Raw genomic sequence first — 57,671 nt, forward strand, 5'->3', positions numbered from 1 at the left:
CCGAGCGTGAGCGCCCCGGCGGTCGCTTCTCCCGAGCGGGTGCGGACCGGACGGGCGGTTTCGTAAAATTCGCGGGCCGCGGCCGCGGTGAGGCCCGCCCCGTCCCGGACGGGCGGCTCCGAGGGTGCGGTGTCGACCGAACAGGACGGCGGCAGCCACCACGCGGCAGCACATAGGATCGGGAGTAACAATTTTTTATTCACAGGCGAGAAATATTAAGTGTGCACACTCGATCTTCACCTGCAATGTACGCGATTTTTCCCGGCTCTGCAAGTTCGTGCGGGCTGCGGGACGGAAAACTTCGAGGGGTATGATATAAAACCGCCGGTAAGGCCGGGGACAGGGAGCCCCGCCGTGCGCGCATCGCGCAGCGGAAAGGCGTCCGGCGCGGCCCGAACCGGGGGGGGCGGATCAGCAGGCGGCGAACGGGCCGTACCGACGGGGCGATCCGACGGTGAGACCCGAAGAAGGAACAGAAACGAATTCGGACCGAAGCGCGGGAGACTTGAGGCAGGTTCGGACCGAAGCGGCGGGCCGACCGAGACGGGCCGGGCCGGGAGGTGGGATAGGCTCTCCGCACTTTCCAATTTCCGAAGGCGTTCGTAAAACCGCCCCGACCTTTGTCCTTTTTCCCAGTTTTTCCTAACTTTGGTGAAAATTTCGTACAATGGCAATTTTTCAGGTCGAAGGGGGCCGCCGCCTCCACGGGGAAATCACCCCGCAGGGCGCCAAGAACGAGGCGCTGCAGATCCTTTGCGCCACGCTGCTGACCCCCGAGCGGATCACGGTGCGCAACGTACCTCAGATTCTCGACGTACTGCAACTCATCGAACTGCTCGGCAAAATGGGCGTCGAAGTGGAACATCCGTCGGAAGACACCTACACGTTCCGCGCCCGCGACCTCGACTTCGACTACATCCGCAGCGAGGACTACCGCCGCCGCTGCGCCCGTCTGCGCGGTTCGGTGATGCTCATCGGACCGATGCTGGCCCGCTACGGCGTGGGCTTCATCTCCAAACCGGGCGGCGACAAGATCGGCCGCCGCCGGCTCGACACCCATTTCCTCGGGTTCCGGAAACTCGGCGCGGAATTCAACTTCGACGCCGGCGAAGAGTTCTTCACCGTCGAAGGCAAAACGCTCCGGGGCACCTACATGCTCCTCGACGAAGCCTCCGTAACCGGCACGGCCAACCTCATCATGGCCGCCGTGCTGACCCCGGGGACGACGACCCTCTACAACGCGGCCTGCGAACCCTACATCCAGCAGTTATGCCGCATGCTCAACCGCATGGGCGCCCGCATTTCGGGCTGCGCCTCGAACCTGCTCACGATCGAAGGCGTCGAATCGCTCGGCGGGACGGAACATACGCTGCTCCCCGACATGATCGAAGTGGGCAGTTTCATAGGCATGGCCGCCATGACGCAGTCGGAACTGACCCTCAAGAACGTCTCCTACGACGATCTGGGCATCATCCCCGCACAGTTCGCCCGCATGGGCATCCGCTTCGAACAGCGGGGCGACGACATCTACATCCCGCAACAGGACCATTACAGCATCGAGACCTTCATCGACGGATCGATCATGACGATCGCCGACGCCCCGTGGCCGGGCCTCACACCCGACCTGCTGTCGATCTTCCTCGTGGTGGCCACGCAGGCCAAAGGCGCCGTACTGATCCACCAGAAGATGTTCGAAAGCCGTCTGTTCTTCGTCGACAAACTCATCGACATGGGAGCCCAGATCATCCTCTGCGACCCCCACCGCGCCACGGTCATCGGCCACGACCATCGCATCCGGCTGCGGGCCACGCGCATGACCTCGCCCGACATCCGTGCGGGCGTCGCGCTGCTGATCGCCGCCATGAGCGCCGAAGGGCGCAGCACGATCCAGAACATCGAGCAGATCGACCGCGGATACAAGGACATCGACGGCCGGCTCAACGCCCTCGGCGCCCGCATCGTCCGCATGGACGACTGCCGATAACCGACAAGAAAGAGGGGGGGGGCGGCAAAAGCGGGTGCGGGCTGCGGAGCACGTCCGCAAAGAGGCCGGGCTGCGGTCCGTACGCCCGCCGCAAGCGCCCCAACCCGAAAAACAGCGGAAACGCCTGCGGCTTGTTTTCGCCGAACCGGACGAAAAGCCGAATCGTGCGCCGGCTCCGCCGAGGCGGGAGAACGACTGCCGAAAGCGCGGACCCGATGCGACGCCGAGCCGAAACGCCTCCGAAAGCGACCGATAAAAACGGACGGAGCCGCACGAATGTGCGGAGACCCGTATCGACGACTTGCTAATTATAGAAATTAAGGGACTTTATGTTTTTGGAAAACGCCAGCCGCAAAGGCTGGATCGAAGTGGTGTGCGGCTCGATGTTTTCGGGCAAGACGGAGGAGCTGATCCGCCGCCTGAAAAGGGCCAAGTTCGCCAATCAGAAAGTCGAGATCTTCAAACCCCGCATCGACGTGCGCTACTCCGAAGAGGAGGTCGTCTCGCACGATGCGCACGCCATCCGTTCGACACCGGTGGATACGGCGCAGAACATTCTGCTCATGTCCGCGGACGTGGATGTCGTGGGCATCGACGAAGCGCAGTTCTTCGACGCCGGCATCGTCGACGTCTGCCGCAGGCTCGCCGACAACGGCGTGCGCGTGATCGTCGCCGGGCTCGACATGGACTATACGGGCAAACCTTTCGGACCCATGCCGGCGCTGATGGCCACGGCCGAATACGTAACCAAAGTGCACGCGATCTGCGTCCGCTGCGGCAACCTCGCCCACCACTCCCACCGCCTCACGGCCGGCGACAAACAGGTGATGCTCGGCGCTCAGGACACCTACGAGCCGATCTGCCGCCACTGTTTCGCGGAACTGACGAAACAAAGATAGGGTTCGTCCATCGCCGGATGCCCGCACCCGACGGCGACCGCGCCGGCGCCGCCCTACGCAGCCGCGACGTCGGGAGAAGCCGCCCCGCAAACGCCACGTCAGCCGGCGGACAGTCGCCGGCGCCGGACCTGCCGGAACGGCTCACGGACGGAAGAGGCGGATCGTCCGGACAGGAACCCGCCGGATCCTCGTCGGGCCGAGAGAGCGGAGGAGGGCTATTTCGCGGCTGCGCGCAGCGCTTCGATGAATTCGGGCCAGCGACGCCAAAGATTCTCCGTCTGAAGCCACAACTCGCGCGCCTGCGCTCCGGTCGAAGGACGGGCGCTCTCTATATCGCGCAGATAGGCCTCGTCCGCAGGGTGTTCCGCCGCCGTAAACTCCGCGAACCACGGAGCATAGCGCGTGCGGAACCGCCTCAACTCACCTTCGGGCAGACGGCCCTCGCGCCGGAAAGACGACCAGAGCAGCAACAGCGTCCGGCTGGGGTATTTGTCCGTTACGTCGTTCAGCACTTCGTCGAAGAGTTCCTGCTCGCCGAGCGCCACATAGTCGTACGCAAGCAGCACGACCGCCTCCTGATGATCCTCGGGATCGAGTTCCAGCAGCAACTCCAGCAGTGCCGCCGACATCTCGAAGTCGTCGATCAGAAAGTGGTCGATGGCCGAAGCGAAGATCGTTTCGAGCGCCGCCCGGGTGTTGCGGTGGTTCCATTCGAGGTTCGTCTCCTCCTCTTCGGGCAGCAGGTCCTGCAATCGCCGGACCGCCTGAAAACGCATATCGCAGGCTTCTCGGACGTCGCCCGCCTCCTGCATTTCCCGCGAACGGGACAACACTTTCACGAAATCATAGTCTCCGCCGCCGACCACTTCGAAGGTCTGGTCGGGCGTGGGGTTGAGCGTCGCTTTCTGCATCTTTACGCATTTTAGAAATCAGTATCGGGAGAATGGCACGCACCTGCGAACGGCCGGCACCGCCGAAGCGGGACCGCAAGGGTGCCGGCGACAGCCCTCACAGGCGCGGCACGCCGTCGCATGAGGCGGCACCATACAGACCGAAAATGACTTCATTCGGGTTAGATTTTGCGCGAATATAACAAGAAATGCGAGAAATTTCGAAGAAATCTTGCGGGGAACGATTTTTTTTCGGATATTTGCACTCCGAAAGAGGAACCCGATTCCTCCGGTTGCCGAAATAGCTCAGCGGTAGAGCACTTCACTCGTAATGAAGGGGTCCCGAGTTCAAATCTCGGTTTCGGCTCGGAAATGCGTCAGCGCCGCAGGTGCAGGAACGAATGGAAAAACCGCTTCAAGTATGCTTGAAAGCGGTTTTTTCGTTTCGGGCCCTATGTCGCGCAGCGACTTCCGCACCTTCGACAGCTCCCTTCCCCGCTGCAAGCAGAAGAGACAAAACGGGCGCAGCGAAGTCCGATCTCGGCTTCGGCTCCCGAAGGCGGTCGATTGCCGAGTCTCTATTTATTTTCTGTCCGAGACGGCTGCCGAAACATCTTTTAGTATAGACACTCTCAGTCGCCCCTCTTTGCGAGGGGCTTCCGCCTCACTGCAAAACGGATGCGCCTGCCCAAAAAATATATCCGGACCAAGAATCAAACAGCGATGACAAAAATTCGGCATAACCGATTCTATTTATATTTGCCTAAGAGCCGGAACCCCGCGGAAAAACCGGGCCTCGATTACAACCTGCCCATGAAAACTTTCCCACGTTCGTTTTTCGCATTCGCGCCGCTCTTTGCCGCAGGATGCGACGATTCCGCATCCGAGGAACAACCGTTTCTCATCTTGTGCAAAACCATACGCTGAGCGGGCACGGCAACGGGGCGATATTCCCTATGGCGAACTGCACATCGTCCGCAACCGACAAGAATCGGCGCATTGCATTACTCCGAACGAGCCTCTACCCGTCGCCGAGCCCTTTCGGCAGATTCGCGGCTGTTGTTGAACCGTATCGCCAACGATGCGTAAGTCTATATTCAGAAGGCGAAGCGCTCTGTTTCAATCATGGATATATATCACGGACAACTCGTACTTCCCGCTGGAGATTATTTTCGGATCGCATGTTTGGCGACACCTCCCTAACCGATGGGACAGAAAGCCGAATCCAGCACAATGAGATTTACGATTTTTCCCAGACTAACATTCCCGCCCGAGCACAAATCCCGGGGCGGTCGATTCATCGGAGGTTTCACGGCTGCTTCTCCGGAGACGCAACCGGTTCGGTGCATAGGGACAATTTGGATACGAACCACGGCTCTGACCGGCTCCACCGCCCTATTTCGTGCGGAAATAGAGGAGAGGGGAACGTTCGCAGCAATTCGGTCCGACGGCCGAATATCCGTCTGTTTTCGAATTCCAGAAAAAAGTCGTACTTTATCGGTTTCACCGCAGCTCGCTCCGACCGGACGTACCCCGATCTTTGCCGGTGCGACGCGCCCGGATGAAGAAAGGCTCCCGGGAATCCGGAAGCCTTCAGAATGTGCAGACGCCTTTATCAACCGAAAGGTTTACGCCAAACCACCGATGCCAATAAGAAAATGCCCGCACAAACGCGGGCATTCGCTCTATTGTTCTCGACATCGTATAAAAAATTGGCGTTTTTTTCGGTCAAAACAACAGCAAATGCTATTACGATATTTTCAGTGTAAATATAAAAAAAGATTCCGTTACATCCAGCAGGTTTCCGGGAACGGAACCATATTCGACATATTTATATCCGTTTGTCTCATCCGCCGACGCCTGCCGGCATCTCCGCACGGTCCACGACCTGCGCCCGTCCATTCCGGACAAACCCCGGCCGTACACGCCCGCCTCCCTTTCCCGGCTGCCTGCGTAGGGGGCGTCCGCATCGCGTTGTCCGACGCACGGAGAGAGGCCGATCCCGTGCGAAGGCCGCACAAGAGAGAACGGGTCGTCCGACCGAACTCCGCCCCTCCTTGGAAAACCGCACAATCGGAAAAAGAGCCCGAAGAGCCGATGTGCCAAAAAAAGAGGCTGCCTGACATGTTTCAGACAGCCTCCCGGAAAACCGCCCCGCAAGAACCCGGATTGTATTGTTATATGGCAGATAACAACGAACTAATCTCTCATGGCATTCTCCGGATTCCGGCGCAGGCGGCGGATCGGGATCTGCGGGAAAACTCCCGGACCGTGCACGCCGCACGCCTCTCTTCTTCGGCTCCGCAACAGCGGCCGGCACACTGCGGCGCGGTCCTCTACCGTTTCGAGACGCGGCAGTCGTACACGCCGAGCACCTCGGTCGAGGCTTCACCCAGCCAGCCGCACTTGGCGTTGATGCCGGTCTGGATCTTTACGAAGTCGACATACCTGAGATTCGCCGGCTGTCCGTCGAAACGCACGGCATCCGAAATCCGGAAGCGGTTGGCATTGGCCGCCGCCGTGCTGTTCGGACGGTTCGTCAAGCGGTCTACGGAGCTGTAATTGTCGGCATATCCCCAATCGTAGGGCGGCAGAATCCAGTAGGTGCCGTCGCCCGACTGGTCGTAGTTGCGCGCTTCGAGCCGCGTGCCGCGCAGCGTATAGCTCTCGGCTTCGACCCATGCGGGATAGTAGGCCTGCTCGTGGAATGCCAGATGGTCGATCGTCCCCGTACCGCCGCGATTGTCGGTCCACTGCACGTCCATGCCCTCGGAGGCCGGTTTATAGTAGGTTACGGCATAGTCCTGCACGGTCTCGGGCTTGCCCCACTCCGAGCCTTTCAGCTCGTACCACGTATCGTTCGGCAGACCGTCTCCGTTTTCGTCCTGCATCACCCACACGATCCCCGGCTCCGAGGAGCTCTCGAACGAATTGCCCTCGACGGCGAAGTCGTAGTCGCCCCCCGAGTTGTCGATGCTGTGGTCGAACCCGACGACGATCGACCCTCCGAAGCCGCCCAGCGAGACATAGGAGCCCGCCGCCAGCAATTTCTCGGCGACGGCGCAAGCCTCCTCCATCGTCGCGGCCGTATAAACTTCGTTGACGAACTGTCCGGGCGCCGGCAGGAATTCGCAGACCCGATCGCAGTCCGCGGAGCTGGCGGCCGTCTTCGCGCGGTAGTAGCGTCCCTCGGGCGGGCAGACATGCACCGTCAGCGTCTGCTCGACGCTCATGAGCGCATTGGTCATCACGACCGCCACGGCATAGGTCCCCTGCTCCGTGCGGTCGAACACGAAGGCCGGATCGCCGCTCTGCTGCACCTGCTCGCCGTCGATCGTCCACGTATAGAGGGCATCGAGCGTACTCTCGATGTCGAGCGGCGAGAGGCGGATCGCACGGCCCGAGGAGAGGTTGTACTCCGTGCGGTCGAACGTCCACGAGAAAGGCATCTCGTCGGCCGTGCTGACCCGCACGCCGAACTCCACGGCATCCTCGCCGTCCTCGTTGCGGGCTTCGAAGCGGAGCGTGTATTCGCCGGACTGCTCCTGCATGAAGACATAGTCCTTCTCGGCGGAGACCTCCGTGCCGTCCACGCGCCACGAATAGGTCGTCGGAAGCGACGTCTCGGCCACGAGAGGTTTCAGTTCGAGCGGCTTTCCTGCCAGCACCATGAACCCTTCGTCCGCACCGGCGAGGCTGACGGCCGGAATCTCCAACTCTACCACGTCGATGCGCAGCTCCTCCGAAGCGGAGCCCGCGGCGGTCGTAACGCTCAGCCCGACGAACACCCGGCCCGTCGTCTCGCTGCGGAACGTATAGGAGGGACCGCGCCCCACGACCCTGCCGTCGATCGTCCATGCGTACTGCGCGTCGTCCGCATTTTCGTAGGAGGGGCTGATCGTCAGATCGCGGCCCGCCTTCACCTTGTAGACAGCCGTTTCGCTGTCGAGCGTAATCACAGGCTTCCGAGCCGCCGGCACACCGATCTCCTCATCCTTGTTGCACGAGGCGAGTACGGCGCACGCCGCGAAAACGCAAAACAACAATCTCTTCATTTCCGTATCGTTATCCATTCGTTTCAAAATCCGGAGCCCTCAAAAAAAACAGGCCGCCTCCCGCGGCGGGAAACGGCAGCACCGGAAATTCAAAACGGATCGCAGCAAACGGGAAAAACTCTTTCGCTTCTCGGAAAACAGCGGTGATACGAACGTCGTTTCGATTTCCGCCCGTCATCCCGCAGGCTGCAAATCTTATGGTACGCATCGGCAGGTCTTCTGACTCGTTCCCGTTTTACGCCTTCCCGGCCCGTGGGGCCAGTGGCAACAGATGGTAAAACTTTTTCGCCCCGCAGGGCCGGAACACACAGCAACGGGCATTGTCGCAGATTCTCACTGCATTCCCTTTTCATCCCCATTCGCGGCTCCTGCTATGCGGAGTGCGGCCGGAGAACCTTTGCGGTGCAAATATACGAAAAAATCCGGACGCGGAACCGCCGCAGCGAAAATAAAATGTCCGGCCGCCCCGAACGGTCCGACCGCCCGGCAGTCGGAGAAGGGGAGGGGCAGCTCGCCGGCCGCCTTTCGGCGTCAGGCGGCGGGAAATGCGGCGGGAAATGCGGCGGGAAATGCGGCGGGAAATGCGGCGGGAAATGCGGCGGGAAATGCGGCGGGAAATACTGCGGATTCCGGACGCCTCGCAGCCCGCCGCAATGGTTCGCCGGCGGACAGCGGACACCGCCCCGCCCGTCCACAAAGAGCGCCCCCGGCGGGCGGACAGCCGCGCCGCGAACGGCACCCCGGTCCGGCCCTACACGCTGCGATACGCTCCCCCGGGCCGTACCCTTCGACGCTTCGTATCCTCACACGCCCCGCCCGCCGAACCCGACGGGTAGGCGCCGCCCTGCAAATTCGGCGCCGACCCGTGCGATGGTCCGAAGAGCTCAGCGGCGGCTATGCGTTCGCCTTCGCGTGATCGGCGAGGAACTGAGCCAGCCCGCTGTCGGTCAGAGGATGCTTGAGCAGTCCCTTGATCGCCGCGAGCGGACAGGTCGCCACATCGGCGCCGGCGTCCATGCACTGCACGATGTGCTGCGTATGGCGGATCGAAGCGGCGAGCACCTGCGTCTCGAACCCATAGTAGCGATACATCCGCACGATATGCGCCACCAGCTCCACCCCGTCCTCGCAAATATCGTCCAGACGGCCGACGAAGGGCGACACATACGTAGCGCCCGCCTTGGCGGCGAGCAACGCCTGACCGACCGAAAAGACCAGCGTACAGTTGGTGCGGATGCCTTTCCGTGCGAAATATTTCACGGCACGGATGCCCTCGGCCGTACACGGCAGCTTCACCACGATGTTGGGATGCAGCGCCGCGAGCTCTTCGCCCTCGCGGACCATGCCGTCGAAATCGGTGGCGATCACCTCGGCGCTCACGTCGCCGTCGACGATGTTGCAGATCTCGACATAGTGGCGGCGGCATGCCTCCTCGCCGCGGATGTTCTCGCGGGCCATGAGCGAGGGGTTGGTCGTTACGCCGTCGAGCACACCCAATTCGTTGGCCTCGCGGATCTGGGCCAGATTGGCGGTATCGATAAAGAATTTCATAGATTTATGGATAGGTTTACATGTTTTCGAGCGCCTAAAGATACGAAAAAAAAGCATACGCCGGGAAAACCGTCCGGATTTTCGACGCCCGGTTCCCGAAAATCCGATTCCCGACCCCTTCGGAACGCAAAGGCTTCGGGGGGGGGCGCCTCCTGCACGCGGCGGTTTTCGGAGCGAACGGTTTCGGACCGCTGCTCCGGCGCACAAGCGCCTCTCCGGGCCGTGCGGCGCGGCGCCCGGCAGCGCCCGCACGTCTTCGACCCGACGAAACGCCCTCTCTTCCCGGGCGCCGCGAAGCCTGCGAACGGCGAGCCTCCGGCCTCCGCAGGATATATTGAGGAAAGGCCGCCGGCCCGCAGCGAAATATTCGGAATTATCTTTGAAATGTGGGCGGGTTTGACTACTTTTGCCGCCGTAAAATCTCGCACTCCATGGTACTCAGATTCGCAGCGGTCCTCCTGTCGGCTCTCCTGCTCTCGGCGGGGTGGCTCGGCGCGACGGGTCTGGGTCTCTTCGCGGCGTTCGTACCCCTGCTGTGGATCAGCGCCTCGTACGACGCCTCGCGCCGCTCGTGGTGGCGCGTCTTCGGCTGGTCGCTGCTCGCCTTCACGCTCTGGAATGCGATGACCGTCTGGTGGATCTGGTATGCCACGCCGGTCGGGCCATTCGCCGCGACGCTCGCCTCGACGACGCTGAACATGATCGCCTTCATGCTCTTCCACACGGTCTCGAAAAAAGCCCCCAAGGCCCTCGCCTACGTCCTGCTCGTCGCGGCATGGATCACCACCGAATACTGGTACACCGTCGGCGAGTTCTCGTGGCCGTGGCTCATTCTGGGCAACGGATTCTCGCACGACGTGCGGCTGGTGCAGTGGTACGAATACACGGGCGTATTCGGCGGTTCGCTCTGGGTGCTCGCCGCGAACATCCTCCTCTTCGAAGCGCTGCGGGCGCCGCGCCGCGCCGGCCGGTGGATCGCCGCGGCCGTCGTGCTGTTCGTCCCGATGATCGTCTCCGGCCTCCTCTATGCGACCTACCGGCAGCCCGACGAAGGGTCGGTGCGGGTGGCGATCGTACAGCCCGATGTCGACGTTTATGCCAAATTCCACGGCGACGACGCATGGCAGGAGCGCAACATCGTGGACCTCATTTCGGAGGTGCCCTCCGGCGCACAGTTCATCGTCCTGCCCGAGACGGCAGTCCCGGGCTACTACTGGGAGCCGCAGCTGGGAGCCGCCAAATATTTCGCGGACGTCCGCGGACCGTTCTGGACCGAACTTCGGGATTCGCTCCGGGCGGCGCACCCCGAAGCGCTGCTCGTTACGGGCGCCAACACCAACCGGGCCTACCGGCCCGAGCTTCGGAGCCGCACCGCGCGGAAGGACCGCGACGGCGGCTGGTACGACCACTTCAACACGGCCGTGGGCCTCGACAGCGCGGGCCGCATCCAGCTCCACCACAAAGGGCGGCTGGTGATCGGCGCCGAGAAGACGCCGCTGCCGTGGCTCTTCGAGTGGCTCGACTTTCTGGTGATCGACCTCGGCGGCACACTGGGCCAGCTGGGTGTGGGGCAGCACGGCACCGCCTTCGAACACGACGGCGTGCGCGTCGGCCCCGCGATCTGCTACGAAGGGCTCTACGGCGACTTCTTCGGCGGCTTCGTCCGCCGCGGGGCGCAGGCCATGTTCATCATCTCGAACGACGGCTGGTGGGGCGACACCCCGGGTTACAAACACCTCTTCTCGATCTCGCGCCTTCGGGCCGTGGAGCACCGCCGCGCCATCGCGCGCTCGGCCAATACGGGCATGTCGGGCTTCATCGACGCGCGGGGCGACGTGGGGCCGACGCTCGGCTGGGACGAACGGGGCGTGCTGACGGACGAGGTGCGGCTCCGTTCCTCCGAGACGGTCTACACCCGCTACGGCGACTATCTGGGCCGCATCGCGCAGTACGTCATGCTGCTGTGCGTGCTCTACTACGTCGCCTACCGCTTCAAAAAGAAGAACTACCTCGTATCCTAATACTCATCCTACGATATGAACTACACCCAGACCCTCGAATTCCTCTTCTCGTCGCTGCCCGCCTACGAACGGACGGGCACCTCGGGTTACAAGCCGGGATTGGAGCGCATCACCTCGTTCTGCCGTCATCTGGGCAACCCCCAGCGCAACTTCTTCACCGTACACGTGGCGGGCACCAACGGCAAAGGCTCCGTGTCGCACATGATCGCCGCGGTGCTTCAGCAGGCCGGCTACCGCACGGGGCTTTTCACCTCGCCCCACCTGAAGGATTTCCGCGAGCGCATCCGCGTCGACGGCGAGATGATCCCCAAGCAGAAGGTCGTGAACTTCGTGGACAAGCACCACGACGTGATGGTCGCGTCGGAACTCTCGTTCTTCGAGATGACCGCGGCGCTCGCGTTCGACTATTTCGCGCAGAGCGACGTCGAGGTGGCCGTGATCGAAACGGGGCTGGGCGGACGGCTCGACGCCACGAACCTCATCCTGCCGATCGTGAGCATCGTTACCAACATCGGCCTCGAACACACGGCGCTGCTGGGCGACACGCTCCGGAAGATCGCCCGCGAGAAGGCCGGCATCATCAAAAAGAGCATCCCCGTCATCCTCGGCGAAGCGAATCCGGCCTACAACGAGGTCTTCGAGACGGTCGCCGCCGAAAACCGCTCGAAACTCATCTATGCCGAGCAGGCCGTGGCATGCACGCCGCTGGGCAGACAGGGCGACCGTCAGGGATTCCGGCTGGTGCGGACGCGCGACGGCCACGAATTCGAGGTCGAACTGGACATGGCGGGTCTCTATCAATACCACAACGTCATCACGGCTACGGCCGCTCTGGATTTCATGCACGAGGAGACCCCGCTGTCGATCAGCCGCCGCGCCTACCTCGAAGGCATGCGCGACGCCGCGGCCAACACCTCCCTTCTGGGACGCTGGCAGAAGCTCGCGGACGCTCCGCTCACGATCTGCGACACGGGCCACAACCCCCACGGAATCGCCTACGTAGCCCGACAGCTGCGCGAATCGAAGTACGAAAAACTCTACTGCGTCGTAGGCTTCGTCAAGGACAAGGACCTCGCCCACATCCTGCCGCATCTGCCGCGCGAGGCACACTACCTCTTCACGCAGGCGCAGAGCGAACGCTCCGTCCCCGCGCAGGAGCTCGCCGCCAAAGCCTCCATCTACGGCCTCAGCGGCGAAGCGATCGAAACCGTGCCTCAAGCCGTGGAACGGGCCCGCGAGCTCGCCACGGAGGCCGACATGATCTTCATCGGCGGCAGCACCTACGTCGTCGGCGAAGCGCTGTGATCCGCCCCCGGACGAACGGAGCAGGTCCTTTTCCCCGGACCTGCTCCGTTCGTTCGCACCGGCGGCGAGCCCGCTCGCCCATGTACACGCTGCGCATGCCGAAGCCGCAGCAGCCCCAAGCGGAAGCCAGCGCCGTACAACCCCGACCCACCGCCATGCCGTCTCGCATGCGGCGTGCGCGCCGGCTGCCGTTTTGCCTGCCGGCGTTCCGCACCGGCCGTCGGCCGGTGCGGGTGGGGAAAAGGCGCCGCGACCGCAGGACCGCTCCCGCCGAAGCCCGGCACCGCGCCTCCGCTACGCCTCCCCGATCTTGGGTCCCATCCCGTCGGGCTGCTGGGGCTTCGGGATCACGATCTTGCCCACGTTGCTCTCGTATCGGGTGATGTTCTCCTGCAAGGAGATCAGCAACCGCTTGGCGTGTTCGGGCGTCAGGACGATGCGACTCTTGACCTTGGCCTTGGGTACCCCCGGAAGGACGGCCGCGAAGTCGAGGATGAATTCGGAAGTGGAATGCGAAATGATCGCGAGGTTCGAATAAACCCCCTGTGCGACCGTCTCGTCGAGGTCGAGATCCAGACCTACTTTCTTAATCTCCGCCATGGTCATACGATTTTTAAGGTTTTCAACTCCGTTCGCGCCGGCAGGCGGAAACTCCGCACGCCGCGCATTCACAAAAATACCTCTTTTCGGCCTCCGTGGTGCAAGCATCCGGCCAAAGTTTTCGTTTTTTTATCAACATCCCGCATGCGCGGGTCGCCGGAACCCGTTTCATCAAGCCGATCGCAGAGCCGAACTCGTTCGGGTTCCGACAACTCGGGAAACGAACGGAATCAATTCGGCGTTTTCGACAAGCCGGGTGCAACCCGGGTTCGCCCGGAGATCGCCGGGGCGGGAAGACGAAGGAGAAAACCGACTTTTTTTCCGCGGCGCCGAACTCCGGCCCCTTCGTTTTTCGCACCTTTCGGCTTCGCTTCAGGCGCTTCGCCGGTAAAATGCGAACGGGATTCGCCTTCGCACCCGGGTCTTCTTTTTCGTATCCTCGGCTTCGGCTCAGATACTCCCGCCCGGCAAAATGCAAATAAATTTGTTTTTGCGCCCGACTTATTCGTATCTTTGGGTTCTGAAATCGCACAGAGAGCACAGAAAAATGGGATTCGAAATCATAGAGATCTTATTCAGGGGCATCTGCGTCGGAATCGCCGCATCGATCACCGTCGGCCCCGTCGCCGTGCTCTGCATCCAGCGGACCCTCTCGAAAAGCCGCAAGTCCGGCATCGTTTCGGGCATCGGCGTCGCCTGCGCCGACACGTTCATGGCCATGGCCGCCTTCTTTTTCTACTCGATCCTCCAGACGCAGATCGAACAATACAACACCCTGCTGCGTGTGGTCGGCGGCATCTTCGTGGTGATCGTGGGCGTCTACATCTTCTCGCAGAACCCCGTGCCGCAGATCCGCCGCAACCGGGCCGGCAAAACGAGCCTCTGGCAGGATTTCGCCTCGATCTTCGGGCTCACGATCGCCAACTTCATCATGGTCGTCCCCTACATCCTCGCCTTCTTCGCCGTCTTCAAGATTTCGAGCGGCGACCTCACGGGCGAAGGTTTCGGCGGCTTCGTGCGCGCGGTCTTCGTCATCGTCGGCTTTTTCGGCGGGGCCGCCATGTGGTGGACGCTGCTGGCCTTCGTGCTCGACCTGTTCCGCCGCCGCTTCCGCCCGCGCCACATGCTCACGATCAACCACGTGGCCGGCATCGTCATCGGCGTGCTGGGCATCTATACGATTCTATCCACCTTTTTCGATATCTTCCCCAATGTCGGACACTAATACACCGGACCGCAAGATCATCATCGCCGTCGACGGCTTCTCCTCGTGCGGCAAGAGCACCTTCGCCAAGGCCATCGCCGCACGATTGGGCTACATCTTCATCGACACGGGCGCCATGTACCGCGCCGTTACGCTCTATGCGCTCGAACACGGAGCCATCCGCTCGGGCATCGTGGACGAGGAGCAGGTCGTCCGGCTGCTCGACCGCATCTCGATCGCCTTCCGCTTCAACCCCGAGCGCGGCGCCAGCGACATCTACGTCGACGGCGAACGGGCCGAGGGCCGCATCCGCACGATCGAAGTGAGCAACTGCGTGAGCCGCGTGAGCGCCATCCCCGAGGTGCGGGCCAAGCTGGTGGCCATGCAGCAGGAGATGGGCCGCCGCAAGGGCGTCGTGATGGACGGGCGCGACATCGGCACGGTGGTCTTCCCCGACGCCGAGCTCAAACTCTTCATGACGGCCGACCCCGCGGTGCGCGCCCGCCGGCGCTACGACGAACTGCGGGCCAAGGGCGACTGTGTGTCGCTCGCGGAGGTCGAACGCAACGTGCGTTCGCGCGACGAAGCGGACATGTCGCGCGCCGTCGCGCCCCTGCGGCAGGCGGCCGACGCCGTGGTGCTGGACAACAGCCGCATGAGCGTCGAGGAGCAAATGGAATGGTTTATGGACCTCTACCGCAAGACGTGCGGGGCGCCGGCGCGGTAAGCCCCGTACCCTCTGCCGCGGCGGCACCCGGAGCGCCGCTCCGGCCCGGCCGGCGGCCCCAGCACGCGGCAGGAGGCATTTCTCCCGGGTCGGGCGACCGCTCCGTCCGCCGCCAGAAAGAGCGGAAAGGAGCAGCCGCGGGACGGGTCGGAGAGAGACGACGGGAAGAGGCGGCGGAACGGCGACGGGACGGCAAGACGGAGAGGATGCCGCAACGAAACGCAATGGGGGGGGGAGGCGAGACAATGAGGAGCGGCGTCGGAACCGAACGGAACCGGCCGACCGGGCAGCGGCATGCGAACGGCGCCCATTTCGGCCGGCTGCAAGAAAGAAGGGTGGGAGCGGCCGAACCGTCCGGGAGACGGCGTCCGCGGACATTCCGGAAGAATGCGATCGAATAATTACGTAAAAACAGACACACGCATGCGGATCGAAATCGACGACAAATCGGGATTCTGTTTCGGGGTCGTGCGGGCGATCACCGAAGCCGAACGGGCGCTCGCCGACGGAGCGACGGTCTATTCGCTCGGCGACATCGTCCACAACCGGATCGAAGTGCAGCGGCTCGAACGGGCCGGGCTGCACACCGTCGCGCACGGCGACATGGAACGGCTCGGCGGCCGGCGGCTCTTCATCCGCGCCCACGGCGAGCCCCCCTCGACCTTCGCACGGGCCGCCGAACTGGGCATCGACGTGATCGACGCCACGTGCCCCGTGGTGGCGCGGCTCCAGCGCCGCGTGAAACAGGCGCACGAGCGGATGCGGGCCGCAGGCGGTCAGGTGGTGATCCTCGGCAAGCGGGGCCACGCCGAAGTGGCGGGCCTCGCCGGTCAGGTCGCCGATCCGACGATCGTCGTCGAGGGAGAGGAGGATCTGCGGCTGATCGACTTCGCGCGACCGATCTATTTTCTCTCGCAGACCACGCAGAGCATCGCCCTCTTCGAGCGGCTGAGCGGCGAGATGCGCCGCCGTGCCGCCGATCCCTCGCACGTGGTGATCGAAGACACGATCTGCCGTCAGGTTTCGAACCGCGAACAGCACCTCGCCGAATTCGCCCGCCGCTTCGACACGGTCGTCTTCGTCTGCGGTCGCAAATCGTCGAACGGCAAGGTACTCTTCGAGGTATGCCGTGCGGCCAACCCCGCGACCCGCCAGATCGAGGAGCCGGCGGAACTCGACCCCGCATGGTTCCGCGGCGCGGCGTCCGTGGGCATCTGCGGTGCGACTTCCACCCCCAAATGGCTGATGCGGCAGGTGGCGGACGCCATCCGCGACCGATACTCCGAAGACAATAAACCGACGGAGCTTCCGTTACGAAACCGATGAACGCGACCGACATGAAGTACCTTACCCGTTCCGTAAAATATTTCGTTAGCCTCTGCCTGCTGACCGCAGCGATCGCCGCCGCGCTTCTCGCCACGGGCACGGCGGCCGGCTCGACAGCCGATCTATGGCGGCTGCTCCTCTTCACGCCGCGCGGATGGTTCCTCATCGGCGCCCTCGTGCTGCTCTCGGCCGTCTATCCCCGTGCGGGCTACACGACCGTCGGCATCGAAGGCGACGCGGAGCGCCACCGGCAGCAGATCGACGCGGCCTTCCGCAGCATGGGCTTCCTGCCCGCCGGCGAGAAGGACGGCGTGCGGTTCTTCCGCGCCGAAAGTTTCGTGCGCCGGCTCCGCCTGCGGTTCGACGACCGGATCCGCCTGTCGCAGAACGGACGGCGGATCGAACTGGAAGGGCCGCGCAAGGTCGTGGCACGCATGGAATACACACTCAAATCGGCCATACTGCAAGACAATGAATAGAACAGGAATCCTCAAATGCTGTGCGGCCGCAGCGATCGCCGGAGCCGCGCTGCTCTTCACCTTCGGCAAACGCGACGATTTCGGGCTGGGCCGCACGATGGAGATCGCCGTCAACATGATGCGCGAACTGTCGCTCTATTTCGTAGACGAAGTGGACCCCGACAAACTGCTCGAAGGAGCGGCTCAGGGCATGGTCAGCCACCTCGACCCCTACACCGAATACCTCTCCGAAGCCGAGATGAGCGACTTCGACGTGATGACCACCGGCAAATACGGCGGCGTGGGCTCGCTCATCCGCAAGAAGGGCGACTACGTGATCTTCGCACAACCCTACAAGGACTCTCCGGCCGACAAGGCGGGACTGCGCATCGGCGACAAGATCCTCGCCATCGACGGAGAAGACGCCAAGGGCTTCACGACCGAGGAGGTCTCGAAACGAATGAGGGGCGCCCCGGGCACGACCTTCCGGATCACGGTCGAACGCCTCCTCGGCGGCCGGCACGAGACGCTGACCCTGCGCCGCGAGCGGATCGCCATTCCGGGCGTGCCCTACGCCGGCTGGGCGGCCGAGGGGATCGGCTACATCCAGCACAGCGACTTCACGGAGGGGTGTTACGACGACATGCGCTCCGCGATCGACCGTCTGCGCCGCGAGGGCGACCTGCGGGGCCTCGTGCTCGACTACCGCGGCAACGGCGGAGGCATCTTGCAGGAGGCCGTGAAAATCCTCTCGATGTTCGTACCCAAGGGCACCGAAGTGGTTACGACCAAAGGGCGGACCGAAGGCAAATCGTTCCGCACGTCCTCGGAACCGATCCTGCCCGATCTGCCGCTGGCCGTCTTGGTCAACGGCAACACCGCCTCGGCCGCCGAGATCGTGGCCGGGGCGTTGCAGGACCTCGACCGTGCGGTCGTGATCGGGCAGCGGAGCTTCGGCAAGGGGCTCGTGCAGACCACCCGTCCGCTGGGCTACAACGCCTATCTGAAGCTCACCACGGCTAAATACTACATCCCCTCGGGGCGCTGCATACAGGCCGTCGACTACTCCCGTGCGCAGGAGGGCTCCGTGCGGGAGGTGCCCGACTCGCTGATCCGCGAATACGCCACCCGCGGAGGCCGCAAGGTCTACGACGGCGGAGGCATCATGCCCGACGTGCGCATGGAACCGGAATACAGCAGCCGTTTCGCCGTAACGCTCTACCTCATGGGATTCATCGAGGACTTCGGCGACCGCTACATGCAGACCCGTCCCGACAAACGGGTCGACAGCCGCACGTTCGCGCTCACGGATGCCGACTACGAGGAGTTCGTGCGCTTCATGGCCGACAAGGAGGTCCCCTACGAATCGGAGACGCGGCGGGCGCTCGAAGCACTGCGCAAGGCCGCCGAGAACGACCGCTACGGCGCGATCGCCGACGAGGTCGAGGCGCTGGAAGGCCAGCTCCGGGACGACACGCAGACCAATCTCGAAACCTACCGCAACGAGATCGTCGAAATGATCGAGAACGACATCGTCCTGCGCCATCATTATGCCGCGGGCGTCATCGAACACAACCTCGCGGACGATCCCGAGATCCGCCGGGCCGTGGCGATCCTCGACAACCCCGAAGAGTATGCGCGGATCGTAACCTCGCAGGACACCCAACGGAAATAGCGGATGAAATGGAGGCGCGACATATTCTCGTTCCGCAACCGGATGCTGCTGATCGCGGTCGGCATCCTGCTGGGCACATTGTCGCTGCTCTACACCAACAACATGGCCCGCCGGCTGCGCGAGAAGGAGCAGCACGACGTGTCGCTGTGGGCCCACGCCATGGAGCGGGTCAACCGCGACGTGATGGGCGGCGCGATGGAGGACCCGCTCGTGGCGGACATCATGAGCAACGGCAACAACATTCCGTTCATCATGACCAACGAGAATCTCGAAGTGATCCGCTACCATCTGATTCCCGAAAAGGTGATCGACCACCCCGACCGGCTGCGCCGTGCGATCGAACGGCTCACGGCCGAAAACACCCCCATCCCCGTGCAGTTCTGGTGGTCGAAGAACCATTACCACATCATCTTCTACGGGCGCTCGGCCCTGCTCAAGTCGCTCTACTATTTCCCCTATGTGCAGCTGCTGGTCATCACGGCCTTCATCCTGCTGGGCTTCGTAGCCTTCCGCTCGGCCAAGCACGACGAACAGAACCGCGTCTGGATCGGACTGGCCAAGGAGACCGCCCACCAGCTCGGCACCCCGACCTCCTCGCTGCTGGGGTGGGTCGAATACCTGCGCGCGCAGGAGGTGGACCCCGACGCCGTGAACGAGATGCAGAAAGATCTCGCGCACCTGATGAAGATCGTGGACCGCTTCTCGAAGATCGGCTCCGAGACGCCCCTCACCCCTGCGAACATCAACGAAGTGGTGGGCGAGTCGGTCATGTACTTCCGCAAACGCATCCCGCGCAACGTAACGCTCGACTACAACGGACTGGCCATCGCCCCGGTCCGCGCCTCGATCAACACCGCGCTGTTCGAATGGGTGGTGGAGAATCTGATGAAGAACTCGCTCGACGCATTGCAGGGCCACGGAGCCATCGACGTGCACATTTCGTCGGACGACAAACACGTGATGGTCGACGTGAAGGACACGGGCAAGGGCATTCCCAAGGGGAACTGGAAACGCATTTTCGAACCCGGCTTCACGACCAAGACCCGCGGCTGGGGGCTCGGACTTTCGCTCTCGCGCCGCATCGTCGAAGAGTACCACGACGGCCGGATCGCCGTCGTCGATTCCGAGATCGGCAAGGGAACGACCATCCGGATCACGCTCAAAAGACTCTTCGACTGATGACTCCCGCAGCCGATACGCTTCTCGGAAACGACTCGCTCGGACGGGCCGTCGAACGGCTCTTCGTGCAGGGAGCCCGTTTCGAGCCCCTCGCAGCCGCCGACTCCGTGCGGCAGGCGCTTCCCGCCGCGACCGCCGCCGACCTCTACGGTCCGGAATCGTACCCCGTGCCCGGGGCGCCGCTGCCCGTCCCGGGCGCTACCCCTGCGGCCGACACGGCCTTGCAGGCGTTTCTGCTTCTGCTCGGCGTGTTCTACGTCCTGCTGCTGTCGAATCACCTCGGCAACGTCTACACGCTCTTCATGCGCGCCACGTCGGGTACGGCGACGCCCCACCGCACGCCCGACCTTCGCGGAGGCAGCAACTACGTCCCTTTCCTGAACCTCGCGGTCGTCGTGGGAGTTCTCTTCGCCGGCATCCTCTGCATGCGGCTCGCCGCTCCGATCGCCTTCGCAGCCCCGGTGCCGCAGCTCGCCCTGAGCCTCGCCGTCTCCGCGGCGTTCGCCGCCATCCTGCTTCTGCAAACGGGCATGCTGAGGCTGGCCGGGGCCGTTACGCTCCAGCAGGAATTCATCGCGGAGCTGAACGGCGTGAAACGCACTTCGCTGGCACTCTACTCGATCCTGCTGCCGCCCGCCCTGCTGTGCTATGCCCTGACCCCCGTCGGCAGCGGCGCAACGTGGATTTACGTCATTCTGGCAGAGACGGCAATCGTCCTATTTTTGTTCCTAAAAGAGTCTTCGGCACTCTTTGCCGCCAAAAAAGTTTCGATTTTCCATTGGATTTTGTACCTTTGCATCGTCGAATTGTTTCCGGTCAGCCTGCTTTGGCTGCTGATCGCAAGACGATAGAGATAACGCATCATCCAAAAATCGGTTAGCATTGAAAGTCCATAAAATTCTGGTTTCGCAGCCGCGGCCTGCAATCATCGAAAAATCTCCCTTCTACGATCTCGCCGCGAAACACAAGGTGGAAATCGACTACAAACCGTTCATCCGCGTGGTAGGCGTCTCCCTCAAGGAGTTCCGCAGCCAGCGGGTGGAGATTCTCACCCACACGGCCGTGATCTTCACTTCGCGCACCACGGTGGACAGTTTCTTCCACATCGCGGAGGAAGCCCGCATCACCGTGCCCGAAACCATGAAATACATCTGCCAGACCGAGGCGGTGGCTCTCTACCTTCAGAAATACATCGTCTACCGCAAACGGAAGATCTCGTTCGGCGACGGTTCGTTCACCTCGCTCATGGAGCTGATCGTCAAGCACAAGGAGGAGAAGTTCCTGCTGGCCCTGAGCGAACCCCACAAACCCGAGCTGCCCGAGACGCTCGCCAAGCTCAAGCTGTCGTTCGATCCGGTGATCCTCGCTCGCACGGTGGCCGCCGATCTCGACGACGTGCACCTCGCCTCCTACGACCTGCTGGCGCTCTACTCTCCTTCGGACGTCAAAACGCTCGTCGGGAAGTTCGGCACCGAGCATCTGCCCGCCGTGGGCGTTTTCGGCGAAGGGACGCTCCGCGCGGCGATCGACGCAGGTCTCACGGTCAAAGCCGCCGCACCGACGCCCGAAGCGCCGTCCATGGTCAAAGCCGTCGACATCTTCATCACCAAGACCGAAGCCGGCGAGGAGATTGGCGACGTCGCGGTGGCGACCGACCCCCGCAAGGAGGAGTTCATCCGCGCACAGGAGAGCCGTCTGGCGAAGAAGACCCGCACGCGGCGCTCGACGACGGTCTCCAAACGCTGAGCCCCATGCCCCGCAACGGACTGCCCCGCAACGAACGGCTCCGCTCGCTCGGAGCCATCCGCCGTCTGTTCGACAGCGGCCAGAGCGGTTTCGTCTTTCCGTTCCGTTATGTCTGGTATGCCGAACCCGACACCGAGACGTCGGTCGAAGTGCTCTTCAGCGTCCCCAAGAAATTCCACAAGCGCGCCAACAAACGCAATCTGCTGCGCCGCCGCACCAAGGAAGCCTACCGGCTCCGCAAGCAAATCCTGCATACTCCGGCCGCAACCGCTGCCGCGAACATCGACATGGCGCTGATCTACTCCTCGAAAGAGCTCCTCTCCTACAAAACCATCGAACATGCCCTCCGGCGGATTCTGGAACAGGTGTCTGCGCAGCTGTAAGTTCATCGCGGCCCTGCCGCTTCTGGCCGTCGTGAAGTGCTACCAATACTGCATCTCGCCCCTCACGCCGCCCTCGTGCCGCTTCACTCCCACCTGTTCGCAATACGCTGCGGAAGCCTTGCGCAAACACGGTCCGCTCAAGGGCTCGTGGCTCACGCTCCGGCGCCTCATGCGCTGCCATCCGTGGGGCGGCTCGGGCTACGACCCCGTACCGTAAAAGATCCCCGCCGGGCAGCTCCGGCGCATCCGCCGCCCGGACCCCTGCGCCGGACCGCGAACGCACACAAACCGCCCGCACAAGCGGCTCCACCGCCTGCTGCCTCGCTTCAGCGGCTCTCGTCCGGCCGAATGATTCTTCTGTTTCTGCGCCCGGCCCTATCTCCGCCGCTCTCCGTAGGACGGCTCCTCGGAGCCGAACCGACCCTATCCTCCGGCGGCCGAGGTCCGTCCTCTTCGCAGGGAGTGCACCGCAGGATACGGCCTGCCCTATACACCCGAAGCCGTGAAAAACGTCGCACGTCTCTCTCCGCTCCGCCGGAAAGCGCCCCGCAAGCAGACGAACGCCGGGAAAGCCCCAGCCGCCGCGGCGCCGGCCGTCCGGCGCCGCGCGGCTGGGGCCCGCCGACCGCCCGCCGACCGCCCGCCGAGACCGGCGGCTATCGTGCGGGCGGGGATCATCGGATCGAACGGCCGCCCCGCACCCGGAAAGAGGGCCCGCATCCTCCCTCGGCCGGCGCCGAAGGGCCGATCGTTTCGCCCCGTCAGAGACGCGACGTCCTCAGCGGCACAAGAGCGGAACGCTCTTCGCACGGGTCCGAAGAACCGCACGCAGATCGAACAGCCCTTGCAGCGGCAAAGCGGCACCATTTCCGCTCAGCCGGCAAGGGCTGTGAATCGGCGACGAAAATCACCCGAAAAAATCATGCGGCCCGTCGCTGCCAAAGCGGCGAGCTCCCTCCGGCGGATCGTCCCCGCCCCGTCAGTCGTGCAGGTCGCAGCACCGCTCGGCGGACGACTCCGCTTCGAGCGTCGCATGGGCGATCCCCAGCCCGCGCAGGCGTTCCTTGAGCGCCTGCTTGACTGCACAGAGGTCGGCCACGTCCCGCATCACCACATGGGCCGTCAGCGCGTTTTCGGTCGTACTGATCGCCCAGATGTGAATGTGGTGTACGGCCGCGACGCCCTCGACCTTCCGCATGGCTTCGGCCACCTCGCCGGGGTCGATGCCCGCAGGCACGCCGTCGAGCGACAGACGCAGGCTGTCGCGCGTGAGCGACCAGACCGACACGACGATGACCGCCGCGACGGCGAGTCCCACGATCGGGTCGACGATCGTCCAGCCCGTCAGCGAAATCACCACGCCCGACACCACGACGCCCACCGACACCAGCGCATCGGCGGCCATATGCAGATAGGCTCCCTTCACATTCAGATCGCGGTCCTTGTCCTTCAGGAAGAGCCATGCCGTGAATCCGTTGATGAGCACGCCCACGCCGGCCGTCCATGCGATCGCCGGGCCCTCGACCGGTGCCGGATGGAGCATCCGGCCGACGCTTTCGGCCACGATGACCCCCACGGCGACCAGCAGGATCACCGAGTTGAGCAGCGAAATGAGCACGGTGCTCTTCTTGTACCCGTAGGTGTAGCGTGCGGTCGCCCTCGCCTGCGCCAGACGGAACGCGAGCATCGCCAGCAGCAGACCGGCGACGTCGCTCAGATTGTGGCCCGCATCGGAGAGCAGCCCCATCGAATTGTAGCAGAGCCCCATCCCCGCCTCGACGGCGACGAAGAGGACGTTGAGCACGATGCCCGCGATGAAGGCCGTGTTGAGCGAGGTGATTCGCCGTTCGTGGTGGTGATGGTGGTGATGTTCGTGTGCCATGATGGTCGTTCGTTAAATGTCCATGATCGAATCCTTGATCTCCGAAAGTTCGACGAGCTTGTTGACGATCGCATAGATCGTCAGTCCCGCAGCCGAATGGATCTGTAGTTTCGCAACGATGTTGCGCCGATGGGTGATGACCGTGTGGGCCGAGATGCAGAGCGCGTCGGCGATCTGTTTGTTGGTCATTCCCTTCACGATGCAGACGATGATCTCCTTCTCGCGGGCGCTCAGCGCCTCCTGTTTGGGTTGCGGCACGCCGTCGGCCACGAGCCGTTCGACGGCCGGGATGAAGATTTCGTCCTCCACGGCATTGTGCGACGCGAGCTCCTTCTCGCAGGTGAAGATGTCGAACAACACGCCGTTCAGCGCATTCGTGCCGCCCGAAGGGTAGTATTTGATGATGATGTTCTTCAGCTCGCGCAGCTTGGCTTCGACCTGATCGTGATGGCGCCGGAACGTGTCGATCGAATAGCTGGTCGGCTCGCCGGCGAGCAGCGCTTCGACATAGGGAAAAACGTTCTTCTCCTCGTAATCCATGTGCTTGTGGACCTCGGCCACGTACTCGTCGAAAAAGCGCATGATGGCGAACGACACGTCGCTGTGGCTGCAATCCACGGCCTCGATCAGCTTGCGGCGGATCGAAGGCAGGCGGAAGTCGAGGAAGTAACCGTGCGAGTTGTGGAGATAGTCCGTCAGCGCCCGCACCGAAACATTCTCGGCGAGCGTCTCGGGATCGGCCTTCTCCACGAGCAGATTCACCACCGCGAGAAACGTATCCGTATCGACCCCGCTCGCGGCACAAACTTCGGCGATGCTCTTGTCGCCGAACCCCAGCGCGATGCCGAAACGGCTCATGACCTGCAACACGAAATACTTGTCGCACACCAGATCGCACATCCGGTCCTCGCCGGTGTAACCGCCCAATTTACCGTACATAGGCTTACACTCCGTTTAATTTTTGCAAAATTACGGAAATATCCGACGTTCGGCAATACCTAAAACAGGCTATTTCATCAGCGGTTTCCGATATCGGCATAGGTCGTCTGGAGCAGCGTGCGGCCCACGTCCAGCAGCGCGGGATTCGAGGCTTCGAGCGCCGCGGAGGAGGTGCAATCCCAGATCGCCGCGCCCGCGGCGTCCACCACGCCGAAGCCGTCGTTGAACGTATAGTAGCCGAACTTCGGCAGCGCGGGGTCGAAGATGTCCTTGCTGTACGCGAAATCGGAGTGATCGACGCCCATCTGCGCCAGCAGCGTCGCCGCCAGATCGATCTGCGAAGCATAGACGTCCACGACGAGCGGCCCCCCGGCGAGCGCTCCGCCGAGCCAGATCATCGGGATGCGGTGGCGCAGCACCGTGTTGTAGGCGATGCCGTAGGGATAGGGATACGAATGGTCGGCCACGAGGATCACCAGCATATCGCGCCACGCGGGCGACGCCTTCCAGCGGTCGATCATGCGGCCCACGCATTCGTCGGCGAAGGCCATGGCGTTGAGCACCTTGTCGTCGAATTTCGCATAGGGCACGTCGAACGGTTCGTGGCTGCTGAGCGTCAGAAGTCCCGCGAGGAACGGCCGTCCCCGTTCGCTCAGGCGCAGCACTTCGTCCGCGAACCACTCGGTCATCACATCGTCGGCATAGCCCCATTTCGACGTCGGAGCGTCGAAGTGCAGGTCTTTCTGCCACGTGAGGTTCTGCCAGCCGGTAGCATACATATACGATGCCTGATTCGTAAAATTCAGATCGCCGCCGTAGGCGAAACTCGTGGCATAGCCTTCGCGTCCGAGCGAGCGGGCGATGGAGGGCAGCGTGCGGCTCTTGGCCGGCAGCTTCATGACGGACATGCGCGTCTGCGCCGGAAATCCGTTCATCACGGCCACTTCGCCGCGGTCGGTGCGGAACGAGTTGGCGAAGAAGTTTTCGAACCACACGCCCTCGCGTCTGAACCGCTGCATGTTGGGCATCACCGCCTCGCCCCCGACCTCGGCATCCATCACCGTGCGGCCGAAGCTCTCCAGCAGCACCAGCACCACGTTGGGACGCGGCGTGCGCAGCAGCCTCACCGTGTCGGCTCCGGAGGAGCGGTCGCCGCGCAGCGCCTCGAACCGCGCCGCACGCTCGGATTCGTCGAAAAAGGGATACGCGGCGGCGTAATCCTCGTTGTCGCCCAGCGTCGAAAGCAACGAGAAAAGCGGATTGGTGGCGGCGTGATTCAGAAACATGTCCGCGCTGAAATAGACCTTCGATACGTTGGCCGTCGCCACCGTGAGGCCCCCGCGAATCGCCACGAAGAGCACCCCCCCCAGCACCGCGAGCACCCCCGTCCACGGCAGACGCCGGCGCACCCGTTCGCCCGAGAACCGCCGCACGATCCGCCGGTAGCCCCAGATCATCAGGGCGGCATAGGCCGCGAAGATCGCCGTCTGCCGCACCCCTTCCCAGAGCCCGACGCTGGCCATCGCCTCGCGCGGGTCGGCCAGATAGATCAGGATCGTCCCGTCGATGCGGAAGCCCCAGTAGCCGTAAAGCGCCAGATCGACCGCAAAGACCGCCGCCGAGAACAGCGCGATGAGCACGAAATAGACGTCGAACACACGGCGCCAGACCGCCTCGCGCAACGGCACCCACAACGAGGTCAGCGTAAGGAGCCACGGGATCGCCGCGATGTAGCCCGCCACGGTCAGATCGAGCGACAGTCCGTGCGCGATCACCCGCCACCAATCGCCCGCCGAAGCCGCCGCGGCCTCCGAGGCGTGGAACCACAGAAACACGGGTTTCTGCACGGCCATGAACGCCACGGTCGCCGCATACACCGCCAATAGAAACGTCAGTCTTTTTTTCATCTCATTCCTCGGGCTGCACGGCCGCAACCCCCTAATTTCTCCTCCTCCCCCTCGCCCGACCGTCGCCGCACTCCGGCGCATCCGGTTCGTCATGCGCAGGGTCTCTTTTCCGCTCACCGGCCGGCACTTCGTCCGCCGGATCCGGCTCCGCCCACCGCCTCGGCCGCAGGTGCCCCGACCGAAGCCGGCGGGTTCAGAGCTTCGCACCGTAGGCCAGATCGCCTGCGTCGCCGATACCCGGGACGATATACATCCGCGACGTCAGCTCCTCGTCCACGGCCGATGCCCAGACGGTCGTCGTCTGACGGGGCATGTTCTGCTCCACGTAATCGACCCCCTGTTCGCTGGCGATGATGGCCGCCACGTGGGTGTGCTTGGGCTGTCCGCCCCGCTCGACGAGCGCATTGTAGGCCAGCACGAGCGACGAACCCGTCGCCAGCATCGGATCGACCAGCAGCAGCACCTTGTCTTCGAGCTCGCCGCACGAAATGTATTCGACCTTCACCTTGAACTTTCCGTCCTTCGTACTCTTGCGGTAGGCCGAGACGAAAGCGTTCTCCGAATCGTCGAAATAGTTGAGGAATCCCTGATGGAACGGCAATCCCGCACGCAGGATCGTCGCCACCACGACCTTGTCCGCGATCATCTCCACCGAAGCCTCGCCCAGCGGCGTCTCCACGGCTTTGGGGACATATTCCAACGTCTTCGAAATCTCGTAGGCCGTGATTTCGCCGATGCGTTCGAGGTTGCGGCGGAAGCGCATCGAATCCGTCTGGATCCGTTTGTCGCGGATTTCGGCGATGAATTTGTTGAGAATCGTGTTCTCGTGGCTGAGCGTGTGCAACATAATAGGGTTATCTTGGTTTTGTCGGTTTGAAGAAAGGTCGTTTTTCATCCTGCGTTCCCGCCTCGGCAGAGCCCGCACAAGTCCGCGCCTGCGCTCGGCTTGACGAAACGGCTCAATAGAGGAAATTGTTGAACGGATAGCGTCCGGCGTGTATTTCGCGCACCATGCCGTAGAGGTCCGACCGGAACTTGTCGATCTGAATCCGCTCCTTGGCCGAAAGAAAGATGCAGGGAGTGTTGGCCCGCGCGATCCAGCTCTTCTTCAGATCGTCGAGCGAGAGGTTCTCCCGCGCGGCCGGCGTGAGGTCGTCGGCCTCTTTCTTAATATAGGTATAAGCATCCACCTTGTTGAAGACCAGATACACGGGTTTGTCGCCCGCACCGATCTCCTGCAAGGTCTGCTTCACCACGGCGATCTGATCCTCGAACTGCGGATGCGAAATGTCGACCACATGGACCAGCAGATCGGCCTCGCGCACCTCGTCGAGCGTCGATTTGAACGATTCGATCAGCTCCGTGGGCAGCTTGCGGATGAACCCCACCGTATCCGACAGCAGGAACGGCAGGTTGTCGAAGACGACCTTGCGGACCGTCGTGTCGAGCGTGGCGAAGAGTTTGTTTTCGGCGAACACCTCGCTTTTCGCAATGAGGTTCATGAGCGTCGACTTTCCCACGTTGGTGTAGCCCACGAGCGCCACGCGCACCATCGAACCGCGGTTCGAGCGCTGCACGGCCATCTGACGGTCGATCCTGCGCAAGTCCTCCTTGAGCTTCGCGATCCGGTTGCGGACGATGCGGCGGTCGGTCTCGATCTCGCGTTCGCCGGCGCCGCCGCGCGTGCCCGTGCCGCCGCGCTGCCGTTCGAGGTGGGTCCACATACCCGCCAGCCGGGGCAGCATGTACTCGTAGTTGGCCAGCTGCACCTGCGTCTTGGCATAGGCCGTCTGCGCACGCGACAGGAAGATGTCGAGAATCAGCCGCGTGCGGTCGAGCACGCGGCACGGCATCGCCCGTTCGATGTTGCGGGTCTGCGACGGCGAAAGTTCGTCGTCGAAAATCACCGCGTCGATCTCCCGCTCCTTGCAATAGGCCGCGATCTCCTCCAGTTTGCCCGGACCGACGTAGATGCGCGCCGAAGGCTGGGGCAAGCGCTGCGTGAAACGGCGCACGCTCCCGATGCCGGCCGTTTCGGCCAGAAACTCCAGTTCGTCGAGGTACTCCTCCGTCTGCCGGAGGTCCTGACCGTCGCGGACGACCGCGACCAGCACGGCGCATTCGCGGTCCGCACGTTCGATCTTTTCCTTATTCTGTTCCATCGGCTAAAAGTAAGGGTATCCCCGCAAAAAGGATACCCTCACCGTACTCGTTCGAGGCGGCTAATTTTGAAGTCTGAATACCACGGGCAGGTTATATCGCACGCGCACCGCCTGATTGCGCTGCTTGCCGGGTTTCCACTTGGGCGATTTCTTGAGCACCCGAATCGCCTCGTCCGTAAGCGAACGGTCGGGGCTGGCGAGCACTTCGAGGACGGTGAGCGTACCGTCGCGCTCTACGACGAATGCGATCGTAACCGTACCCTGAATGCCGTTCTCCAGAGCGATCTGCGGGAATTTCACGTTGTCCTGCACCCATTTGCGGAACACGTTGATGTCGCCGCCTTGGAACGTGGGCATCTCCTCCGCGCTGTAAAACGGCTGGTCGTCCACGATCTCCTCCTCCTGCATCTCGACGATCGGCTCGATCGAAGCGTCCTCGTCGAACTCGTCGAAGGACAGATTCGTCGAAATTTTCTGGTCGTTGCTCACGATGTCGAGAATGTCCGAAATCACTTTCACCTCCACCTTCTTGGGAGGGGCGGGCGGCTCTTCGGGCTGACGGGTGATCTCGGTCATCTCCTCCTCGACCACTTGGGCCGTATTTTCCACTTGCTGAATCCGGTACTCCTTCGGCGTATAGGCGAAGGCCGCGATCACGAGTCCGAGCGATACGACCAGACCGATTTCGAGCAGGAGCCCCCGCTTGTTTTTCAGATCTGCTTTGGGTGATTTTTTAAGTTCCATCTATCGTCAATTTAATTGTTTCAATCCGGTGCAATTCTTACGGGCGCTTTAAGCAACTACAAATATATAGAGAAAAAATCAAAAATAGATGCACACGGCTCAAAATTCTTTATATTTTGTCTACATTTGTGCTCCGAACCGAAAGCCGCCAAGACCATGCAGAAACCCCTTTACGGCATGAACCTCGCCCAGCTCGAAGCGCTCGCAGCCCGGACGGGTCTGCCCCGTTTCGCCGCGCGGCAGATCGCCAGATGGCTGTATGTCAAACACATAGACTGCATCGAGAAGATGACCGATCTGCCTGCCGCCGCCCGGGCTTCGCTCGCCGCAGAGTACGCCGCGGGGCTCACGCCGCCCGAACGGGTCAGCGTTTCGACCGACGGCACGAAAAAATACCTCTTCCGGACCCGCGGAGGTCATTTCGTCGAATCGGCCTACATCCCCGACGGCGACCGCGCCACGCTCTGCGTCTCGTCGCAGGCCGGCTGCCGCATGGGCTGCCGCTTCTGCGCCACGGGCCGGCAGGGGCTCCGGCAGTCGCTCCCGACGAACGACATCCTCAACCAGATCGGCTCGCTCCCCGAGCGGGAAAAACTGACCAATCTGGTCTTCATGGGGATGGGCGAACCGCTCGACAACGCGGACAACGTGCTCGGCGCGCTCGAAATCCTGACGGCTCCGTGGGGGTTCGCTTGGTCGCCCACGCGCATCACCCTCTCCACGGCGGGCGTCGCGCCCGAGCTGCCCCGTTTTCTGGAGACTACGAAAGTCCACCTCGCCGTGAGCCTCCACAACCCCTTTCCGGAGGAGCGGGCCGCGATCATGCCCGTCGAACGGGCATGGCCCATCGCCGACGTGGCGGACATCCTGCGCCGCTACGACTTCTCGCACCAGCGGCGCGTGTCGTTCGAGTACATCGTCCTGAGCGGGATGAACGACACGCCGCGCCACATCCGCGCGTTGTGCCGGCTGCTCGACGGCATCAGATGCCGCATCAACCTCATCCGCTTCCACCGGATTCCCGGCTCGCCCTACTTCTCGCCCGACCCGGAGGCGATGATCCGCTTCCGCGACGCGCTGACGGCCAAGGGCCTCCAGACGACGATCCGCGCTTCGCGCGGGGAGGACATTCAGGCGGCATGCGGTTTGCTCTCCACCACGGAAAAAGAGAACCCGTCATGAAAAAAAGCATCTTCACCCTGCTGCTCGCGCTCGCGGCATGGACCGCCGGAGCGCAGGTGCGCTTCGAGACCGAATCCACGGACGCCGTACACGAAATGGCGGTGCGGGAAGGCAAGATGGTCTTCGTAGACCTCTATGCGTCGTGGTGTCCGCCCTGCCGCGCGATGGACAAGCAGGTCTTCTCGCGCAGCGATGTCGCCGAATTCCTGCACGCGCGCTTCATTCCCGTCAAATACGACGTGGACCGCCCCACGGGCAGGGCGCTGATGCAAAAGTACGATGCGTCCGCCGTTCCCACCTACCTGATATTCACCTCCGACGGCGAGCTTCTCGGCCGCATCTCGGGCGCTTCGGACGCCAAGACGTTCATGTCCGACGTGAGCCGGATCGCAGCCCGCGCCGGAGCGAAGAAATAGCAGCGCGCCCTTTCTTCGTCCCCCCCCCGCCGGAAGACAGCCGGCGAGCCGGCCGTATGCCGGAAATTCCGCATCCGCGGACCCGACGCCCCGCTTCCGATGCGGAAATCATGCGCGAAGCGCGCGCGAATGCGGCCGCAGGCGACCTTGCGGACGGTCCGCCGTTCGCCCGAGCCGCCGCGACACGAACGGCGCGTTTTCTTCGTGCCGCGAAACGTCCCCTCCCCCCGCTTTCAGTTGCGGCGGCCTCCCGAGCCCTCTCTTCCCGACGTTCGGAGGGGGGGGCGAGACACGGCGCCAGCGGTTTTTCCGCCCTACGGTTTTCCGGCTCCTCTGCGGTTCGACGCCGGCGGCGGGACGCACCTGCGCCTTTCCGGCGTAACCCGGTCCGTCGCATCGGGACGGCGGCGAACGGCCCGCATCGCACATGCGAAGCCGCTGACGCGGTGAATACGACGATCTCCGTCAGAGTGAAAAAACGGGGCCTCAACCAGCACGGCACGCCCTCGCTGCGGACGTATTTCCGCCGCCGCAGCCCGCACGGCTCCGGAGCGCCGCGAACCGGAACACGACAAGGGAACGTATCCCGCCTCCCTCCGACGCCGAACGTTCCCGCCGAGCCGCCCAGCGCCGAACTCGCCCGGGCCGCGCCGGAGCAGGAAAACGTAAGGATGAAAACCGACGTTTTCGCTAAGCCGAACGCTGAGCCGGACACAACTTCGGGCCGGAGCGGGAAAACGGACGTAAGGAGTTCGACCGTTTCCACCCGCACTCCCGGGAGCGGGCGAACCGGGTCGCGCATCGCATCGAGCGGCATCCGCCCGCAGTGCGGACGCGGCGAAGTCTGCACTGCACCCGTCATCGCAGCGTACTCTCCCCCCCCGATCAACCGATGCTTCGTCCGCACGGAACCCTTCCGTGCGCAAACACCCGGCGCGCGCTACCTCTTGGGCGTATAAACCACTTTTTTTGTATCGAAAAAATCTTCGGCGAAATAATCCGAAACGGCATAGATGTCCCACCGCTTGCGGGTGCGGGCCAGCTCTTCGGCCAGATCGCCCCCTTTCAGATAGAGGATGCCGTTGGGCAGCGTCCCGCGCCGGCCCCGTTCGAGGAGCGGCCAGACCCACCCCACGAAGACGGACATATCGGTAACGGCCCGCGAAACCACATAGTCGAATCGTTCGGTCCCGAGCGTTTCGACCCGCACGCAGCGGGGCGTGAGGTTTTCCAGCCCGAGACTCTCCGCGACCCCGCGGACGACGCCGATCTTCTTGGCGATGGAGTCGGCCGCCGTGAAACGCGCCTCGGGAAAGAGGATCGCCAGCGGAACGCTCGGAAACCCCCCGCCGCACCCGGCGTCGAGGATGCGGGCTCCGGCATCGAACGCACAGACGCGGGCGATGGCGAGCGAGTGGAGCACGTGGCGCAAATAGAGTTGTTCGAAATCCTTGCGCGAGACGACGTTGATGCGGGCGTTCCACTCGGCGTAAAGCCCGTAGAGCGCGGCGAAGCGCTCGCGCTGAAGCGGCGTGAGGCCGGGAAAATATTTGTCGATCAGTTCCATATCCGTTATATTCCTACTCTCTTTCGCAGGAAGGGACGCCGCGGACGATCCGCCGCCTCCCGGCCCGCATCCGCCGTGCCGTCTCCGAAGTTCCGGAAGCGCCGCGGCCACCGCCACGGCGACGGTCGTAAAAACGAAGGTCCCCGCCGAGACGGCCCTCATCCATCGCCGCACCCGCCGTGCAGCTCCGGTGCGGCGCACCGCCAGCCGCCATGCCGTCCGGACTTCCGCGCGGAATCCGCCCCGCGCCAAACGGCCGCCTCAGACGGGTTCACCCACCACGAGACGCCTCCGCTCCGGCCCCGGCACGGGACGAGCCGCAGCACAGCGAAGCCTTCCGCACGCACACCGCTGCCGCTGACGGACGGCTCCCTGCACGCGCGCCTCCCGGCAGTACGCCCCCTCCCCGCACACGACGCCCCGCAAACGCCCGCCGCCGCACGATGCCGGACGGCAACACCCTCCGGACCGCCGGCCGCGAAGCCTTCCGCATTATTCTTCTTTCTTAATCATCCGGCACATCTGTTCCCGTGCTCGGTGGATCTGCGTCTTCACCGTCCCGAGCGGCAGCGCGAGCTTGGCCGCGATCTCTTCGTAGGAGTACTCGTCGAAAAAGCGCATCCGCACCAGCTGCCGGTAGCGGGGCGCGAGCCGCTCCAGATAGTGTTCGATCTGCGTGCGCTGCTGGAGACGGATGACGCTCTCCTCGGGCGTCGGTCCGCTGGCCGGCGGCGAGGCGAACCGTTCGTCGATCGGCAGATCGTCCTGCCGCTTGCGCATGAAGTCGATGAACGTGTTGCGGGCGATGGTATAGACCCACTGCCCGAAGGTATAGTCGGTGCGGTAGCTGCCCAGATTGATATAAACCTTCACGAAGGTCTCCTGCAACAGGTCGTCGGCGTCGTTCACGCCCCCCAGCCGCTGCACGAACAGCCGGTGGATGGCGTCGCGGTAGCGGTTGAACAGGTATTCGAAGGCCGTGTCGTCGCCCCCGAGCGCCAGTTCGACCAGCCGCCGGTCCTCGGCGACGATGTAGTCGGCTATCTCCATACGCGGTCGTCTTTGCGCAGCAGCGCCGCACCGAGCAGCAGCGTCAGCCAAGGGCTCAGCAGATCGTAGAGGAAGTAGCGGCCCGCGATCCCCGTCTCGCCCAGACGGCGCGCCACACGGCGCACTTCGAGCGCCACCATAAGGTAACGGACCGCCACGAGCACGGCGGCCCCGATCTTGTATTCGGCGGGCATGACGGCGAGGGCGCACACGGCCGCCGCGAAGAAGAGCAGACGCGAACAGGGCTCCCACGCGAGAAAGCGCCGCACGGCGGGCGGATAGAACTTCACGGCCGAACCGAAATAGCGCTCCGCAGCGAACCACCCCCTCAGGCCGCCCCACGTCTTCTCGCGCAGCGAAGCGCGCGGCGAGAGGATCACGCTCACGTTGTCGCGCGTCATGACCTTCTGCATGAAGAGGTCGTCCTCGCCGATGTTCATATTGAGGTGCGTGAAGCCGTTGGCCCCGAAGTAGAGGCTCTTCGTGAGGCCGAGGTTGTGGAGCGTGCCCCGATAGGGGCGCCGCCCGACGGCCCGTCCCAGCCAGTCGGCCGAGTGCATCATCCGCCACGTGCGCATGAGGTAGTTGCGGAGGCCCCTGCCCCGTTCGAGCCCGCAGTAGCCCAGCACGATCTGCCCCTTGCAGAATCCCTTGGCCATCAGCGAGAGCCAGCGGTCGGTCCCGGGCACGACATCGGTCGACGAGAAGACGAGATGTTCGTTGTGCGCCGACTTGATGCCCACGTTGAGCGCCATCTTGCGCGAGATCGGAAAGCGGGGATCGAGCTGGATTTTCGTTACGAAGACCTGCGGGAAGGTGAGCCTGAGCCGCACGAGGTCTTCGTAGAAATCGCTGTCGGCGCCCACATAGACCAGCACCACCTCGAAATCGCGGTACTCCTGCGCCAGAATCAGCGGCAGACGCTCCTCGACGAACCCGTAGTCCTCCGAGAACATCGGGATGACGACCGACAACGCAGGTTCTTCGGCGAGCACCGCGGGCCGGCGGTTGTTCTTGTAGGAGGGAATGCGCCCGTAGACGCACACATAGTAGTAGGACTGCACGCACAGCAGCACGAGGAGGAGCGCCGCGAGCGCCACGCCCTCCCATCCGTAGTGCGACAAAACGATATCGGCGAACTGCATCGGAGAAACACTTGTGATTGATTCGCAAAGATACGAAAACGAATGTCAAACGGACTCCCCGCGCAGCAAAAAATCGCACCATTCGGCCCGCTCTTTCCGCTTTTCACAATATTTTGCGTACTTTTGTCCTTCAAAGTAGGAGGTATGAAATTCACTGTACAACATAAAGACCCCGCCACACGGGCCCGCGCCGGCGAGCTGCAGACCGACCACGGCATCGTCCGCACCCCGATCTTCATGCCCGTGGGGACGGCCGCGGCCGTCAAGGGCATCTTCCACCGCGACGTACGCGACGAAGCCCGGGCGCAGATCATTCTGGCGAACACCTACCACCTCTACCTGCGCCCCGGCATGGAGATCATCGAGCGCGCGGGCGGCGTTCACCGTTTTTCGTCGTGGGAGGGGCCCATGCTCACCGACAGCGGCGGATTTCAGGTCTTCTCGCTGGCCGACTGCCGCAAGCTCCGGGAGGAGGGGTGCCACTTCCGCTCGCACATCGACGGATCGAAGCATCTGTTCACCCCCGAGAGCGTGATCGACACCGAGCGCACGATCGGCGCCGACATCATGATGGCCTTCGACGAGTGTCCTCCCGGCGACGCCCCGCGCGAGTACGCCTCCAAGTCGCTCGATCTGACCGAGCGCTGGCTCGACCGCTGCTTCGACCGCTACCACCGCACGCAGCCCCGCTACGGCCACTATCAGGCGCTTTTCCCCATCGTGCAGGGATGCGCCTATCCCGACCTCAGGGCCCGTGCGGCGGAGAACGTGCAGCGTTACGACGCCGACGGATACGCCATCGGCGGTCTGGCCGTCGGCGAACCCACGGAGGTGATGTACGAGATGATCGAGGTCGTGAACGCCATCCTGCCCGAGGACCGGCCCCGCTACCTGATGGGGGTCGGCACCCCCGTGAACATCCTCGAAGGGATCGAACGCGGCGTCGACATGTTCGACTGCGTGATGCCCACGCGCAACGGCCGCAACGGCCAGCTCTTCACGTCGGAGGGGATCATCAACATCCGCAACCGCAAGTGGGCCGACGACTTCGCGCCCCTCGACCCCGAGGGCACCGCCTTCGTCGACCGGACCTACACCAAAGCCTACCTTCACCACTTGGCGGCTGCGGGCGAGATGCTGGCGGCGCAGATCGCCTCGCTGCACAACATCGCCTTCTACCTCCGGCTTGTTACGGAGGCGCGTGCGCACATCGTCGCCGGCGACTTCAAGCCGTGGAAGGAACGGATGGTCGCCAAATTGGGCCGGAGACTCCGATAAAACGCCGAAACCATGAAACTCCGTTTTCCCGGGTTCAAGATACTGGACCGCTACATACTGGGGAAATTCCTCTCGACCTACTTCTTCGCCATCGCGATGATCATCGTCGTGGTGGTGATCTTCGACTATGTGGAGAAGATCGACGACTTCACGGAGCTCAAAGCCCCGCTGAAGGCGATCGTCTTCGACTACTACCTGAACTTCATCCCCTTCTTCATCAACCAGTTCAGCGGTCTGTTCACCTTCATCGCCGTGATCTTCTTCACCTCGAAGATGGCCTACCAGACCGAGATCGTCGCCATGCTCTCGGGCGGCATGTCGTTCCGGCGCCTCATGTGGCCCTACTTCCTCGGGGCGCTGGTCATCTCGGCCCTGTCGATGACGCTGAGCCTGTGGATCATCCCCGTTACGCAGCGCTCGACCGTGGCCTTCGAGAGCAAATACCGCAAGAACCGCCAGTCGACCCAGTACGACCGCCACATCTACCGTCAGCTCGAACCGGGGACGTTCGTCTACATCCGCGGCTACTCCGACCAGTCGAAGCAGGCGCAGTTCTTCGCTCTGGAACACTACGACGGCAGCACCATGACCCGTTCGCTCGAAGCCGCCGACGCGAAGCTCGACCCCGCATCCAAACGCTGGACCGCCAACCGCTACACCACGCGCGAGTTCGACTCGCTGGGCACGGAGACCTTCACGCCGCGCCGCAACCTCGACACGCTCATCGACCTCGAAATGGCCGAGCTGGGGCGCGTGGCCGACCTCGTGGAGACGATGAACATCACCGAGCTGAACGAATTCCTCGCCCAGCAGCGGGCCAAAGGCTCCGACTCGGTGAACATCATCGCCGTGGAGAAACACGCGCGCTTCGCCTATCCGCTGGCGACCTTCATCCTCACGCTGATCGGCGTCTCGCTCTCCTCGCGCAAGGTGCGCGGCGGCACGGGCCTCCACATCGGCATCGGCACGGGCCTCTGCTTCTCGTACATCCTCTTCAACCGCTTCTTCGAGGAGTTCGCCAAGAGCGGCACCATGCCCGCCGGACTGGCCGTCTGGACCCCCAACCTCATCTATCTGCTGATCGCCGTCTACCTCTACCGCAAGGCCCCGAAATAACCCTACAACCGCCATGCAGAAACCCGTCCGATACTGGAACGCACTCCGCCGCAGGCCGCTGGCCTGCCACCTCGCGCTCATCGCGCTCACGCTCGTCGCGCTGGCCGTCGCGGCCCACGTGCTGATGCTCGCCGGCACGCGCCACGGCGCCCGCCGCACCGTGCCCGACTTCTCGGGCATGCCGCTGGCCGAAGCGCAGCGGAAGGCGCACGACCGCGACCTCGTGCTCGCCGTCAACGACTCGCTCTTCGTCCCGGCCTACGAAGGCGGCATCGTGCTCGACCAGCTCCCCGAAGGGGGCGTCGAGGTCAAGCCCGGACGCACGGTCTACCTCACGATCAACTCCTTCCGGCAGAAGATGGTGCCCGTACCCTACGTGGCGGGCCGCTCGCTCCGGCAGGCCAAGAACATGCTCGAAATCGCCGGGCTCGGGATCGACCGTCTGGTCTACCGCGCCGACATGGCCACCAACTACGTGCTGGCCGAATACTGCGACGGGCAGGAGGTGCTCCCCGCGAGCCGCATGGAGGCCGAAGCAGGGACGGGGATTACGCTCCACGTGGGAGTCGAAGGCGGCTGCGGCACGGTCGTAACGCCCAACGTTACGGGCTATCCGCTCGCCGAGGCCAAGGGCCGGCTGTGGGAGCTGGGCCTCAACGTCGGGCGGATCGACTTCGACGAGGGCATCAACCTGCTCAACCAGAAAGACGCGCGCGTCTACGTCCAAAGCCCCGGACAGGAGCAGAGCGTCCCCCTCGGCTCGGAGGTCGATCTGCGGCTCACGCTCGACAAGGAGCGGGCCGCCAAGGTGCGTGCCGAGGCCGAGAAAGCCGCCCGTGCGCTGGCCGAGGAGCGGATCCGGCGCGAACAGGCCGCGGCCGATTCGCTGGCGCGCATACGGCTGGAACATGCGCTGACGCCCGCCGGACCGCAGTCGGGGGCATCGCAACCGCAAAACGGCACCCCTTCGGACCCGCCGCCCGCCGCGGCCCAAGCCCGAGACGACGAAACGGACGAATTTTTCTTCTGACCGATGACCGACGACAGATACACCGACCAGCAGACCGACGAAATCGACGAAAGCGGCGAGGAACAGGACGAACTCTACGAACACTTCGCCCTCACGGTCGACAAGGGTCAGACCCCCATGCGTCTCGACAGGTTCCTCACCGTCCGCATGGAGCACACCTCGCGCAACCGCATACAGGCGGCGGCCGACAGCGGCAACATCCTCGTGAACGGCACGGCCGCCAAATCGAGCTACAAGATCAAGCCGCTCGACCGCATCTCGATCGTGATGCCCTATCCGCGCCGCGAGACGGAGATCGTCCCCGAGCATATCCCGCTCGAAATCGTCTATGAAGACGACGATCTGCTGGTGGTCGACAAACCGGCGGGGATGGTCGTCCACCCGGGGCACGGCAATTACAGCGGCACGCTGGTCAACGCCCTCGCGTGGCATCTGCGCGAGCTGCCCCTCTTCCGCGAGGGGAACCAGCGCGCGGGGCTCGTCCACCGCATCGACAAGAACACCTCGGGACTGCTCGTGGTAGCGAAGAACGAACTCGCCCACGCCCGGCTGGCGAAGCAGTTCTTCGACCATACGGTCCACCGCCGCTATACGGCGCTGGTCTGGGGCAACCTCCCCGAAGACGAGGGAACCATCACGGGCCACATCGGCCGCTCGCCCAAAGACCGGCTCAAGATGCACGTCTTCGCGGACGGCTCGGACGGCAAACACGCCGTTACGCATTGGCGCGTGCTGAAACGCTACGGCTACGCAACGCTCGCGGAGTGCCGTCTCGAAACGGGGCGCACGCACCAGATCCGCGTCCACATGGCGTGGCAGGGCCACCCCCTGTTCAACGACGAACGCTACGGCGGCGACCGCATCCTGAAGGGCACGACCTTCGCCAAGTACAAACAATTCATCGAGAACTGCTTCGCACTCATGCCCCGCCATGCGCTCCACGCCCGTTCGCTCGGGTTCGTACACCCGCGCACGGGCGAGGAGTTGCGCTTCGAGAGCGCGCTGCCGGAGGACTTCCGGCAGCTCGTGGAGAAGTGGGACGGCTACACCGCCTCGGCGCGCCAGTCTCTCGACGACGAATCCTGACCGACCGCCCATGTTCCTGCCCACCACCCTCAAGGAGGTACGCGCCCTCGGCTGGGACTGCCTCGACGTCATCCTCTTCACGGGCGACGCCTATGTCGATCATCCGGCCTTCGGCGCCGCCGTCGTCGGACGGCTGCTCGAAGCCGAGGGCTATCGGGTGGCGATCGTGCCGCAGCCCAACTGGCGCGACGACCTGCGCGACTTCACCAAGCTGGGCGCGCCGCGTCTGTTCTTCGGCGTCTCGGGCGGCGCGATGGACTCGATGGTCAACCACTACACGGCCAACCTGCGCCTGCGCCACGACGACGCCTACACGCCGGGCGGCAAGGCGGGTTTCCGCCCCGACCGCGCCGTCGCGGTCTACACGCGGATCCTCAAGCGGCTCTTTCCCCACACGCCCGTGGTCGCCGGCGGCATCGAGGCTTCGCTGCGCCGGCTGGCCCACTACGACTACTGGAGCGACACGGTGATGCCTTCGATCCTCGCCGACAGCGGCGCCGACCTTTTGATCTACGGCATGGGCGAGGGAGTCGTGCAGCAGGTGGCCCGTGCCATGCGCAACGGCTACAACGCCAAGCTGCTCCGCAAGATCCGGCAGGTGGCCTTCCTCGCGGACAGCGGCTATGTCGACCGCCTCGACCCCGGGACCACGATCCGTCTGCACTCCTACGAGGAGTGCGCGCGCAACGACCGCGCCTTCGGCGAGAACTTCACCGTCATCGAGACCCAGAGCAACCTCATGGAGCCGGTGCACACGCTCGTCGAACCCACGGGCGACCGCTTCGTCGTGGTCAACCCGCCGCTGGCGACCCTCTCGACCGAGGAGCTCGACCGCTCGTTCGACCTGCCCTACGAGCGGGCGCCCCATCCGCGTTATGCGGGCAAGGGGGATATTCCGGCGTGGGAGATGATCAAATTCTCGGTCAACCTCCACCGCGGCTGCTTCGGCGGCTGCTCGTTCTGCACCATCTCGGCCCATCAGGGCAAGTTCGTCCACTCGCGCAGCGAGCGTTCGATCCTCGCCGAGGTGGAGCGCATCGCCCGCATGCCCGGTTTCAAGGGCTGCCTCTCCGACGTGGGCGGCCCCTCGGCCAACATGTACGGGCTCGGCGGCCGCGACCGCACGCTCTGCGCCAAGTGCCGCCGCCCGTCGTGTCTGCATCCGAAAAAGTGCCCCAACCTCGACGACGACCACCGGCCGCTCATGGAACTCTATGCCAAGATACGGGCCGTGAAGGGGATCCGGAAGGCTTTCATCGGCAGCGGCATCCGCTACGACCTGTTCGACGGCGGCGACTACCTGCGCACCGTCCTGCGGCACCACACCTCGGGCCGCCTGAAGGTCGCGCCCGAACACACCGAGGACCGCGTGCTGCGGCTCATGCGCAAACCGCCGTTCGCCCTCTTCGAGCGCCTGAACGACGACTTCCGCCGCATCTGCCGCGAAGAGGGGCTGCCCTACCAGTTGATCCCCTATTTCATCTCGTCGCACCCGGGCTGCACGGAGACGGACATGCGTTCGCTCGCGCAAAAGGTGCTCGGCAGGCTGCACTTCACGCTCGAACAGGTGCAGGACCTCACCCCCACGCCGATGACCCTCTCGTCGGTCATGTTCCGCACGGGCGAGAATCCCTACACCCGCGAACCGGTCTACGTCGCCCGCTCGCAGGACGAAAAACGGCGGCAGAAGAGCTACTTCTTCCGCGAACGGCCCGGCGAGCGCGGGCGGCGAATCCGTGCAGGCGCCCGTCCCGATGGCGGCACCCGTCCCGGCACCGCTACCCGTGCCGAATCCGGGATCCGTTCCGGCACCCGCTCCGAAGCCATGCCCCGTTCCGAGTCCGGCATCGGGGCCGCCGACCGCCCCAAGTCCGGCGCCGGCCCCGACGCCGCCGGCCGGAAACGCAAAAAAAAGACGAGCCGCAGGTAAATACACCCGCAGCCCGTCGTCCGCCTTCCGGCGACCGTCCACCCGTCGCGGCACGATACGCCTCGGACACGGCTGTCCTTCATGCCCGCTCTACCGGATACGGCTCCTCCGGGCGCCCCCGACACTCTCCGGGCGATGCCCGGACCGCCCCCGGATTATCGAAAAAGAGGGGCGGACAACCTCCGTCCAACCATTCCGCCCCTGCCGGAACAGACACCGACAGGGGCGATTCCCGATTTTCGAGACCCGACAGACAGCCTTTCTCTCCGCAATCGTCCTCCAGCCCGGCACGCTCCGGGCAGAACGCCGACCGCACTCAGCTCCACATCGGTTTGAGCACGCCGAACAGAAGATAAGCCACGGCGAGCGTCGCCACGACGTTGAATCCCTGCGCGATGAGAAACGCCGCGAGCGGCCGCCGGTTCCCGCGCGAGAAGATGTCGCGGAAACGGGTCTCCAGCCCGATGCAGACGAACGCGATGCTGAAAAGCGTGTTGCTGAATCCCTTGGTGATCCTGCCCGCGGCCCGCGCCGTCTCCGCGTCGAGGCAGAAGCTGAAGATCAGCGACGCCAGCACGAAACCCACCACGAACTTCGGGAAGCGGCTCCAGATCACGCCGAGCGTCGGCTTCTCGCGGCGCTCCTGCCCGCTGCAAGACCAATAGAGCGAAATGGCGAAAGCCGCCAGCCCCAGCAGTACGTTCTGCGACGACTTGACGATGATGGCCGTCCGCGCGGCCTCGTCGCCCAGCATGGTACCCGACGCGGCCACGGCTCCCGTGGTGTCGATCGTGCCGCCGAGCCATGCTCCGGCGACCTCCCCGCCGAGCCCCATGAGCTCCGCGAGCCACGGCATCAGATACATCATCGGCACGGCGCAAACCAGCACAAGCGAGATGATGTACGAGAGCTTGCGGTTGTCGCCGCGAATCACGCCGCTCGTGGCGATCGCCGCCGAGACGCCGCAGATCGACACGGCGCTCGACAGCATCGTGGACATCTCTCTGTCGACCCCCAGCCGGCGCGAAATCCAGAACGCGAAGTACCACACCGCGACCACGACCACGAGCGCCTGCCCGAGCCCGTAGGCTCCCGACCGGAGCACATCGTCGAAAAGGATCGTCGAACCGAGGCAGACGATACCTATCTTTATATAAAATTCACTCTGTATCGCCGGCCTGAGCCACTCGGGCAGCCGGCACGTGTTGCCGATCGCCAGCCCGAACAGCACGGCGAAGAAGACCGATTCGAAACCCCATTCGCGCACCGGCCCGGTCGCGGCCGCGGCCGACGCCAGCACGGCCAGCGCGAAGATCGCAGCGAGCGAGAGCGCCAGCCCCCCGGCCGGCCGTCGCAGCAGCCGTTGGCACCCCGCGGTCAGCACCAGCAGAAACAGATAGAGCCCCAGCCCCTTCGCGGCGTCCGCCGGCGTTGCGAACTTCTCCGGCATGCGGGGCATCCATCCGGGTGCGGCGAGCGACAGGACGAGGATCAGCATCCCCGCCGCCACGATGATCCAATCTTCCGTCCGGAAGCGTTCCAACCGTTTTTTCATCACTCCCCCGTTTTCAGAAGATTCCGCTCAGCATGACGGCCACCACGTTGCGGTCGGCAGCGGCCGGCGCCGCATAATGTTCGTAGGTGTAGTTGAGCTGGCAGCGCAGGTGCTTCACCGGCTGCCACGTGATGCCGGCCGTGTAGTTCATCTGCCGCGTGTCGCTGTCGTCCCGGTTCTCCGTGAATGCTTCGCAGCGCACGGCGAAGAGCCACCGCCGGGCGGCACGCAGACCGCCCATCACATACCAGCCGTCGCTGCGCAGGTCGCCCGTGCGGCCGTAGATGTACTCGCTGCGAGCCACCCCGATGCCGCGGTCGTAGCCGATGCCCGCGCCGTAGCGGATGCGGCGCAGATACTCCTTGCCGTATTCGCCCCAGTAGTAGGAGCCTGCGATTTGCAGTCCGGCCACGGGCCGCACCGTCAGCCGCGCCACCAGATCCTTGCTCTTGTTGGCATCGAGGGTGTTGATCCCCTCGCCGTTGAACACGCCGACGTTGTAGCTCAGGATGTCGTATCCCTCGCGTGCGAAGAATCCGCCGTAGGCCATCAGACCCAGATCGCGCCCCGTGGCGCCCGTCATGCCGCAGACATCGTTGAAACTCACGAGCCGCGTCAGCGCCAGCGGATAGTCGATGAATTCGATCTTCAGGGGCGGATACTCCGTGTTTTCGATCGAGAAGGGGAGCTTGAACTGCCCGAGCTGGAAGTTGAGCGCCCGCAGCGGTTTGTAGCGGAGGTAGAGATCCATCAGCGCCGGCGAGACCAGCTCGGCATGCACGCAGTAATCCATACGGGGCGAAATATCGCCCTGCAACAGCACGCGCACCCGTTTGATGAAGAACTCCGACGTCCCGGCGTCGTCCGCCTCATACCCCAGTTGCAGATACCCCGATATGCGCGGCATACGCGCGAGCACCCGATCCCATGTGCGGCTGCGCTCGCTCAGACGGCGCACTTCGCTGCGCAGCCGTTCGTCCGCTTCGGGCAGCGGTTCCTGAGCCGCCGCACCCGATCCACAGAGCACGGCCAGCAGTAAAAACGGTAAAAATCTTTTCATCCTTTTCTTGCAATCGTTTCGAAGTGCAAAAAAAGGCTCTTTTTTCCGATTTTCAGTAAGCTAAAATACGTAAAATAGACTGTGCACGACGCAAAAAAGAGCATCCCCGCACGCCGTTTCCCGCGCGTCCCGAGAAGGGATCTTCCGCCGGAAAAGAGACCGTGCGGCCTCCTCTCCGTCAGCGCGGCAGCGGCATGGAGAGGGTGCGTGCGTCGAGGAAAGCGTCGGGATAGGCGCCCCAGTTCCACGCCTGACCGTTCGAGATCCAGAGCGACGTGGCGATCCGGCGCGGGGTATTGAGCGGGACGTCGATGCGCACGGGCAGCCGATTGTGCACCTGCACCACCGAAGTCTCCGACTCCCACGGGTAGACCTTGAGCCGGAGCGGAGGCAGGACCGGGAGCCGTCGTCCGCGCTCCCACTCGCGCTGCTGCTGCCCGTAGAGATCGCCGAACCGCACCTGCGGCACTTCCGAGAGCGAATCCGCGGGCCGGGGTTCCCCTCCGGATTCCGGCGGCACGGCGGCCGCAGGCGGCGTCTGGCCCCACACAGAAACGGAGCACGCAAGAAACAGGACGACAAGCAGTTTTTTCATGGCGCACAACTTTTTTATAAATCCTCCGACCTCCCCGTCCCGTTCAACGGGCCGGCGCGGCCGGTTTCCGGCTGCCTCAAAACACCTCCTGCAAAATCTTCACCGACTGCACAGCGCGAATGGCGTCGAGGTGATAGCCGTAGTAGACGAGCAGGGCATCGAGAAATCCGACCCGCTGGCGCCGGTTCAGCCCGATCTCTCCGAGACAGCGCACGTCGCACCGGATGAAATCGTCGAGCGTGCGGGCATGTTCTCCGCTCATGTATCCCGCGTGCGGCGGAGGGGTCTTCGTATAGAGCCCTTCGCGGATGTCGAAAAAGGCCCCGGCCGTATAGGCATTGCCCGGATAGAACCCCAGAAACCGGCTCAGGTTGGCCAGAAACCAGAGGTGGAAATTGGCCACTCCCTCCTCCATCGCATCCAGAGCGCCGACCGAACCCCACACGAAATCGAACAGCGGGCCGTTGGGTTCGCTCTCCCGAACCAGACGATACAAAACCTCTGCCATAAAGAGCGCGATCGTGGATTTCCGGACATCGAACGGGACCGAACGGAGCACCGCGCCGCTGCGGATCTCCCGGAAGGAGTCCATCTGCCGGCGCGGCGATTCGAGCCCTTCGAACTCCACGGCGAACATCGGCTGGAAGAGCGCCAGCTTCGAGCCGCGGCCGCGCGTGCTGCGCACCCCCTGCACCATGTAGCTGCGGCGGCCGCCGACATCGGTCAGCAGATAGACGACCATGGACGAATCGCCGTATTTCAGGGTATGCAGCACGACCCCGCGCGCCTTGTAGCTTTTCAAACCGTCCTCCCTTTTTTGCAGCGGATCATCGCCCAACCTTCGCGCGTGCGCACCTCGGCGACCGCAAAGCCGGCCCCGGCCGCCGAAGCCTCCACTTTCGGGACGTCCGCCTCGAAGAATCCGCTCAGCAGCAGGTCGCCGCCCTCGGACAGAAGCGCCGCATAGGCGGGCATCGAAGCCGTCAGCACGTTGCGGTTGATATTGGCCAGAACGAAGTCGTAGCGGCGGCCCGCCACACGGCTCACATCGCCCAGCAGCGGATGCACGCGGTCCGCCACGCCGTTCGCCGCCGCGTTGTCGCGGCAGTTGCGGTCGGCCCACTCATCGGTGTCGACGGCGTCCACCGACGCCGCGCCGCGACCTGCGGCCACGATGGCCAGCACGCCCGTGCCGCTGCCCATATCCAGCCCGCGGCGCCCTTCGACGCCCAGATCGAGCAGCGCCGACACCATGAGATACGTGGTGGCGTGGTGGCCCGTGCCGAACGACAGGCAGGGCATGACGATCACCTCGGGCATCCCCTCCGGCGCCGGTGCGTGGTGGGGCGCACGGATTCGGAGCCGCCCCTCGATCTCCACGGGCGTGAAGCCGCTCTCCCACGGCGCATTCCAATCTTCGGCGCCGAGTGCGAGGTAGCTGCGGCGCATCGCTCCGCAGCCGTCGAGCATGGCATCGACCGACGCCTTGCATTCGTCGAGCGCCTTCTGCGGGATGTACGCCTTGAGCGCACCGTCCTCCGTGAGAAAGCTCTCGAAGGGGTAATCGGCCAGCTGCGCCGTCAGGATTTCGGCCTGCAAAGCATCGGAAACGGCGATATTCAACTCCACGTAGTTCATAATTATGTAAAATTACCCTAACTTTGCCTATGCAAAGTTAACGATTTATGGCAGAAAACACGAAAAAGTGGGAGGAAATCGCCCGCCGCTACCGCACCTACATCAAGCTGGAAAAACGGCTGGCCGACAACACCGTCGAGTCGTACATGCGCGACCTCGGACAGTTCGCGCACTTCATCCTGCGCTTCTACGACGTCGCTCCGCGCCGGGTCGAAGCCGTCATGATCGAACGTTACATCGGCTGGCTCTACGACCGCGGCAAGGAGAAAACCTCGCAGGCCCGCATCCTGAGCGGCATCCGGAGCTTCTTCAACTACCTGCTGCTGACCGACGCCATCGCCGCGTCGCCCGCCGAATTCATCGACACGCCCAAATTCGGACGCCATCTGCCCGACGTGCTCACCACAGACGAGATCGACCGCATCATCGCCGCCGTCGACATGCGCACGCCCAAGGGACGCCGCGACAGCGCCATGCTCGAAGTGCTCTATTCGTGCGGACTGCGCGTCTCGGAACTCACCGCGCTCCGGCTGTCCGACCTCTTCTTCGGCGAGGGCTACATCCGCGTAACGGGCAAGGGCGACAAACAACGGCTGGTCCCCGTGAGCGCCGCCGCACGCGACAAAATCCAGCTCTACCTCGAAGAGCGTCCGCCGAAATACTCCGGCGCGGAGACCGTCTTTCTGAACAACCGCGGCACGAGCCTCACGCGCGTGATGGTCTTCACGATCATCCGTCAGGCCGCCCTCCGGGCGGGCATCGAAAAGCACATCAGCCCCCACACCTTCCGCCACTCCTTCGCCACCCATCTGCTCGAAGGGGGCGCCGGCATCCGGCAGGTGCAGGAGATGCTCGGCCACGAGAGCATCCTCACCACCGAGATCTACACCCACCTCGACAGCCGCCACCTGCGCGAAACCGTCGAAAAGCACCTGCCGATCTGAACCGCCCGCACACCGACCGGGTCGCGTCCTTCGCTCCGCCGCCGTTCCCCGGTCCGCCCCGGCTCCTACATTCCCGGTCCCGCCGCCCTTTTCACTTCACGAACATCCGCTCCGGCATCCGGACGGCGCATAACGGCGCCCGGGCCGTCCCGAAAGACGAATTTCCGCGGCCGGAGGTCCGATCTTTTTTTCGAGGGAGGGGCGTGCACGTTGCGCGTTGAAGACATCCGCGATCCGCAAAAGAAACGGAAAGAAAATCGCCTCCGACCCGCCTTCCGCTCCTTTCAAGGTCCGGATACGCAAAAAAAGGAAACGGCATGCGGCAGCGCATCCGCAGTCCGCCGCTGCCGGCAGAGCCGACACGAAGCCCCGGGCGAAGCGCAGTCCTCCGAGGCGACCGTACTGTGTCGGGAAGGAGCGGGCGGGCCGTGCTCCGCCGAAAAGAGGAAGCAGGGGGGGGGTGAGCTACACTTCGTCGAGCGGCTTGCGGCGGCAGCCGCCCAGACGGCGGAAAGCGCCCGGCGTCATCCCCGTAACGCTCTTGAAGCGGGCGCTGAAGTAAGCGGCGCTGGCATAGCGGAGCGCATCGGCGATCTCCGCGAGCGTCATCTCGCCGTAGACGAGCAGCTCTTTGGCCCGTTCGATCTTCTGAGCCGTCAGATACTTTTCGATCGTCGTGCCGGTCGCCTCGGAGAAGAGGCGGCTCAGCGAATCGTAGTCGCGGCCCAGCCGCTCCGACAGATAGTCCGACAAATTGACGTTCGGATCGCCGCCGCCGTAGTGGACCCATTCGACCACCGCGTTGCGGATGCGTTCGACCGTCTGCGCCCGCCGATCGCCGAGCAGTTCGAAGCCCAGCGGACGGAGCGCCTCGCGCACGGCTTCGAGCGTCTCCGCAGACGGCGGCTCGGGCAGCACGGCCACCCCGAGCCCGACCCGTAGGGGTTCGAGCCCGAGGCGTTCGAGTTCGCTGCGCACCGCCATGATGCAGCGGCGGCAGACCATGTTCTTGATGCGGAGCGTCCGCTCCGGCGGGGCCGTCGTGTCGTTCATGGCGTTCGGGGTTCGAGAAGTGCGATCAGTTCGTCCACGTCGCTCGCGCGCGCATCCCAGCCCAGCGCGAAGCGCACGACCGTGCGGTGTTCGTCCGCGGCCTCCCAGAAGGCGCATCCGGCCCGCTCGGAGAGTTCCGCGAGGCGTTCGTTCTCCACGACGACGAAGATCTGATTCGTGGGGTTCGCGGCGCGGAGTTCGTAGCCCTTGTCCGCAAGGGCGCGCCGCAGCTTCGCGGCGAGCGCATCGGCGCGGGCTCCCAGTCGCATGTAGAGTCCGTCGGCGAAGAGCGTGTCGAACTGAATGCCCAGCAGCCGCCCCTTGGCCAGTACGGCGCCGCGGCGCTTGGCGACGGAGAAGAAGTGTGCCGCCAGAGCCGGATCGGGGAAGACGACCGCCTCGCCGAAGAGGGCGCCGCACTTCGTGCCGCCGATGTAGAAGACGTCGCAGCAGGCGGCGACGGTCTCCAGTCCGACGTCGGTCCCTTCGGCCGCGAGCGCATAGGCCATCCGCGCCCCGTCGAGGTAGAGCGGAATCCCGTGCCGCCGGCAGACGTCGCGGAGCGCTTCGAGCTCGGCGCGGGTGTAGAGCGTCCCCCACTCCGTCGGATGCGACACGTAGACCATGCCCGGGGCGACCATGTGTTCGAAGTTGGCGTCGGCGTAGAACCGCCGGATCCACGCCTCCACCTCCGCCGCGCGGAGTTTGCCGTCGCGGTGGGGCAGCGTCAGCACCTTGTGGCCCGTGGCCTCGATGGCGCCCGCCTCGTGCACGCCGATATGCCCCGACTCGGCCGCCAGCACCCCCTGCCACGGCCTGAGCAGGGCATCCGCCGCCACGGCGTTGGTCTGCGTGCCGCCCACGGTGAAGAACACCGCGGCATCGGGGCAGCCGCAGGCGGCGCGGATCCTCTGCCGCGCACGCTCCGAGTAGGGATCGGCGCCGTAACCGGCGGTCCGTTCGAAGTTCGTCTCGGCCAGACGTTCGAGAATCCGGGGGTGCGCCCCCTCCATGTAATCGCTTTCGAAATGCAGCATCGTCTTCGGTATCTTCCGACAAAAATAAGGATAAAAAACGAAAGTCGGAGCGGCCGGGTGCAGGAAGGCCGCGCGCTGCTCCGATGCCGGACGGTTTCGGGGGCTGCGGGAACGGCCGGGACCGCCGCCGAGAAGAACCGGCTCCCCCCCCGCATGCGGCGGCGAGACGGGGAGTGCGGCGCAGACGGTTCGGTTTGCCGGATTTTTCGTACCTTTGTTTCGGGCAAACAGACGAACGGATGGCCAACATACTGATTATAGACGATGAAGAACAGCTGCGGCAATTGTTGTCCCGCATTATCGGACTGGAAGGGTACACCGTAGCCGAGGCTGCGAGCTGCGCCGAGGGACTGAAAGTCCTGCAACGCGAAACGCCCGACGTGGTGTTGTGCGACGTGAAGCTGCCCGACGGCAGCGGGGTCGACATGGTCGGGAAGATCAAGGCCCTCGCCCCGGCCGCCGAGGTGATTCTGCTGACGGCCTACGGGAACATTCCGGACGGTGTGCAGGCCATCAAGAACGGCGCGTTCGATTACATCACCAAAGGCGACGACAACAACAAGATTCTGCCGCTGCTGAGCCGCGCCTCGGAGAAAGCCCGGATGCAGCGGCGGCTGACCCGCATCGACGACAAACTCTCCGAGGAGCATTCGTTCGACCGCATCATCGGGTCGTCGGACGTGCTGCGCCGGGCCGTCGGGCTGGCCCGCAAGGTCGCCGTTACGGACACCTCCGTGCTGCTTACGGGCGAGACGGGCACGGGCAAGGAGGTTTTCGCTCAGGCCATCCACCACGCCAGCCCCCGTGCCGGGGAGGCGTTCGTGGCCGTGAACTGCTCGGCCTTTTCGAAGGAGCTGCTCGAAAGCGAGCTCTTCGGCCACAAGGCCGGAAGCTTCACCGGAGCGACGAAGGACAAGAAGGGGCTTTTCGAGGAGGCCGACCGGGGGACGCTTTTTCTCGACGAGATCGGCGAGATGCCCGTCGAGCTGCAAGCCAAATTGCTGCGCGTGCTCGAAAGCGGCGAATTTCTCCGGATCGGCGAAACCCGCCCGAGGAAAGCGGATGTGCGGATCATCGCGGCCACCAACCGCGATCTCGCGAAACAGATCGCCGCAGGGGATTTCAGGGAGGATCTCTATTTCCGGCTTTCGGTCTTCCGCATCGAGCTGCCGTCGCTGCGGGAGCGTCCGGCGGATATTGCCGAATACATCCGCTATTTCACGGCGCATTTCGCCGGCAAGATGGGCAAACGCATCGACGCGATCGACCCGCACTACGTAGCCGCGCTCGAACGCCACAACTGGCAGGGCAACGTGCGCGAGCTGCGCAACGTCGTGGAGCGCAGTCTGATCATAACCGACGGCAATGCACTGACGGCCGACAGCCTCACGCCCGAATTCCATGCGGCGGACTCCGAAGGTTCCGCCGATTCGATGGCGCTCGACGAACTCGAACGCCGCCATATCCTCCGCGTGCTGGAGTATGCGAAAGGCAACAAGGCCGAAGCCGCGCGTCTGCTGGGGATCGGCATCGCCACGCTCTACCGCAAACTGGACCATTACGGGGTGAAATAGCCCCCGAACATCTCATTTTGAGAGGGTCGCCTTATCATTTTGATAGGACGGCCCGTATTCATTGCCACGCATCCGGACATACATACCGTTGATTGTCAGACGCATGAGCATTCAGCTCCGGCTTTGGCACCGCCTTCGTATACCATGCGGCGAAACCGAACGGAGGATTCGACGATGTGGATTGCGATCATCATACTGCTTTTCGGAGGTGCGATGTACATGGCGTGCCGGATGCTCTGCGGTTTCGTGAAAATGTTGTCTAACTCTAAAAAATGAGCGAAATGAACGGAATCGTCCTTTTTGTCCTGCTCTGCGCCCTCGGGTCGCTGTGTTATTGGTTCTATTACAAATGTGTGGATTGGTTTGAAAAAATTTAAGGAAAAATGTTTACCGGACTGCTTATACTGAGCATCGTCGGGTTCGTCTACCTGACGTACGTGCTCGTGAAACCCGAAAAATTCTGATTTGTCTGTAACTCAAAACCCATTATAAATGAATACGGAAATTTTAGGCGTCGTGCTGCAATGGGTCCTGCTCGTGGTACTGTGCTATCCGCTGGGCCGCTACATGGCGAAAGTGTATAAAGGCGAGCGCACGTGGCTCGACTTCATGGCGCCCGTCGAGCGTCTCATCTACCGCCTCTGCGGCATCGACCCCTCGCAGGAGATGGACTGGAAAAAATTCCTCAAAGCCCTGCTGACGGTCAACCTCTTTTGGTTCTTCTGGGGCATGGTGCTGCTGGTTTGCCAAGGCTGGCTGCCGCTCAATCCCGACGGCAACCCCGGTCAGACCCCCGATCTGGCCTTCAATACCTGCATCTCGTTCATGGTCAATTGCAACCTCCAGCATTACAGCGGCGAGACGGGTCTGAGCTACTTCACGCAGCTGTTCGTCATCATGCTCTTCCAGTTCGTTACCGCCGCCTGCGGCATGGCCGCCATGGCAGGCATCATGAAGGCCCTCGCGGCCAAGAGCACGAAGACGATCGGCAACTTCTGGGTGTTCCTCACCAAGAGCGTAACGCGCATTCTCATGCCGCTGTCGCTCGTGGTGGGCATCCTGCTCGTCATCAACGGCACCCCCATGTCGTTCGACGGCAAACAGACCTTGACGACCCTCGAAGGCAGCGAGCAGGTCATCTCGCAGGGTCCCACGGCGGCCATCGTACCGATCAAACAGCTCGGCACCAACGGCGGCGGCTACTTCGGCACCAACTCGTCGCACCCGCTCGAAAACCCCAATGCCTTCACCAACATCCTCGAATGCTGGTCGATCCTGATCCTTCCGATGTCGATGGTCTTCGCCTTCGGCTTTTACACGCGCCGCCGCAAACTGGCCGCATGGATCTTCACGGTGATGCTCTTCGCCTTCACGACCGGCGTGGTCGTATCCGTATGGCAGGAGATGAACGGCAATCCGCATATCGACGAAATGGGCGTCGCACAGGATCTCGGTTCGATGGAGGGCAAGGAGATCCGCATCGGTTCGGGCGCTTCGGCCATGTGGGGCATGGTAACTACCGTTACGTCGAACGGCTCGGTCAACTCGATGCATGACTCGCAGACCCCGCTGAGCGGCATGCTCCAGATGCTCAACATGCAGATCAACTGTTGGTTCGGAGGTGTCGGCGTGGGCTGGATGAACTATTTCGCCTTCCTCATCATCGCCGTCTTCATCAGCGGTCTGATGGTGGGCCGCACGCCCGAGTTCCTCGGCAAAAAGGTCGAGGCGCGCGAAATGAAGATCGCCACGCTGGTCGTGCTGATGCATCCCTTCCTGATTTTGGTCGGAACGGGCATCGCGGCAGCCGTAGCGGCGGCGAATCCCGAAATCGGCTGGCTCAACAACCCCTCGTTCCACGGGTTGAGCGAAATGCTCTACGAATATACCTCTTCGGCCGCCAACAACGGTTCGGGCTTCGAGGGCCTCGCGGACAACACGCCTTTCTGGAATATTTCGACCGGCATCGCTCTCATCATGGGCCGCTATTTCCCCATCGTCGGACAAGTGGCCATCGCGGGCCTGCTCGCTTCGAAGAAATTCGTTCCCGAGAGCGCCGGAACGCTCAAAACCGATACGGGAACCTTCTCGCTGATGACCTTCGCCGTCATCATCATCGTTGCGGCACTCTCGTTCTTCCCCGCATTGGCTTTAGGCCCCATCGCCGATTATCTGACTATCTAAACTTGTCGAAAAAATGAAACGAAACAGAAATAACCGCCTTTTTGACGGCACGCTGCTGCGCCGGAGCCTGCGCGCCTCATTCGTGAAGCTCGACCCGCGCGTCATGATCAAGAACCCGATCATGTTCACCGTCGAGGCCGTAACCTTCGTCATGCTGCTGCTGATCTTCTACATCGCCTTTACGGGCGACACGTCGCAGGGATCGCTGCTCTACAACATCGTGATCTTCCTCGTGCTTCTGGCTACGGTTCTTTTCGCCAACTTCGCCGAGGCCATCGCCGAGGCCCGCGGCAAGGCACAGGCCGACAGCCTGCGCAAGACCCGCGAGGATACTCCGGCCAAGCGCATCGGCACGGACGGGAAAATACACACCGTCAGCAGTTCGGACCTCAAACAGGGGGATATTTTCGAATGCGTCGCCGGCGATACCGTGCCGGCCGACGGCGAAATCGTCGAGGGCCTCGCTTCGATCGACGAAAGCGCCATCACGGGCGAATCGGCGCCGGTGATCCGCGAAGCGGGCGGCGACAAAAGCTCCGTTACGGGCGGCACGAAGGTGCTTTCCGACCGCATTCGGGTGAAGGTAACCGCACGTCCGGGCGAGAGCTTCCTCGATCGGATGATCGCACTGGTCGAAGGTTCCTCGCGCCAGAAAACACCCAACGAAATCGCACTGACGATCCTGCTGGCCGGTTTCACGCTCGTTTTCGTGATCGTTTGCGCCACGCTCAAACCCTTTGCCGACTACGTGGGGGCCAACATCACCGTCGCTGCATTCATCTCGCTGTTCGTCTGCCTGATTCCGACCACCATCGGCGGACTGCTGTCGGCCATCGGCATCGCCGGCATGGACCGTGCGCTGTGCGCCAACGTCATCACCAAGTCGGGCAAAGCCGTCGAGACCGCCGGCGACATCGACACGCTGCTGCTGGACAAGACCGGAACCATCACGATCGGCAACCGCAAGGCCACGGCATTCCATCCGGCCGGAGGCTGCGACCGGCAGGAATTCATCCGCCGCTGCGTGCTCGCTTCGGTGGCCGACCAGACGCCCGAAGGCAAATCGGTGGTCGAACTGGGCGCCGCCGAAGGCATCCGCATCGACCCGCTGCACAGCGTCGGGGTCCGCATGGTGAAGTTCACGGCGGAAACCAAGTGCTCGGGCGTGGACATGCCCGACGGCCGACGGATCCGCAAGGGCGCGGCCGAAGCGATCCTCCGCCTCGCCGCCGAACACGGAAACGCTTGTCCGGAGGAGGTCGAGCAGACCGTGCGGCGCGTTTCGGGCAACGGCGGAACTCCCCTCGTCGTTTGCGAGAACGAAAAGATCATCGGCGTCATCGAGTTGCAGGACATCATCAAGACCGGCATCCGCGAACGTTTCGAACGTCTGCGCAGAATGGGCGTGAAGACCGTGATGGTAACGGGCGACAATCCGCTGACGGCGAAATACATCGCTCAGAAGGCCGGCGTGGACGACTTCATCGCCGAAGCCCGTCCCGAAGACAAACTCGAATACATCCGCCGCGAACAGCAGGCGGGCAAGCTGGTGGCCATGATGGGCGACGGCACGAACGACGCCCCGGCATTGGCGCAGGCCGACGTAGGCGTGGCGATGAACAGCGGTACGCAGGCCGCCAAGGAGGCGGGCAACATGGTGGACCTCGACAACGATCCCACGAAACTGATCGAGATCGTCGAGATCGGCAAGCAGCTGCTAATGACGCGCGGCACGCTGACGACCTTTTCCATCGCCAACGACGTGGCCAAGTATTTCGCCATCGTCCCCGCCCTGTTCATCACCTCGATTCCGGCTCTGCAAAGCCTGAACATCATGCATCTGCATTCGCCCGAGAGCGCCATTCTGTCGGCCGTGATCTTCAATGCGATCATCATCCCGCTGCTGATTCCGCTGGCGCTGCGCGGCGTAACGTACAAACCGATCGGCGCATCGGCGCTGCTGCGGCGCAACCTCTTCATTTACGGATTGGGCGGCATCGTCGCGCCGTTCATCGGCATCAAATTGATCGACATGTTCATTAGTATGTTTTTTTAGATAATGCTTCAACCATGAAAAATCTTTGGATTTCCCTCAAGATCACGCTGGCGATGTGCCTGTTGCTGAGCGTGGGATATGTACTCGTACTGCGCGGCGCGGCGGCCGTGGCGGGACCGAACGACGGCGAAGCCGACGTCGTGGCGTACGGCGGCCGGATCGTCGGAGCCGCCAACGTCGGACAGCAGTTCACCGATGTCCGCTATTTCTGGGGCCGCCCCTCGGCCGTGGATTACAACGGCGGCGGTTCGGGCGGCAGCAACAAAGCCACGACGAACCCCGACTACCTCGCCGAAGTGGAGCAGCGCATCGAAACGTTCCTCGCGGCGCATCCCTACCTTACCCGCGAGGAGGTTCCCTCCGAGATGGTTACGGCCAGCGGCTCGGGACTCGACCCCGACATCTCGCCCCGCGGAGCGCAGGTGCAGGTGCAGCGCGTCGCCGAAGCCCGCGGACTGGATGCCGCGACCGTACGGAACATCGTCGATTCGCTGACCCGGAAGCCGTGGCTGGGACTTTTCGGCACGCCGAAAGTCAACGTGCTCCGCCTGAATGTGGCCCTCGAAACCCTGCAACCGAACGTAACCGAATAACCCGAACATGAAAAAACCGAAATTGGATAAAAGTATGAAACGCTGGATTATCGTCATGATCGCCGGACTGGCGGCGCTCTTCACCTTGGATGTCTGCGCACAGGAGCGCGGCGTAAAATTCACGGGCGGCACGGACCTCGTAAGCACCTACCTGTGGCGGGGCGTCTACGAAAGCGGACCCGCCTTCCAGCCGACGCTGGCGATGAATGTCGGGAATTTCTCGGCGACGGCATGGGGTTCGGTCGATTTCGACGGCAGCTACAAGGAGATGGACCTCACGCTGGCCTACGCGATCGGTCCCGTAACGGTTTCGCTGGCCGACCTCTACTGGACGGGGCACGACGACGACCGCTATTTCCGCTTCGACGGCAGTTCGCCCCACCGCATCGAAGCGGGCATCAGCTGGGTCGTATCGCAAAAGGTTCCGTTTACGCTGTCGTGGTATACGATTCTCTTCGGCGCCGCCGACATCAACGACCGGGGCGAGCGTGCCTATGCTTCGTACTTCGAAGTGGCATATCCCTTCACCGTGAAGACGATCGACATGAAAGCCGGCGTCGGCATGGTGCCGTGGAATGCTGCGGCGACTTATCTTACCGGAGACCGCGGGTTCTGCGTGCAGAATGTCTTCCTCAATGCCGGCAAGAACTGGGCCATCAAGGGGATGTCTTCGATGTCGATCGGAATTTTCACCAATCTCGTTTGGAATCCTGCGCTGGAAGACGTCAACTTCGTGGGAGGAGTCTCTTTCAGAATGTAAAATGGAAAAACAGGACAGCGTACAGCGTTTCCTCGAACTGATCCGGTCGTCGCACCGGGGCAAGTTCAAGATCTATATCGGCATGAGTGCCGGTGTAGGCAAGACTTACCGCATGTTGCAGGAGGCGCATCAGCTGCTCGATGCCGGTGTGGACGTGTGCATCGGCTATGTCGAAACGCACGGCCGTGCGGAGACGGAAGCCCTCATCGCGGGGCTTCCGCTTCTGCCGCGCCGTAAAATTTTCTATAAGGGGAAAGAGCTGGACGAGATGGATACGCAGGCGATCATCAACCTGCATCCCGAGATCGTCGTCGTCGACGAACTGGCGCACACCAACGTCGAAGGCAGCGGCAATCCCAAACGCTGGCAGGATGTGATGCAGATTCTCGAAGCGGGCATCAGCGTCATCTCCGCGGTGAACATCCAGCATATCGAGAGCCTGAACGAAGCTGTCGAACAAATCACGGGTGTCGAGGTCCGCGAGCGGATTCCGGACAGCGTGCTGGCGACGGCCGACGAAGTGGTCAACATCGACCTCACGGCCGATGAACTGATCGACAGGCTCAAAGCCGGAAAGGTTTACCGTTCCGACAAGATCGCGGCCGCATTGAACAATTTCTTCACGCAGGACAATCTGCTGCAACTGCGCGAACTGGCGCTCAAGGAGGTCGCCATGCGGGTGGGAAAGAAGGTCGAAAATCAGGTCGCCGAGGGAGACAAAGCCCTGCACGACCGGATTCTGGCGGTGATCGACAGCAGCGAGAAAAGGGCCCGCCGCGTCATACGCAAGACGGCGCGCATGGCCACGCATCTGAATGCCCTGTTCACGGTGCTCTACATCCAGAGCGACCGCGAAGCCTCCGACCGCATTCCGCTGGCCCGGCAGCGCTACCTGATAAACAACCTCGATCTCGCCGCCGAGCTCGGCGGCGAGATCCGGCGGATCCACTCCAATGCTCCCGTGGCGGCGATCATCAAACTCTGCGAGGAGCAAAAAATCAGTATCGTCTGCATCGCACGTCCTGAATTTTCGCTATTTTCGCTGTTGAAAAACGCAATCGACCTGCGGCGGCTCCTCGGAAAACTGTCGCGCATGAACATCGACCTTTTTATTATGTCCTGAACCATGAGAATACAACGGAGAATAACCCTCGGTATCGCCATTCTTTTCGCCATGATCCTGCT

52 protein-coding genes, 1 tRNA gene and 1 riboswitch (1 of these 54 running past the window's edge) are annotated in these 57,671 nt (G+C 63.3%); of the genes, 31 read left to right on the forward strand and 22 right to left on the reverse strand.

The window, feature by feature from the left end:
- Window positions 1-203 (reverse strand): hypothetical protein (locus BN3659_RS13270; protein ID WP_216092786.1); only part of this gene is annotated, 203 nt, incomplete at its 3' end.
- 464 nt (window positions 204-667) lie between these two features.
- On the opposite strand from BN3659_RS13270, the gene murA reads away from it, so the two are divergent.
- Together murA and BN3659_RS03305 are read left to right on the forward strand one after the other, a co-directional pair.
- Window positions 668-1,984, forward strand: a complete 1,317-nt coding sequence (gene murA, locus BN3659_RS03300; RefSeq protein WP_091534554.1) for a UDP-N-acetylglucosamine 1-carboxyvinyltransferase — start codon at window positions 668-670, stop codon at window positions 1,982-1,984.
- A gap of 329 nt (window positions 1,985-2,313) precedes the next feature.
- Entirely contained in the window at window positions 2,314-2,883 is a 570-nt protein-coding gene (locus BN3659_RS03305; RefSeq protein ID WP_091534556.1) for a thymidine kinase, read from the forward strand.
- A 215-nt stretch (window positions 2,884-3,098) separates the two neighbouring features.
- Here BN3659_RS03305 and BN3659_RS03310 read toward each other — a convergent pair whose 3' ends face one another.
- Window positions 3,099-3,794: a hypothetical protein gene (locus tag BN3659_RS03310; protein WP_091534558.1), complete on the reverse strand. Its 696-nt coding sequence runs from the start codon at window positions 3,792-3,794 to the stop codon at window positions 3,099-3,101.
- A gap of 274 nt (window positions 3,795-4,068) precedes the next feature.
- On the opposite strand from BN3659_RS03310, the gene BN3659_RS03315 reads away from it, so the two are divergent.
- Window positions 4,069-4,140 (forward strand) — tRNA-Thr (locus BN3659_RS03315).
- A 1,969-nt stretch (window positions 4,141-6,109) separates the two neighbouring features.
- Here BN3659_RS03315 and BN3659_RS03325 read toward each other — a convergent pair.
- The 3 genes from BN3659_RS03325 to fsa form a co-directional block, all read right to left on the reverse strand.
- The gene (locus tag BN3659_RS03325; RefSeq protein ID WP_091534641.1) at window positions 6,110-7,828 is read right to left on the reverse strand and encodes a PKD-like domain-containing protein; all 1,719 of its coding nucleotides are present in this window, start codon (window positions 7,826-7,828) and stop codon (window positions 6,110-6,112) included.
- Between the two features lie 10 nt (window positions 7,829-7,838).
- A complete protein-coding gene (locus BN3659_RS13055; protein ID WP_171847689.1) occupies window positions 7,839-8,036 on the reverse strand; it encodes a hypothetical protein in 198 nt (65 codons plus the stop codon).
- A riboswitch (cobalamin riboswitch) is annotated at window positions 8,021-8,242 on the reverse strand. (Overlaps the previous gene by 16 nt.)
- A 480-nt stretch (window positions 8,243-8,722) precedes the next feature.
- On the reverse strand, window positions 8,723-9,379 hold the full coding sequence (fsa, locus tag BN3659_RS03335) for a fructose-6-phosphate aldolase (RefSeq protein WP_091534561.1): 657 nt from the start codon (window positions 9,377-9,379) through the stop codon (window positions 8,723-8,725).
- Window positions 9,380-9,810: 431 nt separating this feature from the next.
- On the opposite strand from fsa, the gene lnt reads away from it, so the two are divergent.
- Entirely contained in the window at window positions 9,811-11,400 is a 1,590-nt protein-coding gene (lnt, locus tag BN3659_RS03340) for an apolipoprotein N-acyltransferase (RefSeq protein ID WP_091534562.1), read from the forward strand.
- 15 nt (window positions 11,401-11,415) lie between these two features.
- The gene (locus tag BN3659_RS03345) at window positions 11,416-12,705 is read left to right on the forward strand and encodes a bifunctional folylpolyglutamate synthase/dihydrofolate synthase (protein ID WP_091534563.1); all 1,290 of its coding nucleotides are present in this window, start codon (window positions 11,416-11,418) and stop codon (window positions 12,703-12,705) included.
- 294 nt (window positions 12,706-12,999) lie between these two features.
- Here BN3659_RS03345 and BN3659_RS03350 read toward each other — a convergent pair whose 3' ends face one another.
- Window positions 13,000-13,305 carry a DUF3467 domain-containing protein gene (locus BN3659_RS03350; RefSeq protein ID WP_091534643.1) on the reverse strand — a complete coding sequence of 102 codons (306 nt, stop codon included), beginning with the start codon at window positions 13,303-13,305 and terminating at the stop codon, window positions 13,000-13,002.
- 547 nt (window positions 13,306-13,852) lie between these two features.
- Between BN3659_RS03350 and BN3659_RS03355 the strand changes: the two genes are divergently transcribed.
- From BN3659_RS03355 to yidD, 10 genes are all read left to right on the forward strand, one after another.
- Window positions 13,853-14,530: a LysE family translocator gene (locus tag BN3659_RS03355; protein WP_091534564.1), complete on the forward strand. Its 678-nt coding sequence runs from the start codon at window positions 13,853-13,855 to the stop codon at window positions 14,528-14,530.
- Window positions 14,517-15,236: a (d)CMP kinase gene (gene cmk, locus BN3659_RS03360; protein ID WP_091534566.1), complete on the forward strand. Its 720-nt coding sequence runs from the start codon at window positions 14,517-14,519 to the stop codon at window positions 15,234-15,236. The genes BN3659_RS03355 and cmk overlap by 14 nt, the downstream gene beginning before the upstream one ends.
- Before the next feature lie 423 nt (window positions 15,237-15,659).
- Window positions 15,660-16,562, forward strand: a complete 903-nt coding sequence (locus tag BN3659_RS03365; RefSeq protein ID WP_091534568.1) for a 4-hydroxy-3-methylbut-2-enyl diphosphate reductase — start codon at window positions 15,660-15,662, stop codon at window positions 16,560-16,562.
- Window positions 16,559-17,041 (forward strand): hypothetical protein, encoded by a 483-nt coding sequence (locus BN3659_RS03370; RefSeq protein WP_091534569.1) that lies wholly within the window; start codon window positions 16,559-16,561, stop codon window positions 17,039-17,041. Before BN3659_RS03365 ends, BN3659_RS03370 begins: the two co-directional genes overlap by 4 nt.
- Window positions 17,034-18,695 (forward strand): S41 family peptidase, encoded by a 1,662-nt coding sequence (locus BN3659_RS03375; RefSeq protein WP_091534571.1) that lies wholly within the window; start codon window positions 17,034-17,036, stop codon window positions 18,693-18,695. Before BN3659_RS03370 ends, BN3659_RS03375 begins: the two co-directional genes overlap by 8 nt.
- A 3-nt stretch (window positions 18,696-18,698) precedes the next feature.
- Window positions 18,699-19,874: a sensor histidine kinase gene (locus BN3659_RS03380; RefSeq protein ID WP_091534573.1), complete on the forward strand. Its 1,176-nt coding sequence runs from the start codon at window positions 18,699-18,701 to the stop codon at window positions 19,872-19,874.
- Complete coding sequence (locus tag BN3659_RS03385; RefSeq protein WP_091534575.1) at window positions 19,874-20,725, forward strand: DUF4271 domain-containing protein; 852 nt, start codon at window positions 19,874-19,876, stop codon at window positions 20,723-20,725. The genes BN3659_RS03380 and BN3659_RS03385 overlap by 1 nt, the downstream gene beginning before the upstream one ends.
- A 31-nt stretch (window positions 20,726-20,756) precedes the next feature.
- Complete coding sequence (locus tag BN3659_RS03390) at window positions 20,757-21,620, forward strand: uroporphyrinogen-III synthase (protein ID WP_091534582.1); 864 nt, start codon at window positions 20,757-20,759, stop codon at window positions 21,618-21,620.
- Window positions 21,621-21,625: 5 nt separating this feature from the next.
- Window positions 21,626-22,003, forward strand: coding sequence for a ribonuclease P protein component (locus tag BN3659_RS03395; protein WP_091534584.1), 378 nt, complete (start codon window positions 21,626-21,628; stop codon window positions 22,001-22,003).
- Window positions 21,960-22,220, forward strand: coding sequence for a membrane protein insertion efficiency factor YidD (gene yidD / locus BN3659_RS03400; protein WP_091534585.1), 261 nt, complete (start codon window positions 21,960-21,962; stop codon window positions 22,218-22,220). Before BN3659_RS03395 ends, yidD begins: the two co-directional genes overlap by 44 nt.
- 762 nt (window positions 22,221-22,982) lie before the next feature.
- On the opposite strand, the gene BN3659_RS03410 is transcribed toward yidD, so the two are convergent.
- From BN3659_RS03410 to BN3659_RS03435, 6 genes are all read right to left on the reverse strand, one after another.
- Complete coding sequence (locus BN3659_RS03410) at window positions 22,983-23,885, reverse strand: cation diffusion facilitator family transporter (protein ID WP_091534588.1); 903 nt, start codon at window positions 23,883-23,885, stop codon at window positions 22,983-22,985.
- Between the two features lie 12 nt (window positions 23,886-23,897).
- Window positions 23,898-24,824 carry a helix-turn-helix transcriptional regulator gene (locus BN3659_RS03415; protein WP_091534590.1) on the reverse strand — a complete coding sequence of 309 codons (927 nt, stop codon included), beginning with the start codon at window positions 24,822-24,824 and terminating at the stop codon, window positions 23,898-23,900.
- Window positions 24,825-24,901: 77 nt separating this feature from the next.
- Window positions 24,902-26,731 carry an LTA synthase family protein gene (locus BN3659_RS03420; protein ID WP_091534592.1) on the reverse strand — a complete coding sequence of 610 codons (1,830 nt, stop codon included), beginning with the start codon at window positions 26,729-26,731 and terminating at the stop codon, window positions 24,902-24,904.
- A 193-nt stretch (window positions 26,732-26,924) separates the two neighbouring features.
- On the reverse strand, window positions 26,925-27,581 hold the full coding sequence (upp, locus tag BN3659_RS03425; RefSeq protein WP_091534644.1) for a uracil phosphoribosyltransferase: 657 nt from the start codon (window positions 27,579-27,581) through the stop codon (window positions 26,925-26,927).
- Window positions 27,582-27,690: 109 nt separating this feature from the next.
- Window positions 27,691-28,893, reverse strand: coding sequence for a GTPase HflX (gene hflX, locus BN3659_RS03430; protein WP_091534594.1), 1,203 nt, complete (start codon window positions 28,891-28,893; stop codon window positions 27,691-27,693).
- A gap of 60 nt (window positions 28,894-28,953) precedes the next feature.
- A complete protein-coding gene (locus tag BN3659_RS03435) occupies window positions 28,954-29,637 on the reverse strand; it encodes an energy transducer TonB (protein ID WP_091534596.1) in 684 nt (227 codons plus the stop codon).
- A gap of 156 nt (window positions 29,638-29,793) precedes the next feature.
- Between BN3659_RS03435 and rlmN the strand changes: the two genes are divergently transcribed.
- Window positions 29,794-30,819, forward strand: coding sequence for a 23S rRNA (adenine(2503)-C(2))-methyltransferase RlmN (gene rlmN / locus BN3659_RS03440; RefSeq protein ID WP_091534646.1), 1,026 nt, complete (start codon window positions 29,794-29,796; stop codon window positions 30,817-30,819).
- On the forward strand, window positions 30,816-31,235 hold the full coding sequence (locus BN3659_RS03445; protein WP_091534597.1) for a thioredoxin family protein: 420 nt from the start codon (window positions 30,816-30,818) through the stop codon (window positions 31,233-31,235). The genes rlmN and BN3659_RS03445 overlap by 4 nt, the downstream gene beginning before the upstream one ends.
- 940 nt (window positions 31,236-32,175) lie before the next feature.
- Here the strand turns inward: BN3659_RS03445 and rsmG are convergent.
- The 3 genes from rsmG to BN3659_RS03460 all read right to left on the reverse strand — a co-directional run bounded on the left by rsmG (window position 32,176) and on the right by BN3659_RS03460 (window position 34,997).
- A complete protein-coding gene (gene rsmG, locus BN3659_RS03450) occupies window positions 32,176-32,802 on the reverse strand; it encodes a 16S rRNA (guanine(527)-N(7))-methyltransferase RsmG (RefSeq protein WP_091534599.1) in 627 nt (208 codons plus the stop codon).
- A gap of 492 nt (window positions 32,803-33,294) precedes the next feature.
- Window positions 33,295-33,852: an RNA polymerase sigma factor gene (locus BN3659_RS03455; RefSeq protein WP_091534601.1), complete on the reverse strand. Its 558-nt coding sequence runs from the start codon at window positions 33,850-33,852 to the stop codon at window positions 33,295-33,297.
- Entirely contained in the window at window positions 33,843-34,997 is a 1,155-nt protein-coding gene (locus tag BN3659_RS03460) for a glycosyltransferase family protein (protein WP_091534602.1), read from the reverse strand. The genes BN3659_RS03455 and BN3659_RS03460 overlap by 10 nt, the downstream gene beginning before the upstream one ends.
- Window positions 34,998-35,141: 144 nt before the next feature.
- Here BN3659_RS03460 and tgt point away from each other — a divergent pair, with 144 nt between their 5' ends.
- The 5 genes from tgt to BN3659_RS03485 are packed head-to-tail and all read left to right on the forward strand — an operon-like array spanning window position 35,142 to window position 41,437.
- The gene (gene tgt, locus BN3659_RS03465; RefSeq protein WP_091534604.1) at window positions 35,142-36,275 is read left to right on the forward strand and encodes a tRNA guanosine(34) transglycosylase Tgt; all 1,134 of its coding nucleotides are present in this window, start codon (window positions 35,142-35,144) and stop codon (window positions 36,273-36,275) included.
- Between the two features lie 12 nt (window positions 36,276-36,287).
- Window positions 36,288-37,391, forward strand: coding sequence for an LptF/LptG family permease (locus tag BN3659_RS03470; protein WP_091534606.1), 1,104 nt, complete (start codon window positions 36,288-36,290; stop codon window positions 37,389-37,391).
- 13 nt (window positions 37,392-37,404) lie between these two features.
- Window positions 37,405-38,421, forward strand: a complete 1,017-nt coding sequence (locus BN3659_RS03475; protein WP_091534608.1) for a PASTA domain-containing protein — start codon at window positions 37,405-37,407, stop codon at window positions 38,419-38,421.
- Window positions 38,422-38,424: 3 nt separating this feature from the next.
- Entirely contained in the window at window positions 38,425-39,507 is a 1,083-nt protein-coding gene (locus tag BN3659_RS03480; protein ID WP_091534609.1) for an RluA family pseudouridine synthase, read from the forward strand.
- Window positions 39,508-39,517: 10 nt separating this feature from the next.
- A complete protein-coding gene (locus tag BN3659_RS03485; RefSeq protein WP_091534611.1) occupies window positions 39,518-41,437 on the forward strand; it encodes a YgiQ family radical SAM protein in 1,920 nt (639 codons plus the stop codon).
- A gap of 316 nt (window positions 41,438-41,753) precedes the next feature.
- On the opposite strand, the gene BN3659_RS03490 is transcribed toward BN3659_RS03485, so the two are convergent.
- The 5 genes from BN3659_RS03490 to prmA all read right to left on the reverse strand — a co-directional run bounded on the left by BN3659_RS03490 (window position 41,754) and on the right by prmA (window position 46,285).
- Window positions 41,754-42,992, reverse strand: a complete 1,239-nt coding sequence (locus BN3659_RS03490) for a YeiH family protein (RefSeq protein WP_091534613.1) — start codon at window positions 42,990-42,992, stop codon at window positions 41,754-41,756.
- A gap of 13 nt (window positions 42,993-43,005) precedes the next feature.
- On the reverse strand, window positions 43,006-44,052 hold the full coding sequence (locus BN3659_RS03495) for a porin (protein ID WP_091534614.1): 1,047 nt from the start codon (window positions 44,050-44,052) through the stop codon (window positions 43,006-43,008).
- Window positions 44,053-44,230: 178 nt separating this feature from the next.
- Complete coding sequence (locus BN3659_RS03500; protein ID WP_091534616.1) at window positions 44,231-44,647, reverse strand: hypothetical protein; 417 nt, start codon at window positions 44,645-44,647, stop codon at window positions 44,231-44,233.
- A gap of 76 nt (window positions 44,648-44,723) precedes the next feature.
- Window positions 44,724-45,449: a DNA repair protein RecO gene (gene recO, locus BN3659_RS03505; RefSeq protein ID WP_091534617.1), complete on the reverse strand. Its 726-nt coding sequence runs from the start codon at window positions 45,447-45,449 to the stop codon at window positions 44,724-44,726.
- Window positions 45,446-46,285 (reverse strand): 50S ribosomal protein L11 methyltransferase, encoded by an 840-nt coding sequence (gene prmA, locus BN3659_RS03510; protein ID WP_091534618.1) that lies wholly within the window; start codon window positions 46,283-46,285, stop codon window positions 45,446-45,448. The genes recO and prmA overlap by 4 nt, the downstream gene beginning before the upstream one ends.
- 47 nt (window positions 46,286-46,332) lie before the next feature.
- Between prmA and xerA the strand changes: the two genes are divergently transcribed.
- Window positions 46,333-47,229 (forward strand): site-specific tyrosine recombinase/integron integrase, encoded by an 897-nt coding sequence (xerA, locus tag BN3659_RS03515; RefSeq protein ID WP_091534620.1) that lies wholly within the window; start codon window positions 46,333-46,335, stop codon window positions 47,227-47,229.
- A 465-nt stretch (window positions 47,230-47,694) separates the two neighbouring features.
- On the opposite strand, the gene BN3659_RS03525 is transcribed toward xerA, so the two are convergent.
- Entirely contained in the window at window positions 47,695-48,282 is a 588-nt protein-coding gene (locus BN3659_RS03525) for a helix-turn-helix domain-containing protein (RefSeq protein ID WP_091534622.1), read from the reverse strand.
- A complete protein-coding gene (locus BN3659_RS03530; protein ID WP_091534623.1) occupies window positions 48,279-49,319 on the reverse strand; it encodes a threonine aldolase family protein in 1,041 nt (346 codons plus the stop codon). The genes BN3659_RS03525 and BN3659_RS03530 overlap by 4 nt, the downstream gene beginning before the upstream one ends.
- A 239-nt stretch (window positions 49,320-49,558) precedes the next feature.
- Between BN3659_RS03530 and BN3659_RS03535 the strand changes: the two genes are divergently transcribed.
- From BN3659_RS03535 to BN3659_RS03570, 8 genes are all read left to right on the forward strand, one after another.
- Window positions 49,559-50,893 (forward strand): sigma-54-dependent transcriptional regulator, encoded by a 1,335-nt coding sequence (locus BN3659_RS03535; protein WP_091534624.1) that lies wholly within the window; start codon window positions 49,559-49,561, stop codon window positions 50,891-50,893.
- A gap of 383 nt (window positions 50,894-51,276) precedes the next feature.
- A complete protein-coding gene (locus tag BN3659_RS03540) occupies window positions 51,277-51,357 on the forward strand; it encodes a potassium-transporting ATPase subunit F (RefSeq protein WP_091534625.1) in 81 nt (26 codons plus the stop codon).
- Window positions 51,358-51,385: 28 nt separating this feature from the next.
- Window positions 51,386-53,077, forward strand: a complete 1,692-nt coding sequence (gene kdpA / locus BN3659_RS03545; protein ID WP_091534627.1) for a potassium-transporting ATPase subunit KdpA — start codon at window positions 51,386-51,388, stop codon at window positions 53,075-53,077.
- 13 nt (window positions 53,078-53,090) lie between these two features.
- Window positions 53,091-55,133, forward strand: coding sequence for a potassium-transporting ATPase subunit KdpB (kdpB, locus tag BN3659_RS03550; RefSeq protein WP_091534629.1), 2,043 nt, complete (start codon window positions 53,091-53,093; stop codon window positions 55,131-55,133).
- Window positions 55,134-55,147: 14 nt separating this feature from the next.
- A complete protein-coding gene (locus BN3659_RS03555; protein ID WP_091534631.1) occupies window positions 55,148-55,726 on the forward strand; it encodes a K(+)-transporting ATPase subunit C in 579 nt (192 codons plus the stop codon).
- 34 nt (window positions 55,727-55,760) lie between these two features.
- Window positions 55,761-56,486 (forward strand): hypothetical protein, encoded by a 726-nt coding sequence (locus tag BN3659_RS03560; protein WP_224757796.1) that lies wholly within the window; start codon window positions 55,761-55,763, stop codon window positions 56,484-56,486.
- Window position 56,487: 1 nt separating this feature from the next.
- Entirely contained in the window at window positions 56,488-57,609 is a 1,122-nt protein-coding gene (locus BN3659_RS03565) for a sensor protein KdpD (RefSeq protein ID WP_091534632.1), read from the forward strand.
- Window positions 57,610-57,612: 3 nt separating this feature from the next.
- Window positions 57,613-57,671, forward strand: the 5' portion of a protein-coding gene (locus BN3659_RS03570) for a sensor histidine kinase (protein WP_091534634.1). It continues 1,657 nt past the right edge of the window; the window shows 59 of its 1,716 coding nt (coding positions 1-59); it begins with the start codon at window positions 57,613-57,615; its stop codon lies off the right edge, out of view.

The sequence above is a fragment of the Alistipes sp. CHKCI003 genome, assembly GCF_900021155.1.
Lineage (GTDB): Bacteria > Bacteroidota > Bacteroidia > Bacteroidales > Rikenellaceae > Alistipes > Alistipes excrementavium.

Bases quoted from the DNA above. Each gene is read 5' to 3' on its own strand.
- murA (WP_091534554.1), top strand. From the start codon at position 668: ATGGCAATTTTTCAGGTCGAAGGGGGCCGCCGCCTCCACGGGGAAATC.
- BN3659_RS03305 (WP_091534556.1), top strand. From the start codon at position 2,314: ATGTTTTTGGAAAACGCCAGCCGCAAAGGCTGGATCGAAGTGGTGTGC.
- BN3659_RS03310 (WP_091534558.1), bottom strand. From the start codon at position 3,794: ATGCAGAAAGCGACGCTCAACCCCACGCCCGACCAGACCTTCGAAGTG.
- BN3659_RS03325 (WP_091534641.1), bottom strand. From the start codon at position 7,828: ATGAAGAGATTGTTGTTTTGCGTTTTCGCGGCGTGCGCCGTACTCGCC.
- BN3659_RS13055 (WP_171847689.1), bottom strand. From the start codon at position 8,036: ATGCGTACCATAAGATTTGCAGCCTGCGGGATGACGGGCGGAAATCGA.
- fsa (WP_091534561.1), bottom strand. From the start codon at position 9,379: ATGAAATTCTTTATCGATACCGCCAATCTGGCCCAGATCCGCGAGGCC.
- lnt (WP_091534562.1), top strand. From the start codon at position 9,811: ATGGTACTCAGATTCGCAGCGGTCCTCCTGTCGGCTCTCCTGCTCTCG.
- BN3659_RS03345 (WP_091534563.1), top strand. From the start codon at position 11,416: ATGAACTACACCCAGACCCTCGAATTCCTCTTCTCGTCGCTGCCCGCC.
- BN3659_RS03350 (WP_091534643.1), bottom strand. From the start codon at position 13,305: ATGGCGGAGATTAAGAAAGTAGGTCTGGATCTCGACCTCGACGAGACG.
- BN3659_RS03355 (WP_091534564.1), top strand. From the start codon at position 13,853: ATGGGATTCGAAATCATAGAGATCTTATTCAGGGGCATCTGCGTCGGA.
- cmk (WP_091534566.1), top strand. From the start codon at position 14,517: ATGTCGGACACTAATACACCGGACCGCAAGATCATCATCGCCGTCGAC.
- BN3659_RS03365 (WP_091534568.1), top strand. From the start codon at position 15,660: ATGCGGATCGAAATCGACGACAAATCGGGATTCTGTTTCGGGGTCGTG.
- BN3659_RS03370 (WP_091534569.1), top strand. From the start codon at position 16,559: ATGAACGCGACCGACATGAAGTACCTTACCCGTTCCGTAAAATATTTC.
- BN3659_RS03375 (WP_091534571.1), top strand. From the start codon at position 17,034: ATGAATAGAACAGGAATCCTCAAATGCTGTGCGGCCGCAGCGATCGCC.
- BN3659_RS03380 (WP_091534573.1), top strand. From the start codon at position 18,699: ATGAAATGGAGGCGCGACATATTCTCGTTCCGCAACCGGATGCTGCTG.
- BN3659_RS03385 (WP_091534575.1), top strand. From the start codon at position 19,874: ATGACTCCCGCAGCCGATACGCTTCTCGGAAACGACTCGCTCGGACGG.
- BN3659_RS03395 (WP_091534584.1), top strand. From the start codon at position 21,626: ATGCCCCGCAACGGACTGCCCCGCAACGAACGGCTCCGCTCGCTCGGA.
- yidD (WP_091534585.1), top strand. From the start codon at position 21,960: ATGCCCTCCGGCGGATTCTGGAACAGGTGTCTGCGCAGCTGTAAGTTC.
- BN3659_RS03410 (WP_091534588.1), bottom strand. From the start codon at position 23,885: ATGGCACACGAACATCACCACCATCACCACCACGAACGGCGAATCACC.
- BN3659_RS03415 (WP_091534590.1), bottom strand. From the start codon at position 24,824: ATGTACGGTAAATTGGGCGGTTACACCGGCGAGGACCGGATGTGCGAT.
- BN3659_RS03420 (WP_091534592.1), bottom strand. From the start codon at position 26,731: ATGAAAAAAAGACTGACGTTTCTATTGGCGGTGTATGCGGCGACCGTG.
- hflX (WP_091534594.1), bottom strand. From the start codon at position 28,893: ATGGAACAGAATAAGGAAAAGATCGAACGTGCGGACCGCGAATGCGCC.
- BN3659_RS03435 (WP_091534596.1), bottom strand. From the start codon at position 29,637: ATGGAACTTAAAAAATCACCCAAAGCAGATCTGAAAAACAAGCGGGGG.
- rlmN (WP_091534646.1), top strand. From the start codon at position 29,794: ATGCAGAAACCCCTTTACGGCATGAACCTCGCCCAGCTCGAAGCGCTC.
- BN3659_RS03445 (WP_091534597.1), top strand. From the start codon at position 30,816: ATGAAAAAAAGCATCTTCACCCTGCTGCTCGCGCTCGCGGCATGGACC.
- rsmG (WP_091534599.1), bottom strand. From the start codon at position 32,802: ATGGAACTGATCGACAAATATTTTCCCGGCCTCACGCCGCTTCAGCGC.
- BN3659_RS03455 (WP_091534601.1), bottom strand. From the start codon at position 33,852: ATGGAGATAGCCGACTACATCGTCGCCGAGGACCGGCGGCTGGTCGAA.
- BN3659_RS03460 (WP_091534602.1), bottom strand. From the start codon at position 34,997: ATGCAGTTCGCCGATATCGTTTTGTCGCACTACGGATGGGAGGGCGTG.
- tgt (WP_091534604.1), top strand. From the start codon at position 35,142: ATGAAATTCACTGTACAACATAAAGACCCCGCCACACGGGCCCGCGCC.
- BN3659_RS03470 (WP_091534606.1), top strand. From the start codon at position 36,288: ATGAAACTCCGTTTTCCCGGGTTCAAGATACTGGACCGCTACATACTG.
- BN3659_RS03475 (WP_091534608.1), top strand. From the start codon at position 37,405: ATGCAGAAACCCGTCCGATACTGGAACGCACTCCGCCGCAGGCCGCTG.
- BN3659_RS03480 (WP_091534609.1), top strand. From the start codon at position 38,425: ATGACCGACGACAGATACACCGACCAGCAGACCGACGAAATCGACGAA.
- BN3659_RS03485 (WP_091534611.1), top strand. From the start codon at position 39,518: ATGTTCCTGCCCACCACCCTCAAGGAGGTACGCGCCCTCGGCTGGGAC.
- BN3659_RS03490 (WP_091534613.1), bottom strand. From the start codon at position 42,992: ATGAAAAAACGGTTGGAACGCTTCCGGACGGAAGATTGGATCATCGTG.
- BN3659_RS03495 (WP_091534614.1), bottom strand. From the start codon at position 44,052: ATGAAAAGATTTTTACCGTTTTTACTGCTGGCCGTGCTCTGTGGATCG.
- BN3659_RS03500 (WP_091534616.1), bottom strand. From the start codon at position 44,647: ATGAAAAAACTGCTTGTCGTCCTGTTTCTTGCGTGCTCCGTTTCTGTG.
- prmA (WP_091534618.1), bottom strand. From the start codon at position 46,285: ATGAACTACGTGGAGTTGAATATCGCCGTTTCCGATGCTTTGCAGGCC.
- xerA (WP_091534620.1), top strand. From the start codon at position 46,333: ATGGCAGAAAACACGAAAAAGTGGGAGGAAATCGCCCGCCGCTACCGC.
- BN3659_RS03525 (WP_091534622.1), bottom strand. From the start codon at position 48,282: ATGAACGACACGACGGCCCCGCCGGAGCGGACGCTCCGCATCAAGAAC.
- BN3659_RS03530 (WP_091534623.1), bottom strand. From the start codon at position 49,319: ATGCTGCATTTCGAAAGCGATTACATGGAGGGGGCGCACCCCCGGATT.
- BN3659_RS03535 (WP_091534624.1), top strand. From the start codon at position 49,559: ATGGCCAACATACTGATTATAGACGATGAAGAACAGCTGCGGCAATTG.
- BN3659_RS03540 (WP_091534625.1), top strand. From the start codon at position 51,277: ATGTTTACCGGACTGCTTATACTGAGCATCGTCGGGTTCGTCTACCTG.
- kdpA (WP_091534627.1), top strand. From the start codon at position 51,386: ATGAATACGGAAATTTTAGGCGTCGTGCTGCAATGGGTCCTGCTCGTG.
- kdpB (WP_091534629.1), top strand. From the start codon at position 53,091: ATGAAACGAAACAGAAATAACCGCCTTTTTGACGGCACGCTGCTGCGC.
- BN3659_RS03555 (WP_091534631.1), top strand. From the start codon at position 55,148: ATGAAAAATCTTTGGATTTCCCTCAAGATCACGCTGGCGATGTGCCTG.
- BN3659_RS03560 (WP_224757796.1), top strand. From the start codon at position 55,761: ATGAAACGCTGGATTATCGTCATGATCGCCGGACTGGCGGCGCTCTTC.
- BN3659_RS03565 (WP_091534632.1), top strand. From the start codon at position 56,488: ATGGAAAAACAGGACAGCGTACAGCGTTTCCTCGAACTGATCCGGTCG.